This is a genomic window from Kitasatospora sp. NPDC059327, assembly GCF_042752535.1.
In the GTDB taxonomy this organism is placed as follows: domain Bacteria; phylum Actinomycetota; class Actinomycetes; order Streptomycetales; family Streptomycetaceae; genus Kitasatospora.
Window position 1 is genome coordinate 1 of record NZ_JBHYYB010000061.1, and the last position, 54,401, is coordinate 54,401.

Below are 54,401 nucleotides of genomic sequence, written 5' to 3' on the forward strand. Positions count from 1 at the left end.
TTTTATATGATACTGTTAGTGTTCAACCTAAAACCCCCCCCCCCCACCCCACCCCCCACCCCCCCCCCGCGCGTGTTGCGGCCCGGCCCGACTTCCTGCGCCGACACTGGCGGGCACATCCACCACTATGTAGACCGGTCGGTCTATTCCTCCACCAACGCCCCCGCCCCCGCCCCCGCCAACCCTGCCGACCCGCGCACGTCGCGCCAGACCGCCGACAGGTCGGCAGCCACCTGCATCGCCATGACCGGCGCGCCTGGCGTACCCACCGCACCCACCGCACCCACCGCACCCACCGCACCCAACCCACCCGGCAGACCCGACGCGCCCGACACGACCACCGCGCCCGACGCGCCCGACGCGCCCACCACTCCCGCCCCACTCGCAGCGTGGCGGCCGGCCAGCCCGTGCAGATACGCGGCCACCGAAGCGGCGTCCAGCACGGGCAGACCCGCCGCCAACAGGGAGCCGGCCAGGCCGGCGAGCACGTCGCCGCTCCCGGCCGTCGCCAGCCACGGCGTACCGGTCGGATTGACCCGCACCGCGCCCCCCGGATCGGCGATCACCGTCGTGGAGCCCTTCAACAGCACCGTCGCCCGGTACGCGGCAGCCAGCCGGCGTGCGGTGACCAGCCGGGCGGCGGCCAGCTCGTCGGCGGCCGGCGGTGCACTGCCCCCCACCCCCGCGAGCAGCCGGGCCGCCTCGCCGGTGTGCGGGGTGAGCAACGTGGGCGCCGTCCGCCCGGTCAGCGCCTGCGGGCCGAGTCGGCCCAGCTCGGTGAGTCCGTCCGCGTCCACCAGGACGGGCACATCGCTCGCCAGCGCCTCGCCGAGCGCCTGCCGCGCTCCCTCCCCGCCCCCCGGCCCGACCACCCAGGCCTGCACCCGTCCGGCGCCGGCCGGCCCGCCCTCGGTGACCAGCACCTCCGGGAACCGCCGCACCACCTCCTCGGCCGCCGTCCCGACGTACCGCACCGCGCCCGCACCGCCGCGCAGCGCGCCGGCGACCGCCAGCAGCGCCGCCCCCGGGTACGTCGCCGAACCGGCCGCCACGCCGACCACACCGCGCCGGTACTTGTCGCTCTCCGCTCCCGGGACCGGCAGCAGCTCGGCCACCTCGGCGTGCTGCAGGGCCTCCACCTCGGAGGTCGGCAGTTCCAGCCCGATCCCCACCAACTGGACCGCGCCGGCGTACGAGGCGCCCGGGTCGATGAGCAGCCCCGGCTTGTACGTGCCGAAGCAGACCGTGACGTCCGCCCGCAGTGCCACGCCCGCCACCTCTCCGGTGTCGGCGTCCACCCCGCTCGGCACGTCCACGGCCACCACCACTCCGCGCCGGTCCGCCCGCGCGTACGGTTCCGCCTCCGGGCGCAGCCCGCCCCGGCCGCCGATCCCGACGATGCCGTCCAGCACCAGGTCGGCGCACGAGAAGTCGGCCAGGCCGACTTCCTGCTCCAGCACCACCCGACCGCGCGCGGCGCGCAGCGCCGCCAGCCCCTGGACGTGGGCCCGCCCGGGCGCGAGCAGCACCGCCGTCACCCGCGCGCCGCGCCGGGCCAGCGCCGCGCCGGCGTACAGCGCGTCACCCCCGTTGTCTCCGCTGCCCGCGAGCACCACCACCCGGCTCCCGTACACCCGACCGCGACGGCGGGTCAGCAATCGGGCGCACGTGGCGGCGAGGCCCGCGGCGGCCCGCTGCATCAGGGTGCCCTCGGGCAGCCGGGCCATCAGTTCGGCCTCGGCGGCCCGGACCTGTTCGACACGGTGAGCGCGACGCATGCGCAAGCCCCTACCCTTCGGCCGACCCTCGGCGATGACTACCGCCGACGCTACGCCCGCGTCGTGGCCGAGCGACACCTGCCACGAGCGCGCACCGGATTCGGCAGCCCGGCGGGTTCGGCCGGCCCCGACCTCAGCCGTCAGCGCGGCGACGTCCCGCGCGAGCGCAGCACCGCCGGCCCACCGCGCCCGGTGCACCGAGCACCCCGACGGCGACCGCAGCTGCCCCTGCCTGCCTCCAGCGCCGCCGCAAACCGGCCGATCCCTCGCCACACCGGCCCCGCCACATCCATCCCGACTCCGACGATCACGGGCTGTCTCTCCGGCTTTGCGGGACACTTTCGAGTGACAACCACTTCGATCCCCCACCGGCATCGGTCCGTACCCCTACCGTGGCGCTCGCAGAACAGGCAGGGCAGGGACCAGCAGGAGGGAGAAGGGCCGTGGCCGCCATGCCGGCAGTCGAGCACCCGCTGCAGCAGCAGGACGCACTCCGGGCATTCCTGGAACTGGACACGCCGCCGGGCTTCAAGGCCGAGCTGATCGAAGGGGAGATCGTCGTGACGCCGCCGCCGGACGGATCGCACGAGACCGCGTTCTCGCTACTCAACAGGCAGTTCATGCGCAAGACCGACGCCGAGTTCGACCTCGCGGGGAACAAAGGTCTGATCACGCCGAAGGGCCGGTACATTCCGGACGGCACCATCAGCCCGGTCGGACACTTCGAGAACTCGGATTCCTGGGCTCCGGCTACCGGGGTTCTGCTGGTCTTCGAGATCACCTCGACGAATCCGGGCAAGGACCGCGGGCCGAAGCGTCACGGCTACGCAGCCGCCGACATCCCCTGCTATCTGCTGGTCGACCGCGGCGAAGGCACGGTCACGCTGTTCACCGGACCCGAGGGCGAGGACTACATCACCCGCAGCCAGGTCCCCTTCGGCAAACCCCTCGACCTCCCCGCCCCGTTCTCGTTCACGCTCGACACGGCGCCCCTGCGGTAGGACGCAGCCACCGCAGGGGCACCGGCCGGGAGCACCGCGAACGGCTACTCGACGGTGACCGACTTCGCCAGGTTGCGCGGCTGGTCGACCTCGTGGCCCTTGGCGGTGGCCAGCTCGCAGGCGAACACCTGCAGCGGCACGGTGGACACCAGCGGCTGCAGCAGGGTCGGCGTCACGGGGATGCGGATCAGGTGGTCCGCGTACGGGACGACCGCCTCGTCCCCCTCCTCCGCGATGACGATGGTGCGCGCACCACGCGCCCGGATCTCCTGGATGTTGGAGACGATCTTGTCGTGCAGGATCGAGCGCCCGCGCGGCGACGGCACGACCACCACGACCGGCAGCCCCTCCTCGATCAGCGCGATCGGCCCGTGCTTCAGCTCGCCCGCCGCGAAGCCCTCGGCGTGCATGTACGCCAGCTCCTTGAGCTTGAGCGCGCCCTCCAGCGCCACCGGGAAGCCGACGTGGCGGCCGAGGAACAGCACCGACTTGGCGTCCGCGAGCGAACGCGCCAGCTCGCGCACCGGCTCCATGGTCTCCAGCACCTGCTCGACCTGCCGGGGCGCGTCGCCGAGCTCCTTGATGACGGCGGAGATCTCGTCGCCCCACTTGGTGCCGCGCACCTGGCCCAGGTAGAGCGCGACCAGGTAGCAGGCGACCAGCTGGGTGAGGAACGCCTTGGTGGAGGCGACCGCGACCTCGGGGCCGGCGTGCGTGTAGAGCACCGCGTCGGACTCGCGCGGGATGGTCGAGCCGTTGGTGTTGCAGATCGCCAGCACCTTGGCACCCTGCTCACGCGCGTGCCGCAGCGCCATCAGGGTGTCCATGGTCTCGCCGGACTGCGAGATCGCGATGACCAGCGTGCCCGGGCCCATGATCGGGTCGCGGTAGCGGAACTCCGAGGCGACCTCGACCTCGCACGGGACGCGGGTCCAGTGCTCGATCGCGTACTTGGCGATCATGCCGGCGTGGAAGGCCGTGCCGCAGGCGACGATGACGACCTTGTCCACCGAGCGCAGGTCGGCGTCGGAGATCCGCAGCTCGTCCAGGGTGAGCCGACCGTCGGTGCCGATCCGGCCGAGGAGGGTGTCGGCGACGGCCTTCGGCTGCTCGGCGATCTCCTTGAGCATGAAGTAGTCGTAGCCGCCCTTCTCGGCGGCCGAGGCGTCCCAGTCGACGTGGTACTCGCGCACGTCCGCCGGGCTGCCGTCGAAGTCGGTCACCGTGACGCCTTCGCGGCGCAGCTCGACGACCTGGTCCTGCCCCAGCTCGATCGCCTCACGGGTGTGCGCGATGAACGCGGCCACGTCCGAGGCGAGGAAGTTCTCGCCCTCGCCGCGGCCGACCACCAGCGGCGAGTTGCGGCGCGCGCCGACCACGACGTCCGGGGCGTCGGCGTGCACGGCGACGAGGGTGAAGGCGCCGTCCAGCCGGCGGCAGACGATCCGCATAGCCTCCGCGAGGTCGCCCTGGTACACCTCGGCCAGCAGGTGCGCGACGACCTCGGTGTCGGTCTCCGAGCGCAGCGTGTGGCCGCGCTCGGCCAGCTCCGCCCGGAGCTGGGCGAAGTTCTCGATGATGCCGTTGTGGACCACGGCCACCCGGACGGCGTCGTCCAGATGGGGGTGGGCGTTGGCGTCCGTCGGGCCGCCGTGGGTGGCCCAGCGGGTGTGGCCGATGCCGGTGGTGCCGCCGGGAAGAGGGGTCTCGGCGAGCGACTTCTCCAGGTTGGCGAGCTTGCCCGCCCGCTTGTCGGTGGCCAGGCTCCACTGCCCGTCGGAGCCCTGCACCTGCACGGCGACACCGGCCGAGTCGTAGCCCCGGTACTCGAGTCGCTGCAGGCCTGCGATTACTACATCAAGGGCGGGCTGCGAGCCCACGTATCCAACAATTCCGCACATGCGTGCCAGCATAAGGGCGCCCAAGACGCCCCATTCGCACGCTTCGCCCACAGCGCGTGACCGACACCACAGCCACCGTGAACGCCGCTACGGCCCACAATGGAGCATGTGCTGACCGAACTCTGTACGCGGGGCGCCGCCACGCCCGGCCCGTCGCCGTCGCCCTATGTGGACCTCAGCCGGGCCGAGTGGAGCGCGCTGCGCGAGCGTACGCCGCTGCCGCTGACCGCCGAGGAGGTGGAACGGCTGCGCGGCCTCGGTACCGCCCTCGACCTGGACGAGGTCCGGGACGTCTATCTGCCGCTGTCCCGCCTGCTGAACCTCTACATCCACGCCACGCACGACCTGCGCGGCGCGCTGGGCACCTTCCTGGACACCCCGGACACCGAGCGCACCCGTACGCCGTTCATCATCGGCGTGGCCGGCTCGGTCGCCGTCGGCAAGTCCACCACCGCCCGCCTGCTCCAGGCGCTGCTGGCCCGCTGGCCCGAGCACCCCCGGGTCGAACTGGTCACCACCGACGGCTTCCTGCTGCCCAACGCCGAACTGCGCCGGCGCGGCCTGATGGCCCGCAAGGGCTTCCCGGAGTCGTACGACCGCCGCGCGCTGATGCGCTTCGTGGCGGACGTGAAGGCCGGCAAGGAGCGGGTCACCGCCCCCGTCTACTCGCACCTGGTGTACGACATCGTGCCCGGCGAGCGGCTCACCGTGGAGCGTCCGGACATCCTCATCGTCGAGGGCCTGAACGTGCTCCAGCCGGCCCTGCCCGGGACGGACGGCCGGACCAGGCTCGCGGTCACCGACTACTTCGACTTCTCCATCTACGTCGACGCCCGCACCGACGACATCGAGAGCTGGTACCTGGACCGCTTCCGCAAGCTGCGGCAGACCGCCTTCCAGGACCCGAACTCCTACTTCCGCCGCTTCACCGAAGTGCCGGAGGAGGAGGCGATGGAGTACGGCCGTCAGGTCTGGCGCACCATCAACAAGCCGAACCTGCTGGAGAACGTGCTGCCCACCCGCGGCCGCGCCACCCTGGTCCTGCAGAAGGGCCAGGACCACAAGGTCCGCCGCGCGCTGCTGCGCAAACTCTGACCCCCCGACACACCGCAGGGCCCTCGCCGTTCGTACGGCGGGGGCCCTGCTCGTCTCCCGGTGCGCGGGCGTCAGCCCAGGTGCGTGCGGACCGCCTCGGCCAGCCGCTCGGCGACGGCCTTCGCCTGCACCTGGTCGGCGGCCTCGACCATCACCCGGACCAGCGGCTCGGTGCCCGAGGGGCGCAGCAGCACCCGGCCGGTGGAGCCCAGCTCGGCCTCGGCCTCGGCGACCGCCGCGGCCAGTTCGAGGCTGGTGTTCACCCGGCTCTTGTCCACGCCCTTGACGTTGATCAGCAGCTGCGGCAACCGGGTCATCACGGCGGCCAGGTCGGCCAGCGGCTGCTTGGTGGCGGCCAGCCGGGCGCCCAGCATGAGACCGGTCAGGGTGCCGTCGCCGGTGGTGGCGTGGTCCAGCAGGATGACGTGGCCGGACTGCTCGCCGCCGAGGGCGAAGCCGTGCTCCTTCATCGCCTCCAGCACGTAGCGGTCACCGACCGCGGTCTGCACCAGCTCCACGCCCTCGCGCTCCATCGCCAGCTTGAAGCCCAGGTTGGACATCACGGTGGCGACGGCGGTGTTGCGGCGCAGAGTGCCGGCCTCCTTCATGGCGACGGCGAGGATCGCGATGATCTGGTCGCCGTCGACCTCGTTGCCGTCCGCGTCGGCGGCCAGGCAGCGGTCGGCGTCGCCGTCGAGCGCGATGCCGAGATCGGCCCGGTACTCCTCCATCGCGGTGCGCAGCCGGTCCAGGTGGGTGGAGCCGACGCCGTCGTTGATGTTGAGGCCGGTGGGCTCGGCCCCCAGGGTGTGGACGACCTCGGCGCCGGCCCGGGCGAACGCCTCGGGGGCGACGTAGGCGGCCGCGCCGTGCGCGCCGTCGATGACGACCCGGATGCCGTCCAGCCGGTTGGGCAGCACGCCGATCAGGTGGGCGACGTACTTGTCGAAGCCCTCGTTGTACTCGCGGACCCGGCCGACGGCCTCACCGGTCGGGCGCTTCCACTCCTCACCACCGAGGGTGTGGGTGCGGTAGTGCGCCTCGATGGCGTCCTCGATCCGGTCGTCCAGCTTGTGGCCGCCCCGGGCGAGGAACTTGATGCCGTTGTCCGGCATCGCGTTGTGGCTGGCGGAGAGCATCACGCCGAAGTCGGCGCCCAGGGCGCCGGTGAGGTAGGCCACCGCCGGGGTGGGCAGCACGCCGACCCGCAGCACGTCGACGCCCGCACTGGCCAGGCCGGCGATGACCGCGGCCTCCAGGAACTCGCCCGAGGCGCGCGGGTCGCGGCCGACCACCGCGACCGGCCGGTGACCCTCGAAGGCCCCCGCCTCACCGAGCACGTGCGCCGCCGCGACGGACAGCCCGAGCGCCAGCTCAGCCGTCAGCCCCTGGTTGGCCACACCGCGTACGCCGTCCGTACCGAAGAGTCGTCCCACTGTCCCGTCCTCCATCACCACTGCTGGCAGGTAAACCCGGCAGTCCATTCGATCGAATCCCCGGCCCGCGCACCAGGGCCGGGGAGCACGACGCCCCGGAGTACACGGGGTACTCCGGGGCGTGAGAGCGCAACCAGGGGTGTGCACCACCAGGGCGGCGCACACCCCTCGGGCGCGACTAGCGCTTGCTGTACTGCGGGGCCTTACGGGCCTTCTTCAGACCGGCCTTCTTGCGCTCGACGGCGCGGGCGTCACGCATGAGGAAGCCGGCCTTCTTGAGGGCGGCGCGGTTGTTGTCCACGTCGGCCTCGTTCAGGGCGCGGGCCACACCGAGGCGCAGCGCGTAGGCCTGGCCGGAGGTGCCGCCACCCGAGATGCGGGCGACGACGTCGTAGCGACCGTCGAGCTCCAGCAGCTTGAAGGGCTCGTTCACGGTCTGCTGGTGCACCTTGTTGGGGAAGTAGTTCTCCAGGGTGCGACCGTTGATCTTCCACACGCCGGTGCCCGGGACGATGCGCACGCGGGCGATCGCCTCCTTGCGGCGGCCAAGGCCGGCGCCGGGGACGGCCTCGCCGAAGCGGCCGGCCAGCGACTCGGAGGTGTAGTTCTCCTCGGAGGTGTACTCGCCCTCGACGACGGTCTCGTCGAAGTCGACCTCAAGGGTTTCAGTGGTCTCGGCCACGGTGTTCCTCAGCTCTTTTCAGTGTTGGGGGGCTAGGTGGCCGGAATTACTGCGCGACCTGGGTGATCTCGAACGGCACCGGCTGCTGGGCAGCGTGGGGGTGCTGGTCGCCCGAGTAGACCTTCAGCTTCGAGAGCATCTGGCGACCCAGGGAGTTCTTGGGGACCATGCCCTTGATGGCCTTCTCGACGGCCTTCTCCGGGTTGTTGGCCAGGAGGTCGTCGTAGCGGACCGAGCGGAGACCGCCCGGGAAGCCGCTGTGGCGGTACGCCAGCTTCTGGGTCTTCTTGTTACCCGACAGGTGCACCTTGTCCGCGTTGATGATGATGACGAAGTCACCCGTGTCAACGTGCGGCGCGTAGATCGCCTTGTGCTTCCCCCGGAGGAGGTTGGCGGCCTGGGAGGCCAGGCGGCCGAGCACGACGTCGGTCGCGTCGATGACGTGCCACTGACGCTGGACGTCGCCGGGCTTGGGGCTGTACGTACGCACGGTCGTAGCCTCTGCTTTTCAGTGAGTGAGTCCTGACAGGAGCACCCGGTCGAGCGCGTCAGCCTGGCTGCCTTGGACGCAATTCAAGGGGAGCCGCTGGGTGGTCGACCTGATATCTCCGGCGTACCGACCTCTCACGTGAGATAGAGCGAGCCAATACGCACAACAAGCCCCCAGCCTACTGGGCGCGCCGGGGTGGGTCAAAATCCCCCCGCGCCGGCCGGGCCGGAAAACGGCCGGAGCGGTGCTCGCGCCCACCCCGGCCACGACCGGAGCAGCGCCGGCGCACACCTCCCGACCAGCCCCGATCCGGTGCTCGCGCCCACCCCGGCCAGGGCCGGTCAGCGCTCGCGCTCGACCCGGGTGACGTCCCAGACCGGCTCGTCGGACGTGTACACCCGGCCGTCCGCGCCGAACACCAGGAAGCGGTCGAAGGTCTTGGCGAACCAGCGGTCGTGTGTGACGCACAGCACGGTGCCGTCGAAGGCCTCCAGGCCGGCCTGCAGCGCCTCGGCGCTCTCCAGGTCCAGGTTGTCGGTCGGCTCGTCGAGCAACAGGGCGGTCACCCCGTCCAGTTCGAGCTTGAGGATCATCAGCCGGGCCTGCTGACCACCGGACAGCGACTCGAACTTCTGCTCTTCCTGGCGGTCCAGCTCGTACCGGCGCAGCGCCCCCATCGCGGCGCCGCGGCTGAGCGCGTGCTCCTCCTCGACGATCGAGCGCACCGTGCGGCCGAACAGCTCCGGGTGGGCGTGGGTCTGCCGGAAGTGCCCCGGTACGACGCGGGCGCCGAGCTTCCACTGGCCCGTGTGGGCGACCGTCGAGTCCCCCGCGAGCAGCCGCAGGAAGTGCGACTTGCCCGAGCCGTTGGAGCCCAGCACGCCGATCCGCTCGCCGTAGAAGACCTCCAGGTCGAACGGCTTCATCAGGCCGGAGAGCTCCAGCTGCTCCATGGTGAAGGCCCGCACACCGGTCCGGCCGCCCTTGAGCCGCATGGTGATGCTCTGCTCGCGCGGCGGCTCCTCCGGGCGGCCCGCCTCCTCGAACTTCTTCAGCCTGGTCTGCGCGGCCGCGTAGCGGGTGGCCAGCGCGTGGCTGACCGAGGCGGCCTGGCGCAGGGTGACCACCAGCTTCTTGAGCTTGGCGTGCTCCTCGTCCCAGCGCCGGCCGAGCTCCTCGAACCGGGCGAAGCGGTCCTTGCGGGCCTCGTGGAAGGAGTCGAAGCCACCGCCGTGCACCCAGACGCTGCTGCCGGCCGCGCCGGACTCGACGCTGATGATCTTCTCGGCGGTACGGGAGAGCAGCTCGCGGTCGTGCGAGATGTAGAGCACGGTCTTGGAGGTGGCCTTGATCGCCTCCTCCAGCCAGCGCTTGCCGGGGACGTCCAGGTAGTTGTCCGGCTCGTCCAGCAGCAGCACCTCTTCGGGGCCGCGCAGCAGTGCCTCCAGCACGAGGCGCTTCTGCTCACCGCCGGAGAGCGTGTTCAGCCCGCGCCACTGGGCCTTGTCGAAGGGCATCCCGAGGGCCGCGGTGGTGCAGACGTCCCAGTCGGTCTCGTAGTCGTAGCCGCCGACGTCCGCCCAGTCGGAGAGCGCCTGGGCGTAGGCCATCTGCGTCTTCTCGTCGTCCTGGGCGATCATCGCCAGCTCGGCGGCGTCGACCGCGCGGGCCGCGACGGCGATCCGCTCGGGGGCGACCGAGACCAGCAGGTCGCGGACGGAGGCGTCGGCGGCCAGCGGGGCCGGGCCCGGGCGGTCCTCGTCGTCCTGCTTGGCCTCGCGGCCGGTCGTCCCGACGAACTGGCGCATCACGCCGAGGCCGCCGCTGATCGTCACCGAGCCGCCGTGCGGCTGGAGGTCGCCCGCGATCATGCGCAGCAGCGTGGTCTTGCCGGCGCCGTTGGCGCCCACCAGCGCCACCGCGGTGCCCTCGCCGACCCGGAAGGACGCGTCGTCGAAAAGCACCCGCCCGTCCGGCAGGTAGTACTCAAGGTGCGAAATCTCGACGTGTCCCATGCGGACGATTCTCCCAAGCCGCCGCCCAGGACCAAAACGGATTACCCGACGGCCGGCTGCCCCGGCAGCGTCCTGATCCGGCGGGCCAGCCTGCTGCGCTCGGCGAGCAGGTCGTCGGCCGGGTAGCCGACCTCCTCCAGCGTCAGCCCGTACGGCCGGATCACGTTGACCGCGGAGTTGCGCACCCCGCCGGCCAGCACCTCGCCGGGGAACTCCACCGGCCGGTGGCCGTCGCCGACCAGCAGCATCGCGCCGACCAGGGCCCGCACCATGTTGTGGCAGAAGGCGTCGGCCCGGACGGTGGCGACCGCCAGCGAGCCCTCCTGCGCGGCGTAGGAGTCGACCGGGACGCGGTCCCAGCGCAGCTCCAGCAGGGTGCGGATGGTCGTCGCGCCCTCGCGCTTCTTGCAGTACGCGGCGAAGTCGTGCTCCCCCAGCAGCAGCGCCGCGGCCGCGTTCATCCGCTCGATGTCCAGCGGGCGGTCGTGCCAGAGCACGTGCCCGCGCAGCAGCGGGTCCACCCCGCCGGGGTGGTCGGCGACCCGGTAGGCGTAGCGGCGCCAGATCGCGGAGAACCGGGCGTCGAAGCCGGCCGGCGCCTCGCCGAGCCGGTAGATCCGCACGTCCCCGGGCAGCCGTCCGGCCAGCCGGCGCAGCAGCTTCTCGCGGTGCGCGGCCCACAGCTCGGCGGGCAGGTCGACGTGGGCGACCTGGCCGCGGGCGTGCACACCGGCGTCGGTCCGGCCGGCGACCGTCAGCGGGTGGAGCTCGGTACTGCGGGTGACGATCTGCAGCGCGGTCTCGATCTCCTCCTGCACCGTGCGGCGGCCGCCACGCTGGCGGGCCCAGCCGGAGAACTCCGCGCCCTGGTAGGCGAGGTCGAGCCGGACCCGGACGTACCCGTCCGCCGGGCCGTCCTTGACCGGCGGCCGCTCGGCGCAATCGTTGACCACTGCTTCACTCCAGACAGAAGGAACGGGCCCGCTCCCCCACGGAATGGGAGAGCGGGCCCGCACGGCACCTAAAGGTGTCAGGCCTGCTCGGCCTCGGCCTCGTCGGCCTTGGTGTCCTCGACCTTGGTCTCCTCGACCTTGGCCTCGGCCTCCTTGACGGCGCGCTTGGTGGCGCCCTCGGCCTCGCCGACGGCGGTCTGCGCGACGGTCAGCGCCTCGACCAGCTCGATCACGGCCATCGGGGCGTTGTCGCCGCGGCGGCCACCGATCTTGGTGATGCGGGTGTAGCCACCCGGGCGGTTCTCGTAGCGCGGCGCGATCTCGGTGAAGAGGGTGTGCAGCACCGAGATGTCGGTGATCGTCTTGCGAACCAGGCGACGGTTGTGGATGTCGCCCTTCTTCGCCTTGGTGATCAGCTTCTCCGCCAGCGGGCGCATCCGACGGGCCTTGGCCTCGGTCGTGGTGATGCGGCCGTACTGGAACAGCTCCCGGCACAGACCGGCGAGCAGCAGCGGCTCGTGGTGCGGGCCGCCGCCGAGGCGGGCACCCTTGGTGGGACGCGGCATGGAATGACTCCTTGGATCTCCGACCACGGCCGTACCAGGTACCGCGGCGGGCGTACGGACACGGTGTCCGCACGACTTTCATGATGGCGGGGGCGACTCCGGGGAACCGCCCCCGTCAGCAAAACAGGGGTCCGGGGGGAATCCCCCCGGAAGGCACTCAGTACTGCTCGGTCTCCGCGTAACCCGCGTCGTCCAGGTCGTCGGCGCCGAAGGCGTCGGCGGCGGCGGTCGGGTCGAACCCGGGCGGGCTGTCCTTGAGGGCCAGGCCCATGCCGGCCAGCTTCGCCTTGACCTCGTCGATCGACTTCGCACCGAAGTTGCGGATGTCGAGCAGGTCGGCCTCGGAGCGGGCGACGAGCTCACCCACGGTGTGGATGCCCTCGCGCTTGAGGCAGTTGTACGACCGAACGGTGAGCTCAAGCTCCTCGATCGGCAGCGCCAGGTCGGCGGCCAGGGCGGCGTCCGTCGGGGACGGGCCCATGTCGATGCCCTCGGCGTCGATGTTCAGCTCGCGGGCGAGACCGAACAGCTCCACCAGGGTCTTGCCGGCCGAGGCCATGGCGTCACGGGGGCGCATGGCGGGCTTGGTCTCGACGTCGACGATCAGCTTGTCGAAGTCGGTCCGCTGCTCGACACGGGTGGCCTCGACCTTGTAGGTGACCTTCAGCACGGGGCTGTAGATCGAGTCGACCGGGATGCGGCCGATCTCCTGGCCGGAAGCCTTGTTCTGCACGGCGGAGACGTAGCCGCGACCGCGCTCGACGGTCAGCTCCATCTCCAGCTTGCCCTTGCCGTTCAGCGTGGCGAGGACCAGCTCGGGGTTGTGCACCTCGACACCGGCCGGCGGCGCGATGTCGGCGGCGGTGACGACACCCGGGCCCTGCTTGCGCAGGTACATCACGACCGGCTCGTCGTGCTCCGAGGAGACGACCAGCTGCTTGATGTTGAGGATGAGGTCGGTGACGTCCTCCTTGACGCCCGGCACGGTGGTGAACTCGTGCAGGACGCCGTCGACCCGGATGCTGGTGACAGCGGCGCCGGGGATCGAGGAGAGGAGCGTGCGGCGAAGGGAGTTGCCGAGGGTGTAGCCGAAGCCCGGCTCCAGCGGCTCGATCACGAACCGCGAGCGGAACTCGTCGACGACCTCTTCGGTCAGCGAGGGGCGCTGAGCGATCAGCATGTTTTCAGATCCTCCAGTTGTCTTCGGCACCCACTATTTGATGCCGAACAGAACCAGCGTACGGGGTCCCGGACGAACCGGGACCCCGTACGCGGTGTCAAGCGAACACCAGTGCCCGAAGGGCGCCGCGTCAGACGCGGCGGCGCTTCGGCGGACGGCAGCCGTTGTGCGGGGTGGGGGTGACGTCCTGGATCGAGCCGACCTCCAGGCCGGTGGCCTGGAGCGAACGGATCGCGGTCTCGCGGCCGGAGCCCGGACCCTTCACGAAGACGTCAACCTTGCGCATGCCGTGCTCCTGCGCGCGACGGGCAGCGGCCTCGGCGGCCATCTGCGCGGCGAACGGGGTGGACTTGCGCGAGCCCTTGAAGCCGACGTGGCCGGCGGAGGCCCAGGAGATCACGTTGCCCGCGGGGTCGGTGATCGAAACGATGGTGTTGTTGAACGTGCTCTTGATGTGGGCGTGCCCGTGAGCGACGTTCTTCTTCTCCTTGCGGCGCACCTTCTTGGCGCCGGCAGCCTGACGACCCTTGGGGGGCATAAGTCTGTTCTCCTACTGAGGTGGTCGGTCCGCTGACCCGCGGGCCGGAGGGATGTCCGGTGACGGGACGGACTACTTCTTGCCCGGCTTCTTCTTACCGGCGATCGCGCGACGCGGGCCCTTGCGGGTACGCGCGTTGGTGTGGGTGCGCTGACCGCGGACCGGCAGGCCACGGCGGTGACGCAGACCCTCGTAGCAACCGATCTCGACCTTGCGGCGGATGTCGGCGGCCACCTCACGGCGGAGGTCACCCTCGACCGTGAAGTTGGCGTCGATGTACTGACCCAGCTTCACGAGGTCTTCCTCGGAGATGTCGCGCACGCGGACATCCGGGTTGACACCGGTCTCGGCGAGGGTGTGCTGGGCGCGGGTACGACCGATGCCGTACACGTAGGTAAGGGCGATCTCGATCCGCTTCTCACGGGGGAGATCAACGCCGGCGAGGCGTGCCATTCAAGGCTCCTGTGCTTTTTCAGAGGTCTTGCGCGCTACCTACTCCGACACCTCACGGTGTGGGAGCCCCGGCCTCTGACCGGGGGTGGCAGTCCGTCCCGCGAGGGACGGATCGGGTAGCCCGCTTATGACGTTTTCGCGTCGCGCGAAGTACTACGAGAAATGCTGGGGAGAACTGATCAGCCCTGGCGCTGCTTGTGGCGCAGGTTGTCGCAGATCACCATGACCCGGCCGTGACGGCGGATCACCTTGCACTTGTCGCAGATCTTCTTGACGCTCGGCTTGACCTTCATGCTTCAGGTTCTCCGGGTCTAGATCTGACGTTCTTACTTGTAGCGGTAGACGATCCGGCCGCGCGTGAGGTCGTAGGGGCTGAGCTCCACCACGACCCGGTCGTCCGGCAGGATGCGGATGTAGTGCATGCGCATCTTGCCACTGATGTGCGCGAGGACCTTGTGACCGTTCTGCAGCTCGACCTTGAACATCGCGTTCGGAAGAGACTCGATCACGGTGCCCTCGATCTCAATGGCGCCTTGCTTCTTAGCCATGAACTGCGAGATCCACCTTCCGGGACCGGCTACCGTATGCGGAACGCTCGTGCGAACCTGGGTCCACCCCATCCCCCGAGGGGGAAGAGGGCGTGCTGGAGCACGCTACGAGTGAGCCGACGGTCCATCCTACGCCAGCGCGTCCGATGGGCCAAAACGAGGCCCGGACCGGCGCCGCCGCCGTCACAGGGCGGCGGTGACCACCAGCGGCTCGACGTGGGCGGTGCAGGCCGAGCAGCGGCGCGCCGCCTCGGGGATGTCGGTCAGGCACTCGGGGCAGGGGCGCTTCGGGGCCTTCGGCTTCTTCGGCAGGTACCGGGCGGTGGCCTTGGTCACCGGCAGCACGACGCAGAAGTACAGCACCGCGGCGGTCATCAGGAACGCGATCAGCACGTTGAGGAACTGCCCGTAGGGGAAGGTGACGCCCGCCACCGTCGCCTTGTACGAGCTGAAGTCGCCGGCGGCGCCGACCACGACGCCCACCAGCGGGGTGAGGAACGCCGACACGAAGCCGGTCACCACCCCGGTGAAGGCCGCGCCGATGACCACACCGACGGCCATGTCGACGACGTTGCCGCGCATCATGAAGTCGCGGAATCCCTTGAGCACTGCACTCTCCTGCTTGATCGAAGCCGCTGAAGCCACTGAGGCCACTGCCAGCCGATAAAAATAGGACAAAAGCCCTGGAGGTCCAAACCTCCAGGGCTCCGATCCGTTCGCGAACGCGGCAGTTGACCGCCTCCGCGACTACCCGAGGGGGTCCGGAGCTGCGGTGATGCCCAGCTTCGCGAGTTCGGCGCGGCCGCCGTCGAAGGCCGTCAGCACCAGCGGGCCCTGCTCGGTCACGGCCACCGAGTGCTCCCAGTGCGAGGCCCAGGTGCCGTCGGTGGTCACGACGGTCCAGTCGTCCTCCAGCACCTTGGTGTGCGGGGTGCCCAGCGACACCATCGGCTCGATCGCCAGCACGGTGCCGGGGATCAGCTTGGGGCCCTTGCCGCGGCCCCGCTCGACGTAGTTCAGCACGTGCGGCTCCATGTGCATCGCGGTGCCGATGCCGTGGCCGCCGTAGCCCTCGGTGATGCCCCACTTGCCCTTCGGCGGCAGCGGCTGGCGGCGGACGAAGCCCTCGATCGCCTTGGAGACGTCGGCCAGCCGGTTGCCCTTCTTCATCTGGGCGATGCCGGCCCACATCGAGCCCTCGGTGACCCGGCTGAGCATCTCCACCTCGGGCCGGACCTCGCCGACCGCCACGGTGATCGCCGCGTCGCCGTGCCAGCCGTCCACGATGGCGCCGCAGTCGATCGAGATGACGTCGCCCTCCCGCAGCACCCGGTCACCGGGGATGCCGTGCACGACCTCGTCGTTCACCGAGGCGCAGATCACCCCGGGGAACCAGAGCCCGCCGTGGTCCGCGCGGAAGTTCGAGGTGGCGCCGTGGCCGGTGATGACCTTGTCGGCGATGTCGTTCAGCTCCTGGGTGCTCACCCCCGGAGCGACCGCCTCCCGGCAGGCCTTCAGCGCCTCGGCGACGACCAGCCCGGCCACCCGCATCTTCGCGATCTGCTCGGGGGTCTTGATCTCCACCATCTGGTCACGCCTTCCTTGGATTCCCGCCCGGTCCTTGCCGGGCGGCCGTGCACTCGTTCCACCGTACGGCGTCGCTCAGTACTGTCAGTTGTCCTGCTTCAGCGCCTCGATCGCGCGCTGGGTGACCTCGTCCACCTTGCCGAGCGCGGGGATCGTCGCCACCAGGCCCTGCTGGGCGTAGTAGTCGATGATCGGCTCGGTCTCCGTGTGGTAGACCTCCAGCCGCGTCCGCACCTTCTCCTCGGTGTCGTCCGAGCGCTGGTACAGCTCGCCGCCGCACTCGTCGCAGACGCCCTCGGCCTTCGGCGGGTTGTAGTCCACGTGGAAGACGTGGCCCCCGTCGTTGCGGCACAGGCGACGGCCGGCGATCCGGCGGACGACCTCGTCCTCGGGGACCTCCAGGTCCAGCACGCCGTCCAGCGTGATGCCCTGCTCGGCCAGGAACGCGTCCAGCGCCTTGGCCTGGCCGAGGTTGCGCGGGAAGCCGTCCAGCAGGAAGCCGCCGGCGGCGTCGGGCTGGAGCATGCGGTCCTTGGCCATCCCGATGGTGACCTCATCCGGCACCAGACGACCCGCGTCCATGTAGCTCTTGGCCTCGAGCCCCAGCGGGGTGCCCTGACCGATGTTGGCGCGGAACAGGTCACCGGTGGAGATGTGGGGGATGGACAGGGTCTTGGCGAGCACGTGCGCCTGAGTACCCTTCCCTGCCCCGGGAGGCCCGACGAGGACGATTCGCATCAGCGGAGGAACCCTTCGTAATTGCGCTGCTGGAGCTGGCTCTCGATCTGCTTCACAGTTTCGAGTCCGACGCCGACGACGATGAGAACGCTGGTGCCGCCGAACGGGAAGTTGGTCTGCTGTCCGAAGGCGACCAGGGCGATCATCGGGATCAACGCGATCAGGCCCAGGTAGAGCGAACCCGGCCACGTGATGCGGGTGAGCACGTAGTTCAGGTACTCGGCCGTCGGCCGGCCGGCCCGGATGCCCGGGATGAACCCACCATACTTCTTCATATTGTCGGCAACTTCTTCGGGGTTGAAGGAGATGGCGACGTAGAAGAAGGCGAAGAAGACGATCAGCAGGAAGTAGGTGGCCATGTAGACCGGGTGGTCACCCTTGACGAAGTGGTTGCTGATCCAGACCGCCCAGTCGGCCTTACTGCTGGTCAGCTGGACCACCAGGGCCGGGATGTACAGCAGCGACGAGGCGAAGATGACCGGGATGACACCGGCCTGGTTCACCTTGAGCGGGATGTACGTCGAGGTGCCGCCGAAGGCGCGGCGCCCGATCATCCGCTTCGCGTACTGGACGGGGATCCGCCGCTGCGCCTGCTCCACGAAGATGACCAGCATCACAACGATGACGCCGACCGCGACCACGGAGAGGAACTCGACCCAGCCGTCACCGATGGTGCCGGACTGCTTGATCGCCCACATCGAGCCCGGGAAGCCCGAGGCGATGGAGGTGAAGATGAGGATCGACATGCCGTTGCCGATGCCGCGGTCGGTGATCAGCTCGCCCAGCCACATGATGAACGTGGTGCCGGCGGTCATCGTGATCACCATGACGGCGATCCGGAACACCGACTGGTTCGGGACGATCTGGTTGGCCAGCGAGCAGTTCGAGAACAGCGCACCGCTGGAGGCCGTGGCCACGATGCCGGTGCCCTGGAGCACGGCGAGGGCGATCGTCAGGTAGCGCGTGTACTGGGTGATCTTCGCGGTGCCGGCCTGACCCTCCTTCTTCAACGCCTCGAGTCGCGGGATCACGACGGTGAGGAGCTGGAGGATGATGCTGGCCGTGATGTACGGCATGATGCCGAGCGCGAAGATGGTCAGCTGGAGGAGCGCTCCACCGCTGAACAGGTTGACGAGCCCGAACAGACCGTTCGTCTTTGTCTGCTTCACACACTCGTTGACGGCCTGAAAATCGACCCCCGGTACGGGAATGTGCGAGCCCAGCCGGAACAGCACCATGATGCCCAGCGTGAACAGCAGCTTCTTGCGCAGGTCGGGCGTCTGGAACGCCCGCGCGAACGCACTGAGCACGGTGCCTCCTGCGCCTCCCGCGCGTCGTCGGCGGGAGGGTCGGTCCTAATGGGGAGTTTGCGGTTCGGGCCCCCGTACAGACGGCATAGGCGAGCCTACGCGCAGCCTACAAGGGAACTCCACGGACTCTAACAGTGCACGGCCACTCGAAAGAAGCGCGTACGGCCCCTCCCCCACTCACGAGGTACGGGATGCCCGGTTTTGCCACACAAAAGAACGAGGCCCGTCTCCACCCGGGGGCGGCGACGGGCCACTTCGACAACGCACGAGCCCCGCACCTCCGTGCAGGAGGTGCGGGGCCCGTGGGGAGTCAGCGGGCTCAGACGAGCTCGGTGACGGTACCGCCGGCGGCGGTGATCTTCTCAGCGGCGGAGCCGGAGACGGCGTCGACCGTCACCTGCAGCGCGACCGAGATCTCGCCGGTGCCGAGCACCTTGACGAGGGAGTTCTTGCGAACCGCGCCCTTGGCGATCAGGTCCTCGACAGTGACCTCGCCACCCTGCGGGTAGAGCTCGGCCAGCTTGTCGAGGTTGACAACCTGGAACGTGATCTTGAACGGGTTCTTGAAGCCCTTCAGCTTCGGCAGGCGCATGTGGAGCGGCATCTGGCCACCCTCGAAGCGCTGCGGAACCTGGTAGCGGGCCTTGGTGCCCTTGGTGCCACGACCGGCGGTCTTACCCTTGGAGCCCTCACCACGACCGACACGGGTCTTGGCGGTCTTGGCACCCGGGGCGGGACGCAGGTTGTGAACCTTGATCGGCGAGTCGCCCATAATCAGTCCACCTCCTCGACCGTGACGAGGTGACGCACGGTCTGGGCCATCCCGCGGATCTCGGGACGGTCCTCCTTGACGACCACATCGTGCATGCGCTTCAGACCCAGCGAGCGCAGCGTCTCGCGGTGGTTCTGCTTGCTGCCGATGTAGGACTTGGTCTGCGTGATCTTCAGGCGAGCCATCAGGCGCTCACCCCTGCAGCACGAGCCCGCAGCAGAGCGGCGGGAGCCACGTCCTCCAGCGGCAGGCCACGACGGGCGGCGATCTCCTCGGGGCGCACGAGGCCCTTCAGAGCGGCCACCGTGGCGTGCACGATGTTGATCGCGTTGTCGGAGCCGAGCGACTTCGACAGGATGTCGTGAATACCGGCGCACTCCAGCACGGCACGCACCGGGCCACCGGCGATAACACCGGTACCGGGGGCAGCCGGCTTCAGGAGCACGACGCCGGCAGCCTTCTCGCCCTGGATCGGGTGCGGGATGGTGCCCTGGATACGGGGGACCTTGAAGAAGTTCTTCTTGGCCTCCTCAACACCCTTGGCGATGGCGGCCGGAACCTCCTTCGCCTTCCCGTAGCCGACACCTACGGTGCCGTCACCGTCGCCCACCACGACCAGCGCGGTGAAGCTGAAACGACGACCACCCTTGACAACCTTGGCGACACGGTTGATCGCGACAACGCGCTCGACGTAAGCGGTCTTCTCGACGGCGGGGGCGTTACCCCGGTCGTCACGCTTACGGTCGCGCCGCTCGCCACCGCCGGTGCCGCCGCCGGCGCCGCTACCGCGGCGCTGGGGTCCAGCCATTGGAATTACCTCTCTCGATTACGTCCGTCGACTGAGCCGACGAGCGGCTTAGAAGTCGAGCCCGGCCTCACGGGCAGCATCGGCCAGAGCGGCGATGCGGCCTGCGTACCGGTTGCCCGCGCGGTCGAAGACGACCGACTCGATGCCGGCGGCCTTGGCGCGCTCGGCGACCAGGCTCCCGACCTTCTTGGCCAGCTCGGTCTTGTCGCCCTCGACGCCCTTGATGGACACGTCGAGGGTGGACGCCGACGCCAGGGTGTGACCCTTGGCGTCGTCGATGACCTGGGCGACCATGTGGCGGTTCGAGCGGGTCACCACGAGGCGCGGACGCACCTCGGTGCCGGTGACGCGCTTGCGAACACGGATGGCGCGGCGCTTGCGAGCGGCGCTCTTGTAGGCGTTGCCCTTGCCGATCTTGACAGAGACGCTCATCGCTTACTTACCACTCTTTCCGACCTTGCGGCGGATGACCTCGCCCGCGTACTTGACGCCCTTGGCCTTGTACGGGTCGGGCTTGCGCAGCTTGCGGATCTTGGCAGCGACCTCGCCGACCTTCTGCTTGTCGATGCCGTCCACGTGGAACTTGGTGGGCGACTCGACGACGAAGGAGATGCCCTCCGGGGCCTCGACCAGGATCGGGTGGCTGTAGCCGAGCTGGAACTCCATGTTGGAGCCCTTCGCCAGGACTCGATAGCCAACACCGCTGATCTCCAGCGACTTGCGGTAGCCCGCGGTCACGCCGGTGATCATGTTCGCCACCAGCGTGCGGGAAAGGCCGTGCAGGGCCTTCGACATACGCTCGTCGTTGGGGCGGGTGACGAGCAGCGTGCCGTCCTCGCCCTTGCCGATCTCGATCGGCGCGGCGACGAGGTGGGTGAGGGAGCCCTTCGGGCCCTTCACCGAGACCGCCTGGCCATCGATGGTGACGTCCACGCCGGCGGGAACCGGGATGGGCAGCCGTCCAATGCGCGACATTGCTGTACCTCCGTTTCCCGAATTACCAGACGTAGGCGAGAACTTCTCCGCCTACGCCCTTCTTGGCAGCCTGCTTGTCGGTGAGGAGACCGGAAGACGTGGAGATGATCGCCACGCCCAGGCCGCCGAGCACCTTCGGCAGGTTGGTGGACTTTGCGTAGACCCGCAGGCCCGGCTTGCTGATCCGCTTGATGCCAGCGATCGAGCGCTCACGGTTGGGACCGAACTTGAGCTCGATGGTCAGCTTCTTGCCGACCTCGCCCTCGACGGGCTCCTCAACCTTGTAGGAGGAGATGTACCCCTCCTGCTGCAGGATCTGGGCGACGTGCGCCTTGATCTTGCTAGCCGGCATCGCCACGGTGTCGTGGTACGCCGAGTTCGCGTTACGCAGACGCGTGAGCATGTCTGCGATGGGGTCGGTCATGGTCATGATGGCCTCAGGCCTCTCTCGCCGTGGTTTCTCCGCGCCAGGTCCCCCCGCCGCACTCCGAGGAGTGCGGCGGGGGCACAGACGCAGGGGACCTGCGGCGTCGTAAGACTGGGTGCGAGCCCTCCGAAGAGGGTCGACGGCAGCTACGGAGCTCCCGCGACAGGGGGCCCGACCTCACTACCTTACGGGATTCCCGTACGTAGCCCCAAAAAAGGGGCGCTGTGGGATCGGGCACACCTGCTTCGCTATGGCATTACCGCGAGGTCCTGATTACCAGGAGCTCTTGGTGACGCCCGGCAGCTCGCCGCGGTGGGCCATCTCACGGAGGCACACACGGCAGAGGCCGAACTTGCGGTACACCGAGTGCGGACGGCCGCAGCGCTGGCACCGGGTGTAGGCCCGGACGCCGAACTTCGGCTTCCGCTCGGCCTTCGCGATGAGGGACTTCTTCGCCATTGGCTCACGCCTCCTTGAACGGGAAGCCCAGAGCACGCAGGAGCGCCCGGCCCTCGTCGTCGGTCTGAGCGGTGGTCACGACGGTGATGTCCATACCGCGCTGACGGTCGACCTTGTCCTGGTCGATCTCGTGGAACATAACCTGCTCGGTCAGACCGAAGGTGTAGTTGCCACGGCCGTCGAACTGCTTGGGGGAGAGACCACGGAAGTCACGGATACGCGGCAGGGCCAGCGACACCAGACGGTCCAGGAACTCCCACATGCGGTCACCACGGAGGGTGACGTGGGTGCCGATCGGCTGGCCCTCGCGCAGCTTGAACTGCGCGATGGACTTGCGAGCCTTGGTCACGGCCGGCTTCTGACCGGTGATCGCGGTCAGGTCGCGGATCGCGCCCTCGATCAGCTTGCTGTCACGGGCGGCCTCGCCGACACCCATGTTGACGACGACCTTGACCAGGCCGGGCGTCAGCATGACGTTCTCGTACGAGAACTGCTCCTGCAGCTGACCCTTGATCTCGGAGTTGTAACGCTCCTTGAGACGGGGGGTCACCTTCTCAACAGACGTCTCAGACATCAGATGTCCTCACCGGTTCGCTTGGCAACGCGGATCTTGTTGCCCTCGTCATCGAAGCGGTAGCCCACGCGGGTGACGACCTTCTTGCCGTCCTTCTCCACGACCAGCTGGACGTTGGAGACGTGCACCGGGGCCTCGACGGTGACAATGCCACCCTGAGTGCCCGGACCCGGCTTGGTGTGCTTCTTGACCCGGTTCACACCCTCGACGAGGACCTTGTTCTCGGCGGGCATGGCCTGGATGACCTTGCCCTGCTTGCCGCGGTCCTTGCCGGTGATGACCTGGACCAGGTCACCCTTCTTGATCTTCATGCTGTTCGCCATGGGTTAGAGCACCTCCGGCGCAAGCGAGATGATCTTCATGAACTTCTTGTCGCGCAGCTCGCGGCCCACCGGGCCGAAGATGCGGGTACCGCGGGGGTCACCGTCGGTGTTCTTGAGAACGACAGCGGCGTTCTCGTCGAACCGGATGTACGAACCGTCGGGACGACGGCGCGACTTCACGGTACGGACGACGACGCACTTGACGACGTCACCCTTCTTCACCGAACCGCCGGGGATCGCGTCCTTGACGGTGGCGACGATGACGTCCCCGATACCGGCGTAGCGGCGACCGGAACCACCGAGAACGCGGATGCAAAGGATTTCCTTCGCGCCCGTGTTGTCGGCGACACGCAGTCGCGACTCCTGCTGGATCACAGCTTTCTCCTGATCGTCAACGAGAGCTGACGGGCCGGCCGCTGCTCACACCAGCGCCCACGAGGGGCCTGGTGCACATACGGCCGTACCGCATCAACTTCGTTACTTGGCCTTCTCGAGGATCTCGACGACGCGCCAGCGCTTCGTCGCGGACAGCGGGCGGGTCTCCGCGAGGAGGACCCGGTCGCCGATGCCGCAGGCGTTCGCCTCGTCGTGCGCCTTCAGCTTGTTCGTACGGCGGATGACCTTGCCGTACAGCGCGTGCTTGACGCGGTCCTCGACGGCGACGACGACGGTCTTGTCCATCTTGTCGCTGACGACGAGGCCCTCACGGGTCTTGCGGAAACCGCGCGTCTCGTTGGTGTTCTCAGTCATCAGGCGTTCTCCACCGTCTCGATGCCCAGCTCGCGCTCGCGCATCAGGGTGTAGATCCGCGCGATGTCCTTACGGACGAGCTTGAGCCGTCCGTGGTTGTCGAGCTGCCCGGTCGCCGCCTGGAAGCGGAGGTTGAACAGCTCCTCCTTGGCCTCACGGAGCTTGGCAACGAGACCCTCGTTGTCCAGCTCGCGGAGGTCAGCAGCCTTGGTGCCGGCCGACATCAGCTCTCACCTGCCTCGCGCCGGATGATCCGGCACTTCATCGGGAGCTTGTGAGCTGCGCGGGTCAGCGCCTCACGAGCCACCTTCTCGTTGGGGTACGACAGCTCGAACATGACCCGACCCGGGTGCACGTTCGCGATCCACCACTCGGGCGAACCCTTACCGGAACCCATGCGGGTCTCGGCCGGCTTCTTGGTGAGCGGACGGTCCGGGTAGATGTTGATCCAGACCTTGCCGCCACGCTTGATGTGACGGGTGACGGCGATACGAGCGGACTCGATCTGCCGGTTCGTCACGTAGGCCGGGGTGACGGCCTGGATGCCGTACTCGCCGAAGGCGAGCTCGGTGCCACCCTTCGCAGCGCCGCGGCGCTTCGGGTGGTGCTGCTTGCGGTGCTTGACCCGACGGGGGATCAGCATTGCGGTCAGGCCTCCGTTCCGGTGTTCTCGGCAGCCGGGGTCTCGGCGGCGACCGGGGCCTGGGCCTCGGTGCCGGCGGGACGACGGCCACGGCCACCGCGCTCGCCACCACGGCGCTCGCCACCGCGGGCGGGACGACCACCCTCGGGACGGGCCGGACGGTTGCCCGAGCGGGCAGCGGCGTTCTCAGCGCGGACCTCGGCGATGTTCTTGACGTCGCCCTTGTAGATCCAGACCTTCACGCCGATACGGCCGAAGGTCGTCTTGGCCTCGAAGAAGCCGTAGTCGACGTTCGCGCGCAGGGTGTGCAGCGGCACACGGCCCTCGCGGTAGAACTCCGAACGGCTCATCTCGGCGCCGCCGAGACGACCGGAGCACTGGACCTTGATGCCCTTGGCGCCGGACTTCATGGTGCCCTGCATCGACTTGCGCATGGCACGGCGGAAGGAGACGCGGGAGGACAGCTGCTCCGCGACGCCCTGAGCCACGAGCTGGGCGTCCAGCTCGGGGTTCTTGACCTCAAGGATGTTCAGCTGGACCTGCTTGCCGGTCAGCTTCTCGAGGTCGCCGCGGATGCGGTCGGCCTCGGTGCCGCGACGGCCGATGACGATGCCGGGGCGGGCGGTGTGGATGTCAACGCGGACGCGGTCGCGGGTGCGCTCGATCTCGACCTTGGAGATGCCGGCGCGCTCCATGCCCTTCGTCATCATGCGACGAATGGCGACGTCTTCCTTGACGTAGTCCTTGTACAGCTTGTCGGCGTACCAGCGGGACTTGAAGTCCGTGCTGATGCCGAGGCGGAACCCGTGCGGGTTAACCTTCTGGCCCATTACCGGGTCCCTTCCTTGCTGCTGACGACCACGGTGATGTGGCTGGTCCGCTTGCGGATCCGGTAGGCACGGCCCTGGGCGCGCGGACGGAACCGCTTCAGGGTCGGGCCCTCGTCAACGTACGCCTCGCTGATGACGAGGTCGTCCACGTTGGAGTGGTTGTAGTTGTGCGCGGCGTTGGCGATGGCGCTGTTGAGCACCTTGCCGACCGGCACGGTAGCGGCCTGCGGAGCGAAACGCAGGACCGCCTGGGCCTCCGTGGCGTTCAGGCCACGGATGAGGTCCACCACGCGGCGGGCCTTCATGGGCGTGACGCGGATGTACCGCGCCTGGGCCCTGGCTTCCATGGTTGTCCCCTTGCTGGTGTAAGTCATTGAGTCGGTAATCTCGCTGGCGACTAGCGACGCTTCGACTTGCGGTCGTCCTTGACGTGACCGCGGAAGGTACGCGTCGGCGCGAACTCGCCGAGCTTGTGGCCGACCATCGACTCGGTGACGAACACCGGGACGTGCTTACGGCCATCGTGGACCGCGATCGTGTGGCCGAGCATGGCCGGGAAGATCACGGAGCGACGGGACCAGGTCTTGATGACGTTCTGGGTACCCGCCTCGTTCTGCGCGTCCACCTTCTTGAGAAGGTGGCCGTCAATGAAGGGGCCCTTCTTGAGACTGCGCGGCATCTGACCTGCTCCTAGCGCTTCTTGTTGGTCTTGCGGCGGCGCACGATGAGGGCGTTCGAAGCCTTCTTCGGGCTACGAGTACGACCCTCCTTCTGGCCCCACGGCGAAACCGGGTGGCGACCACCGGAGGTCTTACCCTCACCACCACCGTGCGGGTGGTCGATCGGGTTCATGGCCACACCACGCACGGTCGGGCGAACGCCCTTCCAGCGCATACGGCCGGCCTTGCCCCAGTTGATGTTCGACTGCTCGGCGTTGCCGACCTCGCCGACGGTCGCGCGGCAGCGCGCGTCGACCAGGCGGATCTCACCGGAGGGCATGCGCAGGTGCGCCATCTTGCCCTCACGCGCCAGCAGCTGAATGCCGGCACCGGCGGAGCGGGCCATCTTGGCACCGCCACCGGGACGCAGCTCCACCGCGTGGATGGTCGTACCGACCGGGATGTTGCGAAGCGGCAGGTTGTTGCCGGGCTTGATGTCGGCGCCAGCGCCGTTCTCGACCCGGTCACCCTGCGCGATGCCGCGCGGCGCGATGATGTAGCGCTTCTCGCCGTCCGCGTAGTGCAGGAGCGCGATGCGCGCGGTGCGGTTCGGGTCGTACTCGATGTGCGCGACCTTGGCCGGCACGCCGTCCTTGTCGTGACGACGGAAGTCGATCACGCGGTAGGCGCGCTTGTGTCCACCACCCTGGTGGCGAACGGTGATCCGACCGGCGTTGTTACGGCCGCCCTTGCTGTGCAGGGGGCGAACCAGCGACTTCTCCGGCGTGGACCGCGTGATCTCTACGAAGTCGGCCACGCTGGAGCCACGACGGCCCGGCGTAGTCGGCTTGTACTTGCGGATGCCCATTTGGCTCTCTCGTCCTCGTCCTTATCGACGATCACGATCCCCGTTAGGAGACCGGACCACCGAAGATGTCGATGCGGTTGCCCTCAGCCAGCGTCACGATGGCGCGCTTGGTGTCCTTGCGCTTGCCAAAGCCCGTCTTGGAGCGCTTGCGCTTGCCCTGACGGTTGAGCGTGTTGACGGACTCGACCTTGACCGAGAAGACCGCCTCGACGGCCTGCTTGATCTGGGTCTTGTTGGCACCGGGCGACACGACGAACGTGTACTTGTTCTCGTCGAGGAGCGAGTAGCTCTTCTCGGAGATGACCGGCTTCACCAGGACGTCACGGGGGTCCGTGAACGTCTTGCTCGTGATCTCTGCAGCCATCAGGCGGCGCTCCCTTCGAGCTCGCCCTCAGCAGCCACGGCCTTGGCGGACGCGGCGGGACCCGCCACGAAACGCTCGAAGGCGGCCTGGGTGAAGACCACATCGTCGGAGACGAGCACGTCGTAGGTGTTCAGCTGGCCGGCGTCCAGGATGTGCACGTTCGGCAGGTTGCGGGCGCTCTTGAGACCCAGCTCGTCGGCACGCTCGACGACGAGGAGGATGTTCTTGCGCTCGGTGATCTTGCCGAACAGGCCCTTGGCGGCCTTGGTCGACGGCGCCTCGGCCGCGATCACGTCGGTGACGACGTGGATGCGGTTGTGGCGGGCCCGGTCGGTGAGCGCACCGCGCAGAGCGGCGGCGATCATCTTCTTCGGGGTCCGCTGCGAGTAGTCACGCGGCACGGGACCGTGCACGACGCCACCGCCGGCGAACTGCGGGGCGCGGGTCGAGCCCTGACGGGCGCGGCCGGTGCCCTTCTGACGGTACGGCTTCTTGCCGCCGCCGCGAACCTCGCCACGCGTCTTGGTCTTGTGGGTGCCCTGACGGGCCGCAGCGAGCTGCGCCACGACGACCTGGTGCATCAGCGGAACGCTGACCTTGGCGTCGAAGATCTCGGCCGGAAGCTCAAGGCTGCCGGTCTTGTCGCCCGAGGGCGACAGGATGTCAATGGTGCTCATATCCTCACAGCCCCTTCGCCGCAGTGCGGACGAGGACGAGGCCGCCGTTCGGGCCCGGGATTGCGCCCTTGATCAGGAGCAGCCCCTTCTCCGCGTCAACGGCATGGATGGTCAGGTTCTGGGTGGTCACGCGCTCGTGGCCCATCCGGCCGGCCATCCGTACGCCCTTGAACACACGACCCGGGGTGGCGCAGCCACCGATCGAGCCGGGCGAGCGGTGCTTGCGCTGCACACCGTGACCGGCGCCGAGGCCCCGGAAGTTGTGGCGCTTCATGACACCGGCGAAGCCCTTGCCCTTGGAGGTGCCGGTCACGTCGACCTTGACACCCGCCTCGAACAGCTCCGCGGTGATCTCCTGGCCGAGGGTGTACTCGGACGCGTCCGTCGTACGGAGCTCGACCAGGTGGCGGCGCGGGGTGACACCGGCCTTGGCGAAGTGACCCGCGAGGGGCTTGTTCACCTTGCGGGGGTCGATCTCGCCGAAACCGATCTGGACGGCGTCGTAGCCGGCCGAACTGTCGGCGGTGTGGACCTGGGTCACGACATTGGGCCCAGCCTTGACGACGGTCACCGGAACGATCCGGTTGTTCTCGTCCCAGACCTGGGTCATGCCGAGCTTCTCGCCCAGGATGCCCTTAATCTGCTTAGCCATCTTCGGTGTGCCTCTCAGAGCTTGATCTCGATGTCGACACCAGCCGGCAGGTCGAGACGCATCAGCGAGTCAACCGTCTTCGGCGTGGGGTCGAGGATGTCGATCAGACGCTTGTGAGTGCGCATCTCGAAGTGCTCGCGCGAGTCCTTGTACTTGTGCGGCGAGCGGATGACGCAGTACACGTTCTTCTCAGTGGGCAGCGGCACCGGGCCCGCGACCTGCGCACCAGTGCGAATGACGGTCTCGACGATCTTCTTCGCCGAGGAGTCAATCACCTCGTGGTCGTAGGCCTTGAGCCGGATGCGGATCTTCTGTCCCGCCATGGCTACTCAGTAGTCCTTTGTGTCGTCTGTCGCTTCTACGGCCGGTTTCGTCCGGGTGGACTGTGTCCGGTGGCACCCCTGGATGGTTACCTCCGACCCACGCGGTCGGGCGTGTCGCACGTCCGCCTGCAAAAAATCCGGCACGAGGTCTCCCCCTTGCGGATTTCCCACTGGATCGGTGAGGTCTTGCACCCACCAGGCGCCGGATCGAGGCCCCGCCCACGCTTCCCGGAAGATTCCCGTACGTCCGCCCCGCAGCTGCCGCGGTGTCGACTTCACACCACTGCATTCACACATTTCACGTGAACACATGAACGGCCATCACGGGAACGACGAGTACATGGGACTCGCTTCCGGTCCTCCCGGCGGGAGGCGCGTAGCATCGGCACTCAACCGAGCAACTTGGACATACTGCCACATGGAGCAGCGACAAAGCCAATCGGGGCCGGTGAGGTCTCCCTCACCGGCCCCGATCGGGGTGGTCGCGCGCGCGGTCAGTTCTTCGGCGGCCGACCGCAGACCACGGTGTAGTCGCTACCGCTGTTGGCGCACCACAGCTTGTTCTCGTCCGGGCCGAAGGTGTACTCGGACAGCCCCATGTTGATCGGGTTGCACGCCTTCACGCCCTTGTACGGCGAGTACCTCGGGCAGTCTCCGTTGTCGAGCTGCTGGATGTGCGCCCGCCAGGCGTCCAGGCCCATGTCCTCGACGCCGGGGTTGGTGGACGGCATGAAGCGGTTGGCCGACCACGAGCCGCCCATCGTCGCGAACAGGGCGACGGCGCAGACCAGGCCGGCGGCCACCTGGGCCAGGGCGCGCGGCGAGATCCGGGCGGCCCGGGCCGGGCTGAGCGCCTCCAGGGTGCCGCGGACCCAGCCGAAGACGCGCTGGTAGGTCAGCATCACGCCCAGGACCGCCAGGACGATCAGGCAGTAGAAGATGATCCAGGTGGTTCGCGGGTAGAGCTGGACGGCCTGGTTGTGCTCCATGTGCGAGGCGAACCAGAAGCGCAGCAGCCAGGCACCCGCCAGGACGAAGCCGGCCGTCCGGACGATGATGTTGCGCAGCCCCAGCCCGACGCCGATCCCGACGCCGAGCAGCAGCAGCACGGCGAAGCCGCTCTGGCCGGCCAGCTCGCCGGACTCCGGCCAGTTGTGGTAGGTCAGCCCGCCGGAGCGGTCCGAGGCCCAGCCCAGGACGTACGCCGGGTCGATGTAGGTGTTGATGTACGCGTAGCGGTCCATGGTGGACGCGCCGAGGCGGGCCAGCTGGTAGAGCAGCGGCGCGCCGATCACCGCGGCGGTGGCGAGCATCACGCCGAGGAAGACCAGCGCGCGCGTGATCGCGGCGCGGCCGCGGCGCCACGGGAAGAGCATCAGACCCAGGATGAACGAGCCGGGCGCGGCCCAGAGGTACCAGCCGGAGTACCAGAGGAACATCACGCCGAAGGCGGCGCCGAAGCCCAGCCCGCGCAGTACCGCCGAACGGGTGGACAGCTCGTCGGCCCGGCGGATCTCCCGGAAGCAGGCGGCCAGCAGCGGCAGCAGCACCAGCATCGAGCCGTGGCTGTACGGGCGGATCGGGTCGAGGAAGACGATCGAGGTCGGGACCGCGACGGCCATCGCCCAGAACGGGCGCAGCAGCATCCGCCAGGAGAGGTAGGCCATCGGCCCGACCAGTGCGCTGAGGATGAGCTGGAGGTCCTTCAGCGCGTGGCCGACGCCGGGGATGCCGTTGTGGAAGAGCTTGGCCCAGACGGCCAGCAGGGCCGGGAACAGCGGCGGGTAGACACCCGGCAGCCCCTCGCCCCGCATCATGTCGTTGGCCATGCCCATGAGGTTGCCCGGGTCGCCCTCCTGGCCGCCCAGGCCCCACGGGGTGCCGTGCAGCGCGACGGCGATGCCGCCGGCCACCACACCCGTGGCCAGGCCCGCGAGCGCCGCGCAGACCAGCCGCTGGGCGATCTGGTAGTGGCGCAGGGTGCCCCGGTAGGCGAGGAAGAGCAGCGCCGCGAGCACCGGGATGCCGAGCAGGGCCGCGTACTGCTGGATCTTGGCGAGGCCGCTGACCTGCCCGACCCGACTGATCGGGTTGACGCTGATGTGCTGGCAGAGCGCCAGGAATCCGAGCGCCGCGACCACGCTGACCACGACCTCGGCCAGCGGGAGGAACCAGCGCTTCTCGGTCCACCGGGAGCGGCCGCCCGGGCGGGCGGCAGCCGAGTCACCGGACGACGCGGTGCCGTTCACTCCCTGGGGCGCCGCGGCGGGGCCACCGACGACGTCCGGGGCCAAATCCGTCATGTCAATTCGCTTCCGTGAAGCGGCAGGCTGCCGCGGGGTCGGGTCGGCTCGCCGGTGCGAGCGAAGTCGGCGGGCACCCACCGGCGCCCTCTGCCCAGGACGGCCGCCGTACCCGAACGACCCGCCCACGGGCGACACGCTAGCAAGACGCCCCGGTGCGCACCGGATCGATCACCAGGTGCACCCGGGGCGGTCGCTCACCGTGATCAGCTCCGGCCGGCCAGTGCGCGCTGCGGGGCAGCGGCCCGGCTGGCGGGCTCGATGGTCTTCAGGTGCTTGGGCATCCGGCGGATCATCGCGAGCAGCAGCACCAGGCCCGCGCGGGCCAGGTAGATGGTCGCCTTGATCGGGGAGGCGCTGGGCGTGCCGGTGGTCCGCTCGCGCATCGCCACCGGGACCTGCCGGATGACGAAGCCGCAGCGGGCGGCGCCGACCATGCTCTCGATGGTGTCGCCCAGGTACTCGACCGGGTACCACTGCGAGAAGAACTCGATCATCGGCTTGTTGCAGGCCTTGAAGCCCGAGGTGGTGTCGGTGAGGCGGGTGCGGGTGACCCGCGACAGCACCACGGACAGCAGCTTCATCGCCCAGCTGCGCGGGCCGCGCACCTTGTAGCTGCCCTGGCCGGCGAACCGGGCGCCGATGACCAGGTCGGCCTCCTGGAGCTTCTCCAGCAGGGCCGGCACGTACGCGGGGTCGTGCTGGCCGTCGGCGTCGCACTGGATGGCCACGTCGTAGTTGTGCAGGTGGGCGTAGCGGTAGCCGAACCGCATGGCGCCGCCGACCCCGAGGTTGTACGGCAGCTGCGCGACCCGGGAGCCGGCCGCGGCGGCCACGGCCGCGGTGTTGTCCACCGAGCCGTCGTCGACCACCAGGGTGTCGACACCGGGGAGCTTCTGCTGGATCTCGTGAAGGATCTTGGGCAGACCCTCGGCCTCGTTCCAGGCCGGGAGAATGATCAGTACCCGCTTGCCGTCGATCATGCCGTCACCCCGGAGTCCGTCGTCTTGCCGGCGTCGTTGCTGCTGCGTGCGATCGGGTAGCCGTGGTGCTCGGCCAGGTGGGCCCGCATCATGGCGACGTCCTCGGCCAGGGTCCGGGTCTCGGCCTCCAGCCGGGAGGCCTCCCAGCTCAGGTGCAGCGAGACCATCAGGACCAGGACGAAGCCCGCGAACAGCACCAGGCTCACGCCGGAGGCGATGCCGAGCCGACGCGCGGTCGAGTCCAGGATCGTCGGGAAGAAGCCGAGCGGCGCCACGACGACGCCGATCGCGAGCCAGATAGCCGCGTACTTCTCCCGCAGTTGCTGTCGGCGCAGCAACTCCAGGATGTAGACGAGCACCAGCACGCCGGTGATCGAAGTGATGACGGTGAGATGCACGACTGGAGGCGCCTTTCAGCGGCAGTGGCGTGGCCAAGGGTAATCACATATTAAAGGCGTGGCGTGAACGTACTGCCGCCGCCGGCTGTGCGGGACCCGACGAACGGGCGTCACGCCTCCGACGACTGGTGTGCCGCCAGGGGAGCCCGGTGTTCCGCCACGGGCCGGGCCGGGGCGGACAGCGAGCGGGCCAGCGCCCACAGCATGGCAGCAGCGCTGACCGCGGCACCAGCCAGGTAGGCGAGTTCGACCCGGGTGGCGATGTCCCCCGGGACCAGGGTGACGGCCACCAGCACCGCGGAACCGGCCAGCCAGGAGAGCAGCTGCCGCTGGTGGCGCCCGAGCGAGAGCAGCGCCTGGCCGAAGACGGTGGCCAGCATGTAGCAGAGCGTGCCGAGGGCCAGCCAGAGGAAGTCCACCGGGCCCAGCACGTCCTGCGCCTTGAAGAAGACCCGGATCGCCCAGGGGCCGAGGAAGACCGTCGGCAGCCCGGCGGCGGTGCTCATCAGCACCACGATGCCGCCGGTGCGCAGCAGCACCTTGCGGAACTCCGCGTGGTTGCCGGCCGCGGCGGCGCCGGAGAGCGAGGAGACCAGCGAGGCCTGGATCGCCGCGTAGGCGAAGAGCGGCACCCGGGCCAGCACCACGGCGTTCAGCAGCGCGGCGATCAGCGCCTTGGAGGACGGCGAGAGCAGGCCGACGCTGACCACGGCCGCGTTGACCATCAGCTGCGCCAGCAGCGTCGAACCGGTCAGCAGGCCGAGCCCGGTGACCAGGTCGCGCCAGGCCGGCGCCGGTCCGCCGCGCCGGTCCGCGAGAACGCCGCGCATCCCGATCGCCGAGGCGGCGAGCGGTGCCACCACCAGGATCAGCGCGAACGCGAACGCCGAGTGCGCGCCGAACAGCGGGATCAGCGCGGCGAGGCCGATCCGCAGGCCACCGTCGACGGCGAGCTGCAGGCCGTACGCGCCGAAGTTGCCCAGGCCGGCCAGCGCCCCGCGGGCCACCGAGCTCACGGCCAGGCCGACCAGGGCGCCGCCCAGACCGGCCACCAGGCCGAGGTCGCCGGAGAAGAAGCGGTCCGCGATCGGGCGGGCGGCGGCCGCGATCACGGCCAGCACCGTCACCAGCACCCCGGCGGCGACCAGCAGGACCCGCCGGACCGCCGGACCGGGGCCGTGGCCGGCCACGTCGCGGGCGGCCACCAGGCGGGTCAGCTCCAGCTCGACCGGGGAGAACAGCCCGTACCCGACGGACATGACCACGGTCCAGAGCATCGAGACGCCGGCGACCTGGGTGGTGTCCAAGCTGTGCCCGGCGAGTGCCAGGAAGATGTACGAGGAGACACCGAGGACCACGGTGCCCCCCGCGACGAGCCGCACACCCGGGGGCAGCGCCCCCAGCAGCTTGGCCACCGGGTTCGTCATCGCAGGGTGGCCTTGGCCTTCAGCGGCTCCCACCAGGCACGGTTCTCGCGGTACCAGGCGATGGTGGCGGCCAGGCCGTCCTCGAAGCGGACCTGCGGGCGGTAGCCGAGCTCCTCGCTGATCTTGGTGATGTCCAGCGAGTAGCGCAGGTCGTGGCCCTTGCGGTCGGCGACCGGCTCGACCATCGACCAGTCGGCGCCGGCGGCCTGCAGCAGCAGCTCGGTGAGCTCCTTGTTGGTGATCTCGGTTCCGCCGCCGATGTTGTAGACCTCGCCGGAGCGGCCCTTGCGCATGGCCAGCTCGATGCCGCGGCAGTGGTCCGAGACGTGCAGCCAGTCACGGATGTTGCCACCGGTGCCGTACAGCGGCACCTTCCTGCCGTCCAGCAGGTTGGTGGTGAACAGCGGGATGACCTTCTCCGGGAACTGGTAGTGCCCGTAGTTGTTGGAGCAGCGGGTGACCACCACGTCCATGCCGTGGGTGCGGTGGTAGGCGAGCGCGAGCAGGTCGGAGCCGGCCTTGGAGGCCGAGTACGGGGAGTTGGGCGCCAGCGGCCACTCCTCGGTCCAGGAGCCCTCGGAGATGGAGCCGTAGACCTCGTCGGTGGAGACGTGGACGAAGCGGCCGACACCGTGCTTCTTGGCCGAGTCCAGCAGGACCTGGGTACCCAGGACGTTGGTCACCACGAACGGGCCGGCGCCCTCGATGGAGCGGTCCACGTGCGACTCGGCCGCGAAGTGGACGACCACGTCGTGCCCGGGCATGACCTGGTCGACGGCCTGCTCGTCGCAGATGTCGCCGCGGACGAAGGAGTAGCCGCTGTGACCGGCGACGGGCGCCAGGTTGGCCTCGACGCCCGAGTAGGTGAGCTTGTCGAAGACGGTGATCTGATCCGTTGCGTCGGCGCCGAGCAGCTGCCGGACGAACTCTGAACCGATGAAGCCGGCGCCGCCGGTGACGAGGATGCGCATAGTGCGGGCAGTCTACCGGTGTGCCCCGGGGCCATCGCCCCGGGTCAGCGGCGGGCTCCGAACCTCACATAAGCTGCGCGCATGCGTGGAATCCTCTTGGCGGGCGGCACCGGGTCACGACTGTGGCCGCTGACCCGAGCAGTCTCGAAGCAGCTCCTCCCCGTCTTCGACAAGCCGATGATCTACTACCCGCTGTCGACCCTGGTCATGGCCGGTATCAGCGAGATCCTGATCATTACCACCCCCCAGGACCAGGAGCAGTTCCAGCGCCTGCTCGGCGACGGCTCCCAGTTCGGCCTCAAGCTGGAGTACGCCGTCCAGGAGAAGCCGGAGGGCATCGCCCAGGCCTTCGTGCTGGGCGCCGACTTCATCGGTGACGAGCCCGTCGCCCTGATCCTCGGCGACAACATCTTCCACGGCAGCGGCCTCGGCACCCGGCTCGCGCAGCGCACCGCGCCCCAGGGCGGCATGGTCTTCGCCTACCCGGTCGCCGACCCGACCGCGTACGGCGTGGTGGAGTTCGACGACAACGGCCAGGTCATCTCCATCGAGGAGAAGCCCACGCAGCCGAAGTCGCGCTACGCGGTGCCCGGCCTGTACTTCTACGACAACCGCGTGGTCAAGATCGCGGCCGGCCTCAGCCCGAGCGCGCGCGGCGAGCTGGAGATCACCGCGGTCAACGAGGAGTACCTCAAGACCGGTGAGCTGCACGTGACCATCCTCGACCGCGGCACCGCCTGGCTCGACACCGGCACGTTCGTCTCGATGGTGCAGGCCTCCGAGTTCGTCCGCGTCATCGAGGAGCGCCAGGGCTTCAAGATCGGCTGCATCGAGGAGGCCGCCTGGCGGGCCGGCCTGATCGACGCCGGGCAGCTGCGCGAGCTGGCCGAGCCGCTGCGCAAGAGCGGCTACGGCGACTACCTGATCGCGCTGCTCGACGAGGAGGCGGCCCGGTGAAGTTCCGTGAGCTCTCGATCCCCGGCGCCTTCGAGGTCACCCCGCAGCAGCACGGCGACCCGCGCGGCCTGTTCATGGAGTGGTACCGCTTCGACCGGCTCGAAGAGGTGGTCGGCCACCCGCTGAAGTTCGCCCAGGGCAACCTGTCGGTGTCCGCGAAGAACGTCGTGCGCGGCATCCACTTCGCCGACGTCCCGCCCGGCCAGGCCAAGTACGTCAGCTGCGTGCGCGGCGCCGTGCTCGACGTGGTCGTGGACCTGCGGGTCGGCTCCCCCGCCTTCGGCCGCTGGGAGTTCGTCCGGCTGGACGACGCGGACCGCCGGTCGGTCTACATCCCCGAGGGCGTCGGCCACGGCTTCTGCGCGCTGACCGACGACGCCACGCTGTCGTACGTCTGCTCGGAGACCTACAACCCGACCGGTGAGCACGCGGTGCACCCGCTCGACCCGGACCTCGGGATCGAGTGGCCCACCGACGCCCCGCAGCTGTCCGCCCGGGACGACGCCGCGCCGTCGCTGGCCGAGGCGCTCGCCACCGGTCTGCTGCCGGACTACGAGAAGTGCGTCGCCTTCACCGAGAGCCTGCGCACCCGCTGAACCGCCCGATGCCCGGGCCCGCCGCCCTCCGGCGCGGGCCCGGGCATCGTCGCGTGCGCGGCGGGCGGCCCGGCGGGGGCCGCCGACGGGCTCAGTATGATGGGCCCGCCGCGGGGTCCTCACCCCGCTCCCGGCCCCGACTCAGACCAGCGGATGTGCCCTCCACCATGACCACTCTGGAAATCCTGCTCCCGTACTACGGCGACGTCGCGCTGATGCAGGCCGCGGTCCGCAGCGTGCTGGCGCAGAGCGATCCCGACTGGCGGCTGACCGTCGTCGACGACGGCCGGGAGCCCGGCGTCCCGGAGTGGTTCGCCGAACTCGACGACCCGCGGGTGCGGTACTTCCGCAACGAGCAGAACCTCGGCGTCACCGGCAACTACCGCAAGTGCCTGGGCATGGCCGAGCACGAGTACATGATGTTCATGGGCACCGACGACATCATGCTGCCCAACTACGTCGCCACCATCCGGTCGATCCTGGCCCAGTACCCCGGCGTCGCGATGATCCAGCCGGGCGTCCAGGTGATCGACGGCGACGGGAACCCCAGCAGCTCGCTCGCCGACGAGGCCAAGCGCCGGATCTACGCGCCCAAGCAGCAGGGCCGCACCCTGCGCGGCGGCGAGGACCTCGCGGTCAGCCTGCTCAAGGGCAACTGGCTGTACTTCCCGTCGATCTGCTGGCGCACCGAGGCCGTACGGACCACCGGCTTCCGCGACAACCTGGAGATCATCCAGGACCTCGCCCTCGTCATCGACCTGCTGCAGTGCGGCGAGCACATGGTCGTCGACGACGTCCGGGCCTTCCAGTACCGCCGGCACGCCGTCAGCATCTCCTCGAAGTCCGCCTACAGCGGCACCCGCTTCGCCGAGGCCCGCCGGTACTTCCTGGACGCCGCCGACCGCCTGGACGCGCACGGCTGGCCGCGGGCCGCCAAGGCCTCCCGGATGCACCTCTCGGCCCGGATCCACGCCCTCACCCTGGTCCCGGGCGCGATGCGCGCCGGCCAGTGGGACGGCGCGAAGGCCCTGCTGCGCAACGCCACCAGCACCGCCGCCCGCCCCCGCTGACCCAGCCCGCCAACGCCCCAGGCCCATCACCGTCCCAGGGAGTCACCCCATGACCGCACCGCACCCGGCCCCCGCCCGGGTCGCCGTCCTCGGCGGCACCGGCTTCATCGGCCGCGTGCTCGGCGCCCGCCTGCTGGAGCAGGGCGCCGAGGTCGTCAGCCTCGCCCGCAAGGCCCCGGCGGTGCCGGCGCCCGGCCGGTTCGTCGCCTTCGACATCTCCTCCGACGCCGCCGCCGACCTCACCGCGCTGCTCGACCGCGAGCGGATCGACACGGTCGTCAACGCGGCCGGCGGCATGTGGGGCCTGAACGACGAGCAGATGTACCAGGCCAACGTGGTCCTGGTGGACCGGCTGATCGAGGCCGTCTCCGCGATGGCCTCCCCCGCCCGGCTGGTCCACCTCGGCACCGTGCACGAGTACGGCATGGCGCCGGTCGGCACCAGCCAGCGCGAGAGCGACCCCGCCGCCCCGGTGATGGAGTACGGCAAGCTGAAGCTCGCCGCCACCGAGGCCGTGGTGCGGGCCGTCGAGGCCGGCCGGCTGGACGCGGTGTCGCTGCGGCTCGGCAACGTGGTCGGCGCCGGCCAGCCCGGTCACAGCCTGCTCGGTGTGATGGCCGCCAAGCTGGACGCCGCCCGCCTGGCCGGCGAGACCGCCCGGCTCTCGCTCCAGCCGCTCACCGCCCAGCGCGACTTCGTCGACCTCACCGACACCCTGGACGCGGTGCTCCTCGCCGCCGTCCGGCGTGACGTCCCGCCGGTGGTCAACATCGGCACCGGCGCCGCGTCCTCGGCCCGGCTGCTGGTCGAGCTGCTGATCGAGGAGAGCGGGGTGCCCACCGAGATCACCGAGGTCCCCGCGCCGGACGGCACCGGCCCGGAGACCGAGTGGCAGCGGCTCGACATCACCGTCGCCCGCGAGCAGCTCGGCTGGGAGCCCCGGCGCACCCTGCGCGAGGCCGTCCGGGAGCTCTGGGAGGCCCAGATCGCCGCGCCGCGGGCCTAGGCGCGGATCGCCGCGCCGCGGGCGTGGGCCCCGGCCCGCGCCCGCGCCCGACGAACACCGCACGCCATGACGTGGCGGCGTCCGCGACGACCGCGGCCGCCGCCCGGCCGAACCAGTGGGGGGGGAGCCATCAGCCGACCAACGGTGCTCCGCCCGCGCGGCACGCTCGCGCCGCTCCTCCACGGCCGGGCCAACGGGCTCGGCGCACTGCGGCTCCTGCTGGCCGCCACCGTCGTCGTCTCGCACGTCTTCCCCCTCGGCTGGGGACGCCCCGATCCGCTCTGGCGCTGGAGCGGCGGGCAGACCGACCTCGGCAAGGCCGCCGTCCTCGGGTTCTTCGCGCTCTCCGGCTTCGTGATCACCGAGAGCGCCCGGCGCCTCCCGCCCGGCCGCTTCGTCTGGCACCGGGCGCTGCGCATCGTGCCCGGCCTCTGCGGATCGCTGCTGTTCTCGGCCCTCGTCCTGATGCCCGCCCTCTACTGGTGGCAGCACGGCACGCTGGGCGGCTTCTGGAGCCGACCGGACGGCCCGCTGAGCTATCTGACCACTCTCGGGAGCGACACCCCCACCACGGGCTGGGACGTCTCGGGCGTGATCGCCGGGGGCGTCCGCGCCGGTACCAACTTCGACGGGAGCCTCAACGGCGCCCTCTGGTCGCTGAAGTACGAGCTGCTCTGCTACCTGGTGGCCGGGCTGCTGGCCGCTCTCGGGCTGTTGCGCCGACGGACGCCGGTCACCGCGGCGGCGCTCGCGCTCTGGCTGCTGATCGCCGCCGGCGCCGCGGACCTCCCGGCCGGGGTGCCGCCGGCCGGCGGCCCCGGGGTCACCCTGCCGCCGCTGGGCCAGGTCACCTTCCACCTCGCCGCCAACCTCGGCCTCGCCTTCCTGCTCGGCGGCGCGCTGCGGCTCCACGCCGAGCGGGTCCGGGTGGACGACACCCTGGCTCTGGCCGCCGCCCTCGTCGCGGCCGGCTCGGCCCGCTGGGGCGGCTTCGCGGAGCTCGGCCTCCCCGCGCTGGTCTACCTGCTGTTCTGGGCCGCGGCCGTCCTGCCCCGCCGCTGGCGGGCGGTCGGCAGCCGCCGCGACTACTCGTACGGCGTGTACATCTTCGGCTTCCCGGTCGAGCAGGCGCTGGCACTGGTCGGCGGAGCGCGCTTCGGCCCGCTCGGCTTCCTGGTCGGCGCCCTCGGCGCGACCGGGGTGCTGGCGGCGCTCTCCTGGCACCTCGTCGAGGCGCCCGCGCTGCGGCTGCGCTCCTGGACCCCGGGCCGGCGGCGGGCGGCCGACGGGCGGGAACCCCGACCGGGCCCGCAGCCGGCGCAGCGGCCGAAGCCGCCCGAGGTCACTTCTTCCTGAAGACCCAGACCTTCATCAGCAGGAACCGGACCACGGTGGCCAGACCGTTCGCGACGATCAGCCCGGCCACCTCGACGGCCTTCGAGGCGTCCGGCGCGGCCAGGTCGAGCAGGGCCAGCGCACCGGCGCTCAGCCCGAGGCCGATGAGGAAGGCCACCGCGCCCTGCAGCTGGTGCCGCAGCGCGCCCTCGCTGCCGGTGATGCCGAAGGTGAACCGGCGGTTGGCGGCCGTGTTGGCCACCGCGCTGATCGCCAGCGCGAGGAAGTTGGCCACCTGGGGGTCGACGAAGCGCCGGGCCACCACGTAGAGCACCAGGTAGAAGAGGGTGCTCAGGACCCCGATCACCAGGAAGGACGGGAGTTGGCGCTTGGCCGTCCCGCTGCCGGGGGCCTGCGGGCCCTGGTCGGCCGACGGCACTGCGGCCGCTTCGGTCGACCGGTCGATGGAAACCATGTCAGCACCCATGTGATCGGTTCGTCGGGTCAGGAAATCTCGTACACGGCCATCCGGCCGTTGTCGAAGACCGGCTTGGCGAGGGTCTTCAGGTCCGGGGACTCGGGTGCCACCTTGCGGTTGACCACCACGTAGCGGACGTGGTGCCGCTCCCGCAGCTGGTCGAGGATACCGGCCGTCGGACGGTAGACGGCGTCCTCGTTGAGCTGGAGCAGCGGCTGGTCCCAGAAGGAGCCGGACTTCTCCGACATCAGCCGCGGCGAGTAGGCCCAGCCCTCCACCAGCACCGAGCGCTCGGAGTAGCCGCTCAGGTAGAAGGACAGCGAGTTCCAGCAGTTCGCCCCGGGGACGGCGTAGTCGTTCTCCGAACGGCAGTGGCCGTTGGTGACCAGCACGTCGGTCGGGTCACTGTGCGCGCGGACCCAGCGGGCGGCCTCGACCTGGCTGGCGGGCAGCGGCCACGCGCCGTCCCACGGGACCTGCCGGGACTGCTGGACGTCGAGCAGCAGCGCGGGCGCGCCGGCCGCGAGCGCCGCGGTCAGCAGGACCACCCCGCCCCGGCCGCGCAGGGCCGGCAGCGCCCGGCCGGCCGCCCACCAGAGCACGCCGCAGACCGCGGCGACGCCGGCCAGCGCCGCCGCCGCGGCCAGCGCCGGGACGAGCGGGGTGTAGGACGCGGTGCCCTTGGCGTCGCCGACCGCCTTGAGCGCGAAGGTCGCCCAGTCGACCGCGTAGTGGTAGATGCCGTAGGTGAGCAGGAGGACGAAGGCCACCGTGCCGGCCGCGAGCGCGACCTTGCCCCGGGTGGGCAGCGCGGCGCGCTCGAAGACCTCGCAGTAGCCCCAGGCCGAGAGCAGCACCCCGAAGGAGAGACCGGCGAGGGTGAAGTAGCTGGCGTTGAAGCCGTTGACCACCAGGTAGACGGCCGGACCGGCGAGCGCCCCGCCGAGCAGGAACCACTGGGTCTGCTCCAGGCGGAGCCGGCGTCGCCACAGCAGCGGGATCATGCCGACCATCCGGAGCTGGTGGTTCAGCAGGAACGCGACCAGCGTGGCGGCGACGACCACGCTCTGGGTCACCGCCGTCCGGGTCTGCTGCGGATCCGCCCAGTACTTCTCGATGTTGCCGAAGGGCACCACTTCGAGGCCGTAGCTCTCGAAGCGGAACAGCACGGCGGTGGCGAAGACCTGCGCACCGGCGACGACCGCGCCGAGGCCGACGATGGTCCACGGGATGCGCCGCGTCCCGATCAGCACCATCACGCCCGCGAAGGCCAGCGCGGCCAGCGTCACCGGCAGCGAACTCGCCTTGGCCGCGCTGGAGGCCACCGCGAACAGCGCGGTGAGCACGAACGCGCCCCGGCCGAACGCCGGGATCCGGCCGGCCCGGCCCTCGTCGCCGGGTTCCCCGGCAGCGCGCTCCCCCTCGCCGCGCTCCCCGGCGCCGCGTCCGCGCAGGGCGTCGCCGACCACGCCGATCAGGGCCATCAGCAGCGGCTGGCTGTACGTCAGGGAGAGGCTCGCCCAGGACATCAGCGGCACCGCCGGGGCGCCGAAGGTCCAGTGGCCGACGTTGTTGGGGTAGATCGCGTTGAACTCGCCCACGGCGAAGATCAGCAGGGCGGCGACCGGTCCGGCCCACGGCCGGCCGGTCAGCCGGTGCGCCACCACGGCGGTGATCACCATGGCCAGCGCGGCCAGCGCCGGCACCATCAGCCGCATCTGGACGACGGACAGGTCGATGTGGCCGACCAGGTCGGTCATCGCCATGTGGACGAAGGTGAACCAGTGGTAGTGCAGCGGCTCGCCGGCGGCCTGCGGGAAGGTCAGCGGGAAGTTGTGCTTGGCGTTCCCGGCCAGCGACAGCAGGTACGGCAGGTCGATGTACTGCCGGGTGGTCTCGCTGTCCGGCACGATCGGGTTCCGGCTGAGCACCGCGCCGTACATGTAGGCGCTGGTGAACGCGACCGTTCCGGCGACCGACCAGGACCAGCCGGCCGACATCCGGCGGTAGCCGCGCGGTCGCCAGTGCCGCCGCAGCCGGGGTACGGCGGCGAACGGGATCACGACCGCCAGCGGCCAGGCGGTGGCCACCGACTGCAGGCCGAGGCCGACCAGGACCGCCCAGGCCGCCAGCTCCAGCACCAGACCGACCACGGCGCCGAAGGCGAGGTCCTCCACCAGCGTGTGCGGACGGCGCCGCAGCAGGCGGAAGACCAGCGTGCCCGGGAGCATGACGCCCCACAGCACGTAGAAGGTGTAGCGCGCGACGTCACTGACCGAGGTGTCGGCGGCCAGCAGCAGGACGACCAGGAAGAGGTAGGCCGCGGCCGCGGGGAGGAAGGCCGTCAGCCGGGCCCGGAGGCCGAGCGGGGCACCGTCGGCGTCCGGCACGGAACTGCCGGTCCGCCGCCCGGCGGAGCCGGTCGGCGTGCCCAGGGCGGGCGCGGTGCTGTCGGTAGTGCCCATCGCTCTTCTTCTCCTGCGGGCTGTGCGTCGGCTTCCTGGCACGAGGTCCGTCCCGCGGCGGCCGGCGCCGCGGGACGGACCGGGGGGTCACACCGCGTACTCGGAGACCTTCACCGTCTTCGCGTCGCTGTCCTCGGCCGAGTCGTAGCCCACGAAGTAGGCCGGCCGGGCCTGCGCCGCCGAGTAGATCCGGCCGACGTACTCGCCGAGCAGGCCGATGCAGACCAGCTGGACGGCGCCGAGGAAGAGCATGCCGATGAACAGCGAGGACCACCCGGGCACGGTCTTGCCGAGCGCGTACTCGACCGTGGTGTAGATCCCCAGGCAGAAGCAGAGCACGAAGCTCAGCAGGCCGAGCCAGGTGGCGAGCCGCAGCGGGCTGGCGGAGAAGTTGGTGATGCTGTCGATCGCCAGGCGGACCATCTTGGACAGCGGGTAGTGCGTGCTGCCCGCGACCCGCTCCTCGCGGACGTAGACGACCTCGCCGCTGGGGAAGCCCAGCCACGGCACCAGCAGGCGGTAGACCGGCTGGTGCTCGGGCATCGCCTTGAGCGCGTCCACGGCGGCCCGGCTGAGCAGGCGGAAGTCACCGGCCTGGTTCGGCATCTTCTTGCCGACGAGCTTGCGCATCAGCCAGTAGTAGGCGCCGGCGGTCCGCCGCTTGAAGAAGGTGTCGGTGCCGCGGTCGCCGCGCACGCCGTAGACGATGTCGAGGTTCTTCTCGCGGGCGAGCGCGAGCATCTCGGTGATCTTCTCCGGCGGGTCCTGCAGGTCGGCGTCGATCGAGACGACGTAGTCGCCGTAGGCGCGGTGGATACCGGCGGTCAGCGCCGCCTGGTGACCGGAGTTGCGCGCGAAGCGGACGATCCGGAACTCCGGCCAGTCCTGGTGGATCTTCTGCATGATCGCCGGGGTGGCGTCGGTGCTGCCGTCGTCGATACCGACGACCTCGTAGTCGACCCCCAGCTCGTCCAGGATCGGACGCAGGCGCTGGACCGTCAGCGGCAGGGCTTCCTGCTCGTTGTAGATCGGCATCACGACCGACAACAGCGGCGCCGGCCGGGAGGCCACCTGCTCTGCCGATACAGCTGCGGTGTACATCAGTTGTCGCCTGTCCCTATGTCTTTGAGAACGATCGATCGCTGCCGGAGAGCGGCCGGGTGGCCCGGACGACCGAGCTGGTGGATGCGAAGGAGAGGTGCGGGGCCGGAGCCGGCCCCGTGGTGGCGGCCAGGCTAGCAGCAGGATTTTGCGATTGCATGAATGCTTCTTGAGGTCTCGTATGCACGCGACCCTCATGCGTGGTCAGTGCTTCACCGGGGCGGATTCGTCCGAGACCTTGCGCAGGGTCGCCATCGAACGGTCCAACGCGTTCTTCAGGATCTTCGACACCGGCCGCTCGACCAAGCGGTGGATCAGCCACGCGCCGATCATCACCGTCACCAGGGTCGTCCCGAGGGCCGCCCGGACGCCGAAGTCCTTGGTCAGCAGGAAGTGGATCAGCGTCCAGCCGATCTCCTGGTGGATCAGGTACAGCGGGTAGGTCAGCGCGCCGGCGACCGTCAGCCACTTCCACTGCACCCAGTCGAACAGACCCAGCGCGGCACCCAGCACCAGGGCGAAGGCCGCCGTCACCACACCGGCCATCACGTTCCACGAAAGGGGGTGGCCGAGCACGTTGACGTAGACCTCCTGGATGGATCCCAGGCGGGTCAGCGCGAGGATCCAGGAGAATCCGACGATTCCCCAGAGCAGCAGGTTCTGACCGAAGCGGTACATCAGGAACATGCCGACACCGGCGATGAAGAACGGCGACTCGTTCGGCATCGCGAGCGTGGTCAGCAGCGGTATCTGCGCCTGCGGGGCGAGCACCGCGAGAATCGTCCAGATCCCGCAGAAGGCCACCACCTTGCGGTAGGTGAGGCCGGTCGCCACGACGATGGCGAAGAGCAGGTAGAACCGCATCTCCACCCAGAGCGTCCAGTAGACGCCGTCGACGTGCCGCATCCCGAGCGGGGTCTGGAGCATGGTCAGGTTGCCGAGGATGGTGCTGGCGTTGAGCCCGTCACCGGCGCCCAACCGGGCGAAGTTCTTGAAGTTCAGCACCACCAGACTGGTGAGCGCGATGCCCGCCCAGTACCCGGGGTACAGCCGGACGACCCGGGAGACGAAGAACTCACCCGGACGCTTCCCCCAGCAGCTCATGCAGATCACGAAGCCGCTGATGACGAAGAACAGCTCCACCCCCAGCCAGCCGTAGGCCGCCATCCGGTTGACCGTCGGCAGCACCTCCTTCGGCGTGACGCCCTGCCAGACCCCGGAGATGCCCACGTAGGCCGTCCAGTGGAAGGAGAGCACGCTCAGGGCCGCGAACAGACGCATCCCGTCGAGCGCGTACAGCCGGGGGCGCTTGACGCGCCCGTCCGGCGAGCGGTCCGCGCGGGTGGCAGAACGGCGCCGAAGAAGCGAGGGCTTCGTGAGAAGGGGGGCAGAGGTCATTCCGGAGCGCTTTCAGCGAGTGGGGCGGAGAACCTCGGTCAGCCTCGCCCTGGCGACGGCTGCGGGTGGCTCAGTCTATCCGCAGCCCGATTCCCCTACGCACATCACCCCCGCGCCCTCACCCCGACACGCCGTCGGGCCCCGCACACCGAGGTGTGCGGGGCCCGACGGACATCACCTGTGTGACACAGGCAGGTCAAGAGCCTCGATTACTTGAGGATCTTGGTGACCTGGCCGGCGCCGACGGTGCGGCCACCCTCACGGATGGCGAACTTCAGGCCCTCCTCCATGGCGATCGGCTGGATCAGCACGACCGTCATGGCGGTGTTGTCGCCCGGCATGACCATCTCGGTGCCCTCGGGGAGGGTCACGACGCCGGTCACGTCCGTGGTACGGAAGTAGAACTGCGGGCGGTAGTTGTTGAAGAACGGGGTGTGACGGCCACCCTCGTCCTTCGACAGGATGTAGGACTGGGCCTCGAACTCGGTGTGCGGGGTGACCGAACCGGGCTTGATGATGACCTGGCCGCGCTCGACGTCCTCGCGCTTGATGCCACGGAGGAGCAGACCGACGTTCTCACCGGCCTGGCCCTCGTCGAGCAGCTTGCGGAACATCTCGATACCGGTGACCGTGGTGGTGGTCTTGGTCTCCTTGATGCCGATGATGTCGACAGTCTCGTTGACCTTGAGGATGCCACGCTCGATACGACCGGTGACGACGGTGCCACGACCGGTGATCGTGAAGACGTCCTCGATCGGCATGAGGAACGGGAGGTCGACCTCACGGGCCGGGGTCGGGATCGACTCGTCGACCGCGTGCATCAGGCCGAGGAGCTTCTCGCCCCACTCCTTGTCGCCCTCCAGCGCCTTCAGCGCGGAGACGCGGACGACCGGCAGGTCGTCGCCCGGGAACTCGTACTCGGAGAGGAGCTCACGGACCTCGAGCTCGACGAGCTCCAGGATCTCCTCGTCGTCCACCATGTCGGCCTTGTTCAGGGCGACGACGATGTAGGGGACGCCGACCTGGCGGGCCAGGAGGACGTGCTCCTTGGTCTGCGGCATCGGGCCGTCGGTGGCGGCGACGACGAGGATCGCACCGTCCATCTGGGCCGCACCGGTGATCATGTTCTTGATGTAGTCCGCGTGACCCGGGCAGTCGACGTGGGCGTAGTGACGCGCCTCGGTCTGGTACTCGACGTGCGCGATCGAGATGGTGATACCGCGCTGCCGCTCCTCCGGCGCCTTGTCGATCTGGTCGAACGGCGTGAAGGGGTTGATGTCCGGGTACGCGTCGTGCAGCACCTTGGTGATCGCCGCGGTAAGAGTGGTCTTACCGTGGTCGATGTGACCGATGGTGCCGATGTTGACGTGGGGCTTCGTCCGCTCGAACTTCGCCTTCGCCACTGCAGTCCTCCTGAGGACAGTTCTGTACGCCGTGCTGACGTCAGTTGGTCTTTGATCGGGTTGGGTACGGGGCGCCCGGGAGCACCCCCCACCGTCCCGCGGGTGGGGGCGGAGGCCCCGGGAGAATCCGGTGGGATTCTCCCGGGTCGCCTCCTAATAGCCTAAGGGTTCGCAATCGTCCCGTATGTCGGGATGTCCTGCGGCCTCGGGTAGGGACTCGGCTCGCGCCGGTCCTTACTCGCCCTTGGCCTTGGCGATGATGTCGTCCGCCACGTTCCGCGGAACCTCGGCGTACGAGTCGAACTGCATCGAGTAGCTCGCGCGACCAGAGGTCTTGCTGCGCAGGTCACCGACGTAGCCGAACATCTCGGAGAGGGGCACCAGCGCCGAAACGACGCGGGCGCCGTAACGCTCGTCCATGGACCGGATCTGGCCACGGCGAGAGTTGATGTCGCCGATCACATCGCCCATGTAGTCCTCGGGCGTGGTGACCTCGACGGCCATCATCGGCTCAAGCAGGGCCGGGGACGCCTTGCGAGCGCCCTCCTTGAAGGCCATCGAGCCGGCGATCTTGAACGCGAGCTCGGAGGAGTCGACGTCGTGCGAGGCACCGTCGAGCAGCGTCACGCGGACACCCTGCAGCGGGTAGCCGGCGAGCACGCCGAACTCCATGGCCTCCTGGCAACCGGCGTCGACCGAAGGGATGTACTCCTTCGGCACGCGGCCACCGGTGACCTTGTTGACGAACTCGTAGCCCTCGCCGGACTCGATCGGCTCGATCGCGATCTGGATCTTCGCGAACTGGCCGGAGCCACCGGTCTGCTTCTTGTGCGTGAAGTCGATGCGCTCGACGGCCTTGCGGATCGTCTCGCGGTACGCGACCTGCGGCTTGCCGACGTTGGCCTCGACCTTGAACTCACGCTTCATACGGTCGACCAGCACCTCAAGGTGCAGCTCGCCCATACCCGCGATGATGGTCTGGCCGGTCTCTTCGTCGGTGTTGACCTGGAAGGACGGGTCCTCCTCGGCCAGCCGCTGGATGGCGGTACCGAGCCGCTCCTGGTCGCCCTTGGACTTCGGCTCGATCGCGACGCGGATGACCGGGGCCGGGAAGTCCATGGACTCCAGGATGACCGGGTGCTTCTCGTCGCTCAGGGTCTCGCCGGTGGTGGTCTGCTTGAGACCCATGACGGCGACGATGTCGCCGGCGCCCACCGAGTCGATCTCCTCACGCTTGTTCGCGTGCATGCGGTAGATCTTGCCGATCCGCTCCTTGCGGCCCTTCACCGCGTTGAGGACGGCGGTGCCGGCCTCAAGGCGCCCGGAGTAGATCCGGACGAAGGTGAGCTTGCCCAGGTGCGGGTCGGACATGATCTTGAACGCGAGAGCCGCGAGCGGCTCCTCGTCCGACGCCTTGCGGGAGATCTTGACCGTGTCGTCGCCGGGCTTGGTGCCCTCGATGGACTCGATGTCCAGCGGCGACGGCAGGTAGTTCACGACCGCGTCGAGCAGGGGCTGAACGCCCTTGTTCTTGAAGGCGGTACCGCAGAAGATCGGCGTGAAGTCCGAGTTCAGCGTGCCCTTGCGGATCGCGGCGATCAGCAGCTCCTCGGGGACGGCCTCGCCCTCCATGGCGAGCTCCATCACCTCGTCGCTGACGTTCGAGACGGTGTCCAGCAGCTTCTCGCGGTACTCCGCGGCCTGGTCGGCCAGATCGGCCGGGATGTCGACGATGTCGTACATCTCGCCCTTGGCGGCCTCGGCCGTCCAGACCAGCGCCTTCATGCGGACCAGGTCGACGACGCCCTGGAAGTCCGCCTCGGCACCGATCGGGAGCTGCATCACCAGCGGGGTCGCGCCGAGGCGCTCCACGATGGTGTCGACGCAGAAGAAGAAGTTCGCGCCCGTGCGGTCCAGCTTGTTGATGAAGCAGATGCGCGGGACGCCGTAGCGGTCAGCCTGCCGCCACACGGTCTCGGACTGGGGCTCGACACCGGCGACACCGTCGAACACCGTGACGGCACCGTCGAGGACGCGCAGCGAACGCTCCACCTCGACGGTGAAGTCGACGTGACCCGGGGTGTCGATGATGTTGATGGTGTTGTCAACGCCGTCGAGCGTCCAGTGACAGGTCGTCGCGGCCGACGTGATCGTGATGCCGCGCTCCTGCTCCTGCTCCATCCAGTCCATGGTGGCAGCGCCATCGTGGACCTCACCGATCTTGTACGAGACACCGGTGTAGAACAGGATCCGCTCGGTGGTGGTGGTCTTGCCCGCGTCGATGTGCGCCATGATCCCGATGTTGCGGACCCTGGCGAGGTCAAGGGAGGTTGCAGCCATGGTGGCTCGTTCTCTCTCTGTCTAGTGACGGGGTTGGGACTACCAGCGGTAGTGCGCGAAGGCCTTGTTGGACTCGGCCATCTTGTGGGTGTCCTCGCGACGCTTCACGGAAGCGCCCAGGCCGTTGCTGGCGTCGAGGATCTCGTTCATCAGGCGCTCGGTCATGGTCTTCTCGCGACGGGCGCGGGAGTAACCGACCATCCAGCGCAGCGCCAGGGTGCTGGCGCGGCCCGGACGGACCTCGACCGGAACCTGGTAGGTCGCGCCACCGACACGGCGGGACTTGACCTCAAGGGCCGGCTTGACGTTCTCCAGCGCGCGCTTCAGCGCCACGACCGGGTCCGAGCCGGTCTTCTCACGGACGCCCTCAAGGGCGCCGTAGACGATCCGCTCGGCGGTGGAACGCTTGCCGTGCAGCAGGATCTTGTTGACCAGCTGAGTGACGACCGGGGAGCCGTAAACCGGGTCGATGATGACCGGGCGCTTCGGGGCGGGGCCCTTACGAGGCATTCTTACTTCTCCTTCTTGGCGCCGTAGCGGCTGCGAGCCTGCTTGCGGTTCTTGACACCCTGGGTGTCGAGCGAACCGCGGATGATCTTGTAGCGGACACCAGGAAGGTCCTTCACACGACCACCGCGCACCAGCACGATGGAGTGCTCCTGCAGGTTGTGGCCCTCGCCCGGAATGTAAGCGGTGACCTCGATCCCGCTGGTGAGGCGCACACGGGCGACCTTACGAAGCGCCGAGTTCGGCTTCTTCGGGGTGGTCGTGTACACACGCGTGCAGACGCCGCGACGCTGGGGCGAGCCCTTCAGCGCGGGAGTCTTGTTCTTCTCGACCTTGTCCTGCCGGCCCTTTCGGACCAGCTGCTGGATCGTAGGCACCGTTTCTCCGTTTTCTGTGTGCCAAGGCTTGGTGAAACTAACCTGCGGTGTCTCCATCACACACAACCCCGTGGTCGACCCACGCGGTCGGGTGTGTTGGGCTTGTTCCGTCACGGAATCCCATGAGCTGATGTACAGCGACGGCGCTCAGCGCGCGGAGCCCTGAAAGGCGCTCCGGCTCGGCGCGGCGGCCGGTGTGCATGCACGCACAAGGACCCGGGGACACCCCAGGCACAAGGTCAGAGCGTACCTAGCGCATCGGGCTCGGTCAAAACAAATGCAACGCCGCAGGTCGCGGAGTCGGCCGGGTGTCGCCGGGGTGTCCCGCGCACGGCCGCCCGGTGTCGAACCGCTCTCCTGCCGCTCTACCACACCCGGCGGTCCGTCGCCACTCGGACAGTGGGGCGGCGCGGGCCGGCGGCCCGGCTTCGGAGGCCGGACGCGGCGGCCGTCAGCCGGCGACGACCGCGAGCAGGAGGACCAGCGCCCAGAAGGCCACCGACAGCCAGCCGAAGACGAGGCCGGTGATGGCCATGCCGTCACCCTCCTCGTTCCGCTCGGCCACCTGCCGCCGGGCGACATGGCCGGTGATCACGGCCGGCAGCCCGGTCAGCCCGCCGGTCGGCAGGCTGAGCAGGCCCAGCACCAGCGAGGTGACCGCGACGCCGTTGGTCCGCCGCGGCGGGGGCGGCGGCGGCAGGAAGGTCTGCGGCACCGGCTGGCCGACCACCGTCATCGGCGCCATCGGCGCCACCATCGGGCCCGAGGGCAGATCGGCCACCAGCCGGGCCAGCTCGCCGTAGGTCTGCGCGGCGCTCGCCGCGTCGAAGCGCTGACCGTACTCCTCGGCGGACAGCCGGCCCTCGGCGTAGGCGGCCTTCAACACGTCGACCGTGCGGTCCCGGTCCGTGTGCGCCGCCCGCATCGCCGCCTGGGGCATCGGCCCGGGCTGGGGGTACGGCTGGGCGTAGGGCTGGGCGTACGGCTTGGCCGGTACCTGGGGCGGCCGTCCTCCGTACCCGGGGCCCTGCTCGCCCCACGGTTGAACGGCCATCCGCCACCTCCGACACCCTGGCGCGCCGTGCGCGCTCACTGGCCTTCATAGTGCAGGACGAACAGGGGCCCTGAGTAGTTGCCAGTTTCCCGGACCCGCCCGCCGCCGCGCCGGGCCCCCGCCCGCCCTCACCCGTTCGGCCCAGATCCATCGAAGATCATCCATGGGGACGACAGCCCGCCCCGGCCAGTGGCAGGCTGGCCTGAACATTCACCGTCCCCCAGCAGAGAAGGCCGCCATGCAGGCGTCAGCGCCGCCGCCGTCCCCGGTCCCCGCGTCCCCCGTGCCGTCCGCCGTCAGCATCCAGGGGCTCTGGAAGCACTTCGGCAGCCAGGCGGCGGTCGCCGGGCTGAGCCTGGAGCTGCCGGCCGGCGCGTTCATCGGACTGGTCGGTCCGAACGGCGCCGGCAAGACCACCACGCTGTCCATGGTCACCGGCCTGCTCCGGCCCGACCAGGGCACCGTCCTGGTACACGGCGCCGACGTCTGGGCCGACCCGGTCACCGCCAAGGCCCGGATCGGCATCCTGCCCGAGGGCCTGCGGATGTTCGAGCGGCTCAGCGGCCGCGAACTGCTGCAGTACAACGGCCGGCTGCGCGGCCTGCCCGGCGCCGAGGTGGACCGCCGCGCCGAGGAGCTGCTGGCCGTCCTGGACCTCGCCGGTGACGCCGACAAGCTGGTCGCCGACTACTCCACCGGGATGCGCAAGAAGATCGGCCTGGCCGCCGCGCTGCTGCACAACCCCGACGTGCTCTTCCTGGACGAGCCCTTCGAGGGGGTCGACCCGGTCTCCGCCCAGACCATCCGCGGCGTCCTCAAGCGCTATGCCGCGGCCGGCTCCACCGTCATCTTCTCCAGCCACGTGATGGAGCTCGTCGAGCAGCTCTGCGACTGGGTCGCCGTGGTGAACGCCGGCCGGGTGATCGCCCAGGGCCCGCTGGACACCGTCCGCGGCGGGCGCAGTCTGCACGAGGCGTTCCTGGAGCTGATCGGCGTCCGCGAGGACGACGGCCAGGCCCTCGGCTGGCTCGGGGGCGAACGGTGAGCTCCGCGCCCGCCGACGCCGGGGTCCGCACCGCCCGCACCCCCGTGCCGGACGGACGCGTCGTCGTCCGCACCCTCGTGTCGCTCAAGCTCCGGCTGCTCCGCAACGGCCTGCGGCGCAGCCGGGGGCGGGCGGTGCTCTACGTCGTCGGCGCGGTGCTCGGCCTGCTGTTCGCCGCGCTGATCGCGCTCGCGCTGGCCCTGCTGAACGGGCACCCCGGCGCCGGTGACGCGGGCGTGATGCTGGTCGGCGCCCTCACCATCGGCTGGGCCGCGCTGCCGCTGTTCCTGTTCTCCAGCGACGAGAGCGCCGACCCGACCCGGCTCACCATGCTGCCGCTGCGCCCGGGGCCGCTGCTGCGCGGCTCGGTGCTGGCCGCGCTGATCGGGCCCGGCCCGCTGGTCGCCCTGGTGCTGCTGACCGGCGCGGCGCTGTCGGGCGCCGACGGCGCCGCCTCGGCGGTGGCCGCGGTGATCGGTGTCCCGCTGGCGGTGCTCAGCCTGGTGACGCTCTCCCGCGCGGTCGCGGCGGGCAACGCCCGGCTGCTCTCCAGCCGGCGCGGCAAGGACTTCGCGATCTTCGGCGGCCTGCTCTTCGCCCTGCTGATCCAGGTCGCCAACGTCGGCTCGCAGAGCGTCTTCGGCAAGCCCGGGAAGAACGGGCTCGACCTCAGCCCGCTGGAGCCGGTCGCCTCGGTGCTGCGCTGGGTGCCGCCGGTCGGCGCGGTGGACGCCGGCCGCACCGCGGGCGAGGGCCGGTACGCGCTGGCGCTGCTCCAGCTGGCCTCGACGGCCGCCCTGCTGGCGCTGCTGCTGCGCTGGTGGCGCGCCAGCCTCCAGCAGCTGATGGTCACCGCGGACGCGTCCACCCTGGAGGTGGCGCGCGGTGTGCAGGCCTCGCGCGGCTGGGGCTTCCTGCCCGCGGGCCGAACCGGCGCGGTGATGCAGCGCCACCTGCGGTACGCCTGGCGGGAGCCGCGGGCCAAGGCCGCCGTGTTCACGAGCATCGGGATGACGCTGGTGATCTGCGTGCTCTCGGTGGTCCAGGGCTGGTCGAGCGTCTACCTGGTGGCCGCCACCGGGATGTTCCTCGGCCTGCAGATGCTCAACCTGTTCGGGATGGACGGCTCGGCGTTCTGGATGGTCGCCGCCACCCTGCTCAGCCCCGCCGACGCCCGGGAGGAGCTGCGCGGCCGGGCGTACGCGGTGCTCTCCTACGCGATCCCGGTCACCCTGGTGCTGGCGCTGTTCCTGGCCGCGGTCACCGGCGACTGGGCCGGTCTGGCGCCGGCGGTCGGCCTGGCGTTCGTCCTGCTCGGCTGCGGCATCGCGATCGGTGCGGTGCTCAGCGTGCTGGCGCCGTACACCATGCCGGCCGACAACAGCCCGATGCGCAACGCCGCCCCCGGCCAGGGCGGGCTGGTGATGCTCAACAGCTTCGGCTCGATGTTCGGCGCCGCGCTGCTCAGCCTGCCGGTGACCGGCTACCTCGGCTGGGCGCTGCTCGCGGACGGTCCGACCTGGCCGGTGCTGCCGCTCGGCCCGCTGTACGGCGCGCTGGTCGCCTTCCTCGGCATCCGGCTGGCCGCCGGCCGACTGCTGGAGCGCACCCCGGAGATCCTGGCCAAGGCCGTCGAACGCTGACCGCCGCCCCCTCGGGGCGCCCCCGCGAGCGCCCGGTCCCCGTCGTCGGGACCGGGCGCTCCGGCATCATGGGCGCAGGCCCCCCGACCGCGGGACGGGCACGACGAGAGCAGGCGACACCGTGGGCAAGCGCAGGCAGCAGGGCGGGACCGGGGCGGACGGGAGCGCCGGACCGCTGCTGGAGCAGGCGGTGCGGGCGGTGCTGACGGCGCCGGACGACGGCCTGGACCTCGCGCTGGACACCGGGGCCTCGCTGCTGGCCGCCTCCCCGGGCCAGTGGCCGGCGGTGAGCCGGGCACTGCTCGGGTACGCGGACACGGCGGTCGGGCGGTGCTGGTCGGCCGGCTGGCGGCCGGCGGACCTGGCCCGGGTGGTGCGGCGGGAGCTGAAGCCGGTGCACCAGGCGCTCGCCGTGGACCTGATCGCCGCCGAGAACCGGCGCCACCCGGCGGCCGCGACGGACCGGCGCTGGCAGGAGCAGTTGCGCGAGCTGGAGACCGAGGTGTGGTGGGAGGGCGACGAGGCGTACCTGGCGGCGTTCGCCCACCGGCACCGGCTGGACCGGTTCGCGCTGGCCACGAACGTCCTGGAGCTGCTGCGCAGCTGGGGCCGGCTGCCCCCGATCGCCCCGGTGGGTCCGGCTCCCGGGCAGGGCGGGAAGGCGTCCGGGGTGGAGCGCCGGGCGCGCGGCCCGGTGCCGGGCGAGCCGCGGATGCTGTCCCGGATCCGGGCGCTGCTGGCGAAGGCCGAGTCCACCGAGTACCCGGAGGAGGCCGAGGCGCTGACCGCCAAGGCCCAGCAGCTGATGGCCCAGCACAGCATCGACGAGGCGCTGCTGGCGGTCGGCGGCGAGGACCGGGACGCCCCCGCGGCGCTGCGGATCGGCGTCGACAATCCCTACGAGGTCCCGAAGACGATGCTGCTGGACGCGGTGGCGGCGGCGAACCGGTGCCGCGTGGTCTGGGCCAAGGAGTTCGGCTTCTGCACCATCATCGGCTTCGACGGCGATCTGGACGGCGTGGAGCTGCTGTACACCTCGCTGCTGGTGCAGGCGACGCACGCGATGAACAAGGCCGGTTCGCGCCAGCACCTGGACGGCGCCTCGCGCACCAAGGCGTTCCGGCACTCCTTCCTGGTCGCGTACGCGGCCCGGATCCGTGAGCGGCTGA

General features: G+C 69.9%; 62 protein-coding genes (1 of these 62 running past the window's edge). 10 read left to right on the plus strand and 52 right to left on the minus strand.

The annotated features are described in order from the left end of the window. Positions 1–143: 143 nt before the first annotated feature. Entirely contained in the window at positions 144–1,778 is a 1,635-nt protein-coding gene (locus ACFXHB_RS29715; protein WP_380577772.1) for an NAD(P)H-hydrate dehydratase, read from the minus strand. 452 nt (positions 1,779–2,230) lie between these two features. Here ACFXHB_RS29715 and ACFXHB_RS29720 point away from each other — a divergent pair, with 452 nt between their 5' ends. Further along, positions 2,231–2,779 carry a Uma2 family endonuclease gene (locus tag ACFXHB_RS29720; protein ID WP_380577806.1) on the plus strand — a complete coding sequence of 183 codons (549 nt, stop codon included), beginning with the start codon at positions 2,231–2,233 and terminating at the stop codon, positions 2,777–2,779. A gap of 44 nt (positions 2,780–2,823) precedes the next feature. On the opposite strand, the gene glmS is transcribed toward ACFXHB_RS29720, so the two are convergent. After that, complete coding sequence (gene glmS / locus ACFXHB_RS29725; protein ID WP_380577773.1) at positions 2,824–4,680, minus strand: glutamine--fructose-6-phosphate transaminase (isomerizing); 1,857 nt, start codon at positions 4,678–4,680, stop codon at positions 2,824–2,826. A 99-nt stretch (positions 4,681–4,779) separates the two neighbouring features. Here glmS and coaA point away from each other — a divergent pair, with 99 nt between their 5' ends. Further along, positions 4,780–5,775: a type I pantothenate kinase gene (gene coaA, locus ACFXHB_RS29730; protein ID WP_380577774.1), complete on the plus strand. Its 996-nt coding sequence runs from the start codon at positions 4,780–4,782 to the stop codon at positions 5,773–5,775. Positions 5,776–5,846: 71 nt separating this feature from the next. Here coaA and glmM read toward each other — a convergent pair whose 3' ends face one another. The 41 genes from glmM to rfbB form a co-directional block, all read right to left on the minus strand. After that, the gene (gene glmM / locus ACFXHB_RS29735; RefSeq protein ID WP_380577775.1) at positions 5,847–7,211 is read right to left on the minus strand and encodes a phosphoglucosamine mutase; all 1,365 of its coding nucleotides are present in this window, start codon (positions 7,209–7,211) and stop codon (positions 5,847–5,849) included. 178 nt (positions 7,212–7,389) lie between these two features. After that, positions 7,390–7,893, minus strand: a complete 504-nt coding sequence (rpsI, locus tag ACFXHB_RS29740) for a 30S ribosomal protein S9 (protein WP_380577776.1) — start codon at positions 7,891–7,893, stop codon at positions 7,390–7,392. 46 nt (positions 7,894–7,939) lie between these two features. Then, positions 7,940–8,383, minus strand: coding sequence for a 50S ribosomal protein L13 (gene rplM, locus ACFXHB_RS29745; protein WP_014136251.1), 444 nt, complete (start codon positions 8,381–8,383; stop codon positions 7,940–7,942). A gap of 341 nt (positions 8,384–8,724) precedes the next feature. After that, positions 8,725–10,398 (minus strand): ABC-F family ATP-binding cassette domain-containing protein, encoded by a 1,674-nt coding sequence (locus ACFXHB_RS29750; RefSeq protein WP_380577777.1) that lies wholly within the window; start codon positions 10,396–10,398, stop codon positions 8,725–8,727. Between the two features lie 41 nt (positions 10,399–10,439). Continuing rightward, positions 10,440–11,351: a tRNA pseudouridine(38-40) synthase TruA gene (truA, locus tag ACFXHB_RS29755; protein ID WP_380577778.1), complete on the minus strand. Its 912-nt coding sequence runs from the start codon at positions 11,349–11,351 to the stop codon at positions 10,440–10,442. 77 nt (positions 11,352–11,428) lie between these two features. Then, positions 11,429–11,917, minus strand: coding sequence for a 50S ribosomal protein L17 (gene rplQ, locus ACFXHB_RS29760; RefSeq protein WP_360631608.1), 489 nt, complete (start codon positions 11,915–11,917; stop codon positions 11,429–11,431). 157 nt (positions 11,918–12,074) lie between these two features. Beyond that, the gene (locus ACFXHB_RS29765) at positions 12,075–13,097 is read right to left on the minus strand and encodes a DNA-directed RNA polymerase subunit alpha (protein ID WP_030232516.1); all 1,023 of its coding nucleotides are present in this window, start codon (positions 13,095–13,097) and stop codon (positions 12,075–12,077) included. 130 nt (positions 13,098–13,227) lie between these two features. Continuing rightward, a complete protein-coding gene (gene rpsK / locus ACFXHB_RS29770; RefSeq protein WP_035800872.1) occupies positions 13,228–13,635 on the minus strand; it encodes a 30S ribosomal protein S11 in 408 nt (135 codons plus the stop codon). 72 nt (positions 13,636–13,707) lie between these two features. After that, positions 13,708–14,088, minus strand: a complete 381-nt coding sequence (gene rpsM / locus ACFXHB_RS29775; protein ID WP_360631611.1) for a 30S ribosomal protein S13 — start codon at positions 14,086–14,088, stop codon at positions 13,708–13,710. 179 nt (positions 14,089–14,267) lie between these two features. Then, on the minus strand, positions 14,268–14,381 hold the full coding sequence (gene rpmJ, locus ACFXHB_RS29780) for a 50S ribosomal protein L36 (protein ID WP_003956441.1): 114 nt from the start codon (positions 14,379–14,381) through the stop codon (positions 14,268–14,270). A 33-nt stretch (positions 14,382–14,414) separates the two neighbouring features. Then, positions 14,415–14,636 (minus strand): translation initiation factor IF-1, encoded by a 222-nt coding sequence (infA, locus tag ACFXHB_RS29785; RefSeq protein WP_003956442.1) that lies wholly within the window; start codon positions 14,634–14,636, stop codon positions 14,415–14,417. A gap of 183 nt (positions 14,637–14,819) precedes the next feature. Beyond that, on the minus strand, positions 14,820–15,245 hold the full coding sequence (mscL, locus tag ACFXHB_RS29790) for a large conductance mechanosensitive channel protein MscL (protein WP_380577779.1): 426 nt from the start codon (positions 15,243–15,245) through the stop codon (positions 14,820–14,822). A 138-nt stretch (positions 15,246–15,383) separates the two neighbouring features. After that, positions 15,384–16,223 carry a type I methionyl aminopeptidase gene (map, locus tag ACFXHB_RS29795; protein ID WP_380577780.1) on the minus strand — a complete coding sequence of 280 codons (840 nt, stop codon included), beginning with the start codon at positions 16,221–16,223 and terminating at the stop codon, positions 15,384–15,386. An 84-nt stretch (positions 16,224–16,307) separates the two neighbouring features. Beyond that, positions 16,308–16,961 carry an adenylate kinase gene (locus ACFXHB_RS29800; RefSeq protein ID WP_380577781.1) on the minus strand — a complete coding sequence of 218 codons (654 nt, stop codon included), beginning with the start codon at positions 16,959–16,961 and terminating at the stop codon, positions 16,308–16,310. Continuing rightward, the gene (gene secY, locus ACFXHB_RS29805; RefSeq protein WP_380577782.1) at positions 16,961–18,271 is read right to left on the minus strand and encodes a preprotein translocase subunit SecY; all 1,311 of its coding nucleotides are present in this window, start codon (positions 18,269–18,271) and stop codon (positions 16,961–16,963) included. The genes ACFXHB_RS29800 and secY overlap by 1 nt, the downstream gene beginning before the upstream one ends. Before the next feature lie 319 nt (positions 18,272–18,590). Beyond that, a complete protein-coding gene (rplO, locus tag ACFXHB_RS29810; RefSeq protein WP_380382401.1) occupies positions 18,591–19,043 on the minus strand; it encodes a 50S ribosomal protein L15 in 453 nt (150 codons plus the stop codon). Positions 19,044–19,045: 2 nt separating this feature from the next. Then, positions 19,046–19,228 (minus strand): 50S ribosomal protein L30, encoded by a 183-nt coding sequence (gene rpmD / locus ACFXHB_RS29815; protein WP_030300409.1) that lies wholly within the window; start codon positions 19,226–19,228, stop codon positions 19,046–19,048. Then, complete coding sequence (gene rpsE, locus ACFXHB_RS29820; protein WP_030055834.1) at positions 19,228–19,851, minus strand: 30S ribosomal protein S5; 624 nt, start codon at positions 19,849–19,851, stop codon at positions 19,228–19,230. Before rpsE ends, rpmD begins: the two co-directional genes overlap by 1 nt. Before the next feature lie 48 nt (positions 19,852–19,899). Continuing rightward, positions 19,900–20,283: a 50S ribosomal protein L18 gene (rplR, locus tag ACFXHB_RS29825; protein ID WP_360631627.1), complete on the minus strand. Its 384-nt coding sequence runs from the start codon at positions 20,281–20,283 to the stop codon at positions 19,900–19,902. A 3-nt stretch (positions 20,284–20,286) separates the two neighbouring features. Then, positions 20,287–20,826 carry a 50S ribosomal protein L6 gene (rplF, locus tag ACFXHB_RS29830; protein WP_380577783.1) on the minus strand — a complete coding sequence of 180 codons (540 nt, stop codon included), beginning with the start codon at positions 20,824–20,826 and terminating at the stop codon, positions 20,287–20,289. 22 nt (positions 20,827–20,848) lie between these two features. Next, complete coding sequence (rpsH, locus tag ACFXHB_RS29835; RefSeq protein ID WP_030232489.1) at positions 20,849–21,256, minus strand: 30S ribosomal protein S8; 408 nt, start codon at positions 21,254–21,256, stop codon at positions 20,849–20,851. Between the two features lie 270 nt (positions 21,257–21,526). Further along, positions 21,527–21,712: a type Z 30S ribosomal protein S14 gene (locus ACFXHB_RS29840; RefSeq protein WP_030393303.1), complete on the minus strand. Its 186-nt coding sequence runs from the start codon at positions 21,710–21,712 to the stop codon at positions 21,527–21,529. Between the two features lie 4 nt (positions 21,713–21,716). Then, complete coding sequence (rplE, locus tag ACFXHB_RS29845) at positions 21,717–22,286, minus strand: 50S ribosomal protein L5 (RefSeq protein ID WP_030300393.1); 570 nt, start codon at positions 22,284–22,286, stop codon at positions 21,717–21,719. Then, positions 22,286–22,597, minus strand: coding sequence for a 50S ribosomal protein L24 (gene rplX, locus ACFXHB_RS29850; protein WP_030055828.1), 312 nt, complete (start codon positions 22,595–22,597; stop codon positions 22,286–22,288). Before rplX ends, rplE begins: the two co-directional genes overlap by 1 nt. Before the next feature lie 15 nt (positions 22,598–22,612). After that, on the minus strand, positions 22,613–22,984 hold the full coding sequence (gene rplN / locus ACFXHB_RS29855) for a 50S ribosomal protein L14 (protein WP_030393301.1): 372 nt from the start codon (positions 22,982–22,984) through the stop codon (positions 22,613–22,615). Positions 22,985–23,086: 102 nt separating this feature from the next. Beyond that, positions 23,087–23,359 carry a 30S ribosomal protein S17 gene (gene rpsQ / locus ACFXHB_RS29860; protein ID WP_030055826.1) on the minus strand — a complete coding sequence of 91 codons (273 nt, stop codon included), beginning with the start codon at positions 23,357–23,359 and terminating at the stop codon, positions 23,087–23,089. Next, on the minus strand, positions 23,359–23,583 hold the full coding sequence (rpmC, locus tag ACFXHB_RS29865; protein ID WP_063348970.1) for a 50S ribosomal protein L29: 225 nt from the start codon (positions 23,581–23,583) through the stop codon (positions 23,359–23,361). The genes rpsQ and rpmC overlap by 1 nt, the downstream gene beginning before the upstream one ends. Then, complete coding sequence (gene rplP / locus ACFXHB_RS29870) at positions 23,583–24,002, minus strand: 50S ribosomal protein L16 (protein WP_030055824.1); 420 nt, start codon at positions 24,000–24,002, stop codon at positions 23,583–23,585. Before rplP ends, rpmC begins: the two co-directional genes overlap by 1 nt. 5 nt (positions 24,003–24,007) lie before the next feature. Then, positions 24,008–24,832, minus strand: a complete 825-nt coding sequence (gene rpsC, locus ACFXHB_RS29875) for a 30S ribosomal protein S3 (protein ID WP_327677868.1) — start codon at positions 24,830–24,832, stop codon at positions 24,008–24,010. Beyond that, complete coding sequence (gene rplV, locus ACFXHB_RS29880) at positions 24,832–25,179, minus strand: 50S ribosomal protein L22 (RefSeq protein WP_360631630.1); 348 nt, start codon at positions 25,177–25,179, stop codon at positions 24,832–24,834. The genes rpsC and rplV overlap by 1 nt, the downstream gene beginning before the upstream one ends. A 50-nt stretch (positions 25,180–25,229) precedes the next feature. After that, entirely contained in the window at positions 25,230–25,511 is a 282-nt protein-coding gene (rpsS, locus tag ACFXHB_RS29885; protein WP_030055821.1) for a 30S ribosomal protein S19, read from the minus strand. 11 nt (positions 25,512–25,522) lie between these two features. Further along, the gene (rplB, locus tag ACFXHB_RS29890; RefSeq protein ID WP_360631633.1) at positions 25,523–26,359 is read right to left on the minus strand and encodes a 50S ribosomal protein L2; all 837 of its coding nucleotides are present in this window, start codon (positions 26,357–26,359) and stop codon (positions 25,523–25,525) included. Between the two features lie 43 nt (positions 26,360–26,402). Further along, complete coding sequence (rplW, locus tag ACFXHB_RS29895) at positions 26,403–26,723, minus strand: 50S ribosomal protein L23 (RefSeq protein ID WP_063348967.1); 321 nt, start codon at positions 26,721–26,723, stop codon at positions 26,403–26,405. Continuing rightward, positions 26,723–27,400 (minus strand): 50S ribosomal protein L4, encoded by a 678-nt coding sequence (gene rplD / locus ACFXHB_RS29900; protein WP_030393295.1) that lies wholly within the window; start codon positions 27,398–27,400, stop codon positions 26,723–26,725. Before rplD ends, rplW begins: the two co-directional genes overlap by 1 nt. Before the next feature lie 4 nt (positions 27,401–27,404). Further along, a complete protein-coding gene (gene rplC, locus ACFXHB_RS29905) occupies positions 27,405–28,052 on the minus strand; it encodes a 50S ribosomal protein L3 (protein ID WP_380577784.1) in 648 nt (215 codons plus the stop codon). Positions 28,053–28,066: 14 nt separating this feature from the next. Next, positions 28,067–28,375: a 30S ribosomal protein S10 gene (rpsJ, locus tag ACFXHB_RS29910; RefSeq protein WP_012785157.1), complete on the minus strand. Its 309-nt coding sequence runs from the start codon at positions 28,373–28,375 to the stop codon at positions 28,067–28,069. 494 nt (positions 28,376–28,869) lie between these two features. Next, positions 28,870–30,678: a hypothetical protein gene (locus ACFXHB_RS29915; RefSeq protein ID WP_380577785.1), complete on the minus strand. Its 1,809-nt coding sequence runs from the start codon at positions 30,676–30,678 to the stop codon at positions 28,870–28,872. Between the two features lie 206 nt (positions 30,679–30,884). Next, complete coding sequence (locus ACFXHB_RS29920) at positions 30,885–31,661, minus strand: glycosyltransferase family 2 protein (RefSeq protein WP_380577786.1); 777 nt, start codon at positions 31,659–31,661, stop codon at positions 30,885–30,887. Continuing rightward, the gene (locus tag ACFXHB_RS29925; RefSeq protein ID WP_380577787.1) at positions 31,658–32,059 is read right to left on the minus strand and encodes a DUF2304 domain-containing protein; all 402 of its coding nucleotides are present in this window, start codon (positions 32,057–32,059) and stop codon (positions 31,658–31,660) included. The genes ACFXHB_RS29920 and ACFXHB_RS29925 overlap by 4 nt, the downstream gene beginning before the upstream one ends. A 110-nt stretch (positions 32,060–32,169) precedes the next feature. After that, positions 32,170–33,486, minus strand: a complete 1,317-nt coding sequence (locus ACFXHB_RS29930; protein ID WP_380577788.1) for a lipopolysaccharide biosynthesis protein — start codon at positions 33,484–33,486, stop codon at positions 32,170–32,172. Next, on the minus strand, positions 33,483–34,457 hold the full coding sequence (gene rfbB / locus ACFXHB_RS29935) for a dTDP-glucose 4,6-dehydratase (protein ID WP_380577789.1): 975 nt from the start codon (positions 34,455–34,457) through the stop codon (positions 33,483–33,485). The genes ACFXHB_RS29930 and rfbB overlap by 4 nt, the downstream gene beginning before the upstream one ends. An 81-nt stretch (positions 34,458–34,538) precedes the next feature. Between rfbB and rfbA the strand changes: the two genes are divergently transcribed. The 5 genes from rfbA (at position 34,539) to ACFXHB_RS29960 (ending at position 39,442) form a co-directional block, all read left to right on the plus strand. Further along, positions 34,539–35,414, plus strand: a complete 876-nt coding sequence (rfbA, locus tag ACFXHB_RS29940) for a glucose-1-phosphate thymidylyltransferase RfbA (protein WP_380577790.1) — start codon at positions 34,539–34,541, stop codon at positions 35,412–35,414. Further along, positions 35,411–36,010, plus strand: a complete 600-nt coding sequence (rfbC, locus tag ACFXHB_RS29945) for a dTDP-4-dehydrorhamnose 3,5-epimerase (RefSeq protein WP_380577791.1) — start codon at positions 35,411–35,413, stop codon at positions 36,008–36,010. Before rfbA ends, rfbC begins: the two co-directional genes overlap by 4 nt. A 167-nt stretch (positions 36,011–36,177) precedes the next feature. Further along, positions 36,178–37,080, plus strand: coding sequence for a glycosyltransferase family 2 protein (locus ACFXHB_RS29950; RefSeq protein ID WP_380577792.1), 903 nt, complete (start codon positions 36,178–36,180; stop codon positions 37,078–37,080). 49 nt (positions 37,081–37,129) lie between these two features. Continuing rightward, on the plus strand, positions 37,130–38,086 hold the full coding sequence (locus ACFXHB_RS29955) for an NAD-dependent epimerase/dehydratase family protein (RefSeq protein WP_380577793.1): 957 nt from the start codon (positions 37,130–37,132) through the stop codon (positions 38,084–38,086). A 144-nt stretch (positions 38,087–38,230) separates the two neighbouring features. Continuing rightward, positions 38,231–39,442 carry an acyltransferase family protein gene (locus ACFXHB_RS29960; protein ID WP_380577794.1) on the plus strand — a complete coding sequence of 404 codons (1,212 nt, stop codon included), beginning with the start codon at positions 38,231–38,233 and terminating at the stop codon, positions 39,440–39,442. Here ACFXHB_RS29960 and ACFXHB_RS29965 read toward each other — a convergent pair. From ACFXHB_RS29965 to ACFXHB_RS30005, 9 genes are all read right to left on the minus strand, one after another. Beyond that, the gene (locus tag ACFXHB_RS29965; RefSeq protein WP_380577795.1) at positions 39,429–39,896 is read right to left on the minus strand and encodes a GtrA family protein; all 468 of its coding nucleotides are present in this window, start codon (positions 39,894–39,896) and stop codon (positions 39,429–39,431) included. The genes ACFXHB_RS29960 and ACFXHB_RS29965 overlap by 14 nt on opposite strands. A gap of 29 nt (positions 39,897–39,925) precedes the next feature. Further along, positions 39,926–42,364 (minus strand): hypothetical protein, encoded by a 2,439-nt coding sequence (locus tag ACFXHB_RS29970; RefSeq protein ID WP_380577796.1) that lies wholly within the window; start codon positions 42,362–42,364, stop codon positions 39,926–39,928. A gap of 87 nt (positions 42,365–42,451) precedes the next feature. Next, positions 42,452–43,465: a glycosyltransferase gene (locus ACFXHB_RS29975; RefSeq protein ID WP_380577797.1), complete on the minus strand. Its 1,014-nt coding sequence runs from the start codon at positions 43,463–43,465 to the stop codon at positions 42,452–42,454. A 204-nt stretch (positions 43,466–43,669) separates the two neighbouring features. Then, positions 43,670–44,863: an acyltransferase family protein gene (locus ACFXHB_RS29980; protein WP_380577798.1), complete on the minus strand. Its 1,194-nt coding sequence runs from the start codon at positions 44,861–44,863 to the stop codon at positions 43,670–43,672. Between the two features lie 209 nt (positions 44,864–45,072). Continuing rightward, positions 45,073–46,266 (minus strand): elongation factor Tu, encoded by a 1,194-nt coding sequence (gene tuf / locus ACFXHB_RS29985; RefSeq protein ID WP_380577799.1) that lies wholly within the window; start codon positions 46,264–46,266, stop codon positions 45,073–45,075. Between the two features lie 234 nt (positions 46,267–46,500). Beyond that, positions 46,501–48,606 (minus strand): elongation factor G, encoded by a 2,106-nt coding sequence (fusA, locus tag ACFXHB_RS29990; RefSeq protein WP_380577800.1) that lies wholly within the window; start codon positions 48,604–48,606, stop codon positions 46,501–46,503. 39 nt (positions 48,607–48,645) lie between these two features. Further along, on the minus strand, positions 48,646–49,116 hold the full coding sequence (gene rpsG / locus ACFXHB_RS29995; RefSeq protein WP_148644378.1) for a 30S ribosomal protein S7: 471 nt from the start codon (positions 49,114–49,116) through the stop codon (positions 48,646–48,648). A gap of 2 nt (positions 49,117–49,118) precedes the next feature. Further along, the gene (gene rpsL, locus ACFXHB_RS30000) at positions 49,119–49,490 is read right to left on the minus strand and encodes a 30S ribosomal protein S12 (RefSeq protein WP_014144289.1); all 372 of its coding nucleotides are present in this window, start codon (positions 49,488–49,490) and stop codon (positions 49,119–49,121) included. A gap of 451 nt (positions 49,491–49,941) precedes the next feature. Continuing rightward, positions 49,942–50,544, minus strand: a complete 603-nt coding sequence (locus ACFXHB_RS30005; protein ID WP_380577801.1) for a DUF1707 and DUF4190 domain-containing protein — start codon at positions 50,542–50,544, stop codon at positions 49,942–49,944. A gap of 238 nt (positions 50,545–50,782) precedes the next feature. Between ACFXHB_RS30005 and ACFXHB_RS30010 the strand changes: the two genes are divergently transcribed. From ACFXHB_RS30010 to ACFXHB_RS30020, 3 genes are all read left to right on the plus strand, one after another. Next, the gene (locus ACFXHB_RS30010) at positions 50,783–51,589 is read left to right on the plus strand and encodes an ABC transporter ATP-binding protein (RefSeq protein WP_380577802.1); all 807 of its coding nucleotides are present in this window, start codon (positions 50,783–50,785) and stop codon (positions 51,587–51,589) included. Next, the gene (locus ACFXHB_RS30015; RefSeq protein ID WP_380577803.1) at positions 51,586–53,232 is read left to right on the plus strand and encodes a transporter; all 1,647 of its coding nucleotides are present in this window, start codon (positions 51,586–51,588) and stop codon (positions 53,230–53,232) included. The genes ACFXHB_RS30010 and ACFXHB_RS30015 overlap by 4 nt, the downstream gene beginning before the upstream one ends. Positions 53,233–53,353: 121 nt before the next feature. Beyond that, positions 53,354–54,401: the 5' portion of a DUF2786 domain-containing protein gene (locus ACFXHB_RS30020; RefSeq protein WP_380577804.1), read on the plus strand. The gene runs 266 nt beyond the window's last position; the window shows 1,048 of its 1,314 coding nt (coding positions 1–1,048); the start codon lies at positions 53,354–53,356; the stop codon falls past the right edge of the window.

What these genes read in the sequence shown, in the direction of transcription:
- ACFXHB_RS29950 (WP_380577792.1), top strand. Translation starts at nt 36,178, where the DNA reads ATGACCACTCTGGAAATCCTGCTCCCGTACTACGGCGACGTCGCGCTG.
- ACFXHB_RS29965 (WP_380577795.1), bottom strand. Translation starts at nt 39,896, where the DNA reads ATGGTTTCCATCGACCGGTCGACCGAAGCGGCCGCAGTGCCGTCGGCC.
- rplE (WP_030300393.1), bottom strand. Translation starts at nt 22,286, where the DNA reads ATGTCTGAGACGTCTGTTGAGAAGGTGACCCCCCGTCTCAAGGAGCGT.
- rplB (WP_360631633.1), bottom strand. Translation starts at nt 26,359, where the DNA reads ATGGGCATCCGCAAGTACAAGCCGACTACGCCGGGCCGTCGTGGCTCC.
- ACFXHB_RS30005 (WP_380577801.1), bottom strand. Translation starts at nt 50,544, where the DNA reads ATGGCCGTTCAACCGTGGGGCGAGCAGGGCCCCGGGTACGGAGGACGG.
- rplR (WP_360631627.1), bottom strand. Translation starts at nt 20,283, where the DNA reads ATGAGCGTCTCTGTCAAGATCGGCAAGGGCAACGCCTACAAGAGCGCC.
- infA (WP_003956442.1), bottom strand. Translation starts at nt 14,636, where the DNA reads ATGGCTAAGAAGCAAGGCGCCATTGAGATCGAGGGCACCGTGATCGAG.
- rfbA (WP_380577790.1), top strand. Translation starts at nt 34,539, where the DNA reads ATGCGTGGAATCCTCTTGGCGGGCGGCACCGGGTCACGACTGTGGCCG.
- rpsS (WP_030055821.1), bottom strand. Translation starts at nt 25,511, where the DNA reads ATGCCGCGCAGTCTCAAGAAGGGCCCCTTCATTGACGGCCACCTTCTC.
- rplQ (WP_360631608.1), bottom strand. Translation starts at nt 11,917, where the DNA reads ATGCCGCGTCCCACCAAGGGTGCCCGCCTCGGCGGCGGCCCGCACCAC.
- ACFXHB_RS29975 (WP_380577797.1), bottom strand. Translation starts at nt 43,465, where the DNA reads ATGTACACCGCAGCTGTATCGGCAGAGCAGGTGGCCTCCCGGCCGGCG.
- rpmJ (WP_003956441.1), bottom strand. Translation starts at nt 14,381, where the DNA reads ATGAAGGTCAAGCCGAGCGTCAAGAAGATCTGCGACAAGTGCAAGGTG.
- rplW (WP_063348967.1), bottom strand. Translation starts at nt 26,723, where the DNA reads ATGGCTGCAGAGATCACGAGCAAGACGTTCACGGACCCCCGTGACGTC.
- rplX (WP_030055828.1), bottom strand. Translation starts at nt 22,597, where the DNA reads ATGAAGATCAAGAAGGGTGACCTGGTCCAGGTCATCACCGGCAAGGAC.
- fusA (WP_380577800.1), bottom strand. Translation starts at nt 48,606, where the DNA reads ATGGCTGCAACCTCCCTTGACCTCGCCAGGGTCCGCAACATCGGGATC.
- coaA (WP_380577774.1), top strand. Translation starts at nt 4,780, where the DNA reads ATGGAGCATGTGCTGACCGAACTCTGTACGCGGGGCGCCGCCACGCCC.
- ACFXHB_RS29970 (WP_380577796.1), bottom strand. Translation starts at nt 42,364, where the DNA reads ATGGGCACTACCGACAGCACCGCGCCCGCCCTGGGCACGCCGACCGGC.
- ACFXHB_RS29915 (WP_380577785.1), bottom strand. Translation starts at nt 30,678, where the DNA reads ATGACGGATTTGGCCCCGGACGTCGTCGGTGGCCCCGCCGCGGCGCCC.
- ACFXHB_RS29920 (WP_380577786.1), bottom strand. Translation starts at nt 31,661, where the DNA reads ATGATCGACGGCAAGCGGGTACTGATCATTCTCCCGGCCTGGAACGAG.
- rpmD (WP_030300409.1), bottom strand. Translation starts at nt 19,228, where the DNA reads ATGGCTCGCCTGAAGATCACGCAGACCAAGTCCTACATCGGCAGCAAG.
- ACFXHB_RS29930 (WP_380577788.1), bottom strand. Translation starts at nt 33,486, where the DNA reads ATGACGAACCCGGTGGCCAAGCTGCTGGGGGCGCTGCCCCCGGGTGTG.
- glmS (WP_380577773.1), bottom strand. Translation starts at nt 4,680, where the DNA reads ATGTGCGGAATTGTTGGATACGTGGGCTCGCAGCCCGCCCTTGATGTA.
- ACFXHB_RS29765 (WP_030232516.1), bottom strand. Translation starts at nt 13,097, where the DNA reads ATGCTGATCGCTCAGCGCCCCTCGCTGACCGAAGAGGTCGTCGACGAG.
- ACFXHB_RS30010 (WP_380577802.1), top strand. Translation starts at nt 50,783, where the DNA reads ATGCAGGCGTCAGCGCCGCCGCCGTCCCCGGTCCCCGCGTCCCCCGTG.
- rplO (WP_380382401.1), bottom strand. Translation starts at nt 19,043, where the DNA reads ATGGGCGACTCGCCGATCAAGGTTCACAACCTGCGTCCCGCCCCGGGT.
- rpmC (WP_063348970.1), bottom strand. Translation starts at nt 23,583, where the DNA reads ATGTCGGCCGGCACCAAGGCTGCTGACCTCCGCGAGCTGGACAACGAG.
- rpsH (WP_030232489.1), bottom strand. Translation starts at nt 21,256, where the DNA reads ATGACCATGACCGACCCCATCGCAGACATGCTCACGCGTCTGCGTAAC.
- rpsK (WP_035800872.1), bottom strand. Translation starts at nt 13,635, where the DNA reads ATGCCCCCCAAGGGTCGTCAGGCTGCCGGCGCCAAGAAGGTGCGCCGC.
- rplD (WP_030393295.1), bottom strand. Translation starts at nt 27,400, where the DNA reads ATGAGCACCATTGACATCCTGTCGCCCTCGGGCGACAAGACCGGCAGC.
- ACFXHB_RS29800 (WP_380577781.1), bottom strand. Translation starts at nt 16,961, where the DNA reads ATGCGAATCGTCCTCGTCGGGCCTCCCGGGGCAGGGAAGGGTACTCAG.
- rplP (WP_030055824.1), bottom strand. Translation starts at nt 24,002, where the DNA reads ATGCTGATCCCCCGTCGGGTCAAGCACCGCAAGCAGCACCACCCGAAG.
- ACFXHB_RS29720 (WP_380577806.1), top strand. Translation starts at nt 2,231, where the DNA reads ATGCCGGCAGTCGAGCACCCGCTGCAGCAGCAGGACGCACTCCGGGCA.
- rpsM (WP_360631611.1), bottom strand. Translation starts at nt 14,088, where the DNA reads ATGGCACGCCTCGCCGGCGTTGATCTCCCCCGTGAGAAGCGGATCGAG.
- ACFXHB_RS29980 (WP_380577798.1), bottom strand. Translation starts at nt 44,863, where the DNA reads ATGACCTCTGCCCCCCTTCTCACGAAGCCCTCGCTTCTTCGGCGCCGT.
- rplV (WP_360631630.1), bottom strand. Translation starts at nt 25,179, where the DNA reads ATGGAAGCCAGGGCCCAGGCGCGGTACATCCGCGTCACGCCCATGAAG.
- rpsG (WP_148644378.1), bottom strand. Translation starts at nt 49,116, where the DNA reads ATGCCTCGTAAGGGCCCCGCCCCGAAGCGCCCGGTCATCATCGACCCG.
- rpsQ (WP_030055826.1), bottom strand. Translation starts at nt 23,359, where the DNA reads ATGACTGAGAACACCAACGAGACGCGCGGTTTCCGCAAGACCCGTGAG.
- rplC (WP_380577784.1), bottom strand. Translation starts at nt 28,052, where the DNA reads ATGGCTAAGCAGATTAAGGGCATCCTGGGCGAGAAGCTCGGCATGACC.
- rfbB (WP_380577789.1), bottom strand. Translation starts at nt 34,457, where the DNA reads ATGCGCATCCTCGTCACCGGCGGCGCCGGCTTCATCGGTTCAGAGTTC.
- rplF (WP_380577783.1), bottom strand. Translation starts at nt 20,826, where the DNA reads ATGTCGCGCATTGGACGGCTGCCCATCCCGGTTCCCGCCGGCGTGGAC.
- ACFXHB_RS29715 (WP_380577772.1), bottom strand. Translation starts at nt 1,778, where the DNA reads ATGCGTCGCGCTCACCGTGTCGAACAGGTCCGGGCCGCCGAGGCCGAA.
- ACFXHB_RS29840 (WP_030393303.1), bottom strand. Translation starts at nt 21,712, where the DNA reads ATGGCGAAGAAGTCCCTCATCGCGAAGGCCGAGCGGAAGCCGAAGTTC.
- rpsC (WP_327677868.1), bottom strand. Translation starts at nt 24,832, where the DNA reads ATGGGCCAGAAGGTTAACCCGCACGGGTTCCGCCTCGGCATCAGCACG.
- ACFXHB_RS29955 (WP_380577793.1), top strand. Translation starts at nt 37,130, where the DNA reads ATGACCGCACCGCACCCGGCCCCCGCCCGGGTCGCCGTCCTCGGCGGC.
- map (WP_380577780.1), bottom strand. Translation starts at nt 16,223, where the DNA reads ATGGTGGAGATCAAGACCCCCGAGCAGATCGCGAAGATGCGGGTGGCC.
- rpsE (WP_030055834.1), bottom strand. Translation starts at nt 19,851, where the DNA reads ATGGCTGGACCCCAGCGCCGCGGTAGCGGCGCCGGCGGCGGCACCGGC.
- rpsJ (WP_012785157.1), bottom strand. Translation starts at nt 28,375, where the DNA reads ATGGCGGGACAGAAGATCCGCATCCGGCTCAAGGCCTACGACCACGAG.
- ACFXHB_RS29750 (WP_380577777.1), bottom strand. Translation starts at nt 10,398, where the DNA reads ATGGGACACGTCGAGATTTCGCACCTTGAGTACTACCTGCCGGACGGG.